At 57.1% G+C, this 57671-nt stretch carries 53 protein-coding genes (1 of these 53 running past the window's edge); 38 read left to right on the forward strand and 15 right to left on the reverse strand.

Annotation, left to right across the window (positions count from 1 at the left end; all coding sequences use genetic code 11):
• Together AC4HNJ_RS16725 and AC4HNJ_RS16730 are read left to right on the forward strand one after the other, a co-directional pair.
• Positions 1–913, forward strand: a 913-nt coding sequence (locus tag AC4HNJ_RS16725) for an RHS repeat-associated core domain-containing protein (protein WP_490480736.1), incomplete at its 5' end; no start/stop codon positions are given.
• The gene (locus AC4HNJ_RS16730) at positions 910–1527 is read left to right on the forward strand and encodes a hypothetical protein (RefSeq protein ID WP_490480737.1); all 618 of its coding nucleotides are present in this window, start codon (positions 910–912) and stop codon (positions 1525–1527) included. The genes AC4HNJ_RS16725 and AC4HNJ_RS16730, both read left to right, overlap by 4 nt.
• A gap of 294 nt (positions 1528–1821) precedes the next feature.
• On the opposite strand, the gene AC4HNJ_RS16735 is transcribed toward AC4HNJ_RS16730, so the two are convergent.
• Positions 1822–2927, reverse strand: a protein-coding gene (locus AC4HNJ_RS16735) for an IS3 family transposase (RefSeq protein WP_490480738.1) whose coding sequence is annotated in 2 segments (ribosomal slippage) — positions 1822–2669 and positions 2669–2927 — 1107 coding nt in all. Because the reading frame shifts where the segments join, the coding sequence is not laid out codon by codon here.
• A 169-nt stretch (positions 2928–3096) separates the two neighbouring features.
• Here AC4HNJ_RS16735 and AC4HNJ_RS16740 point away from each other — a divergent pair.
• The gene (locus tag AC4HNJ_RS16740; protein WP_490480739.1) at positions 3097–3573 is read left to right on the forward strand and encodes a hypothetical protein; all 477 of its coding nucleotides are present in this window, start codon (positions 3097–3099) and stop codon (positions 3571–3573) included.
• Complete coding sequence (locus tag AC4HNJ_RS16745) at positions 3570–3977, forward strand: hypothetical protein (RefSeq protein WP_490480740.1); 408 nt, start codon at positions 3570–3572, stop codon at positions 3975–3977. The genes AC4HNJ_RS16740 and AC4HNJ_RS16745 overlap by 4 nt, the downstream gene beginning before the upstream one ends.
• Positions 3978–4168: 191 nt before the next feature.
• Here AC4HNJ_RS16745 and AC4HNJ_RS16750 read toward each other — a convergent pair whose 3' ends face one another.
• Positions 4169–4969 carry a hypothetical protein gene (locus tag AC4HNJ_RS16750; protein ID WP_490480741.1) on the reverse strand — a complete coding sequence of 267 codons (801 nt, stop codon included), beginning with the start codon at positions 4967–4969 and terminating at the stop codon, positions 4169–4171.
• A 340-nt stretch (positions 4970–5309) separates the two neighbouring features.
• Between AC4HNJ_RS16750 and AC4HNJ_RS16755 the strand changes: the two genes are divergently transcribed.
• Complete coding sequence (locus tag AC4HNJ_RS16755) at positions 5310–7316, forward strand: CocE/NonD family hydrolase (RefSeq protein ID WP_490480742.1); 2007 nt, start codon at positions 5310–5312, stop codon at positions 7314–7316.
• Between the two features lie 295 nt (positions 7317–7611).
• On the opposite strand, the gene AC4HNJ_RS16760 is transcribed toward AC4HNJ_RS16755, so the two are convergent.
• Positions 7612–8469, reverse strand: a complete 858-nt coding sequence (locus tag AC4HNJ_RS16760; protein ID WP_490480743.1) for a helix-turn-helix transcriptional regulator — start codon at positions 8467–8469, stop codon at positions 7612–7614.
• A 79-nt stretch (positions 8470–8548) separates the two neighbouring features.
• Between AC4HNJ_RS16760 and AC4HNJ_RS16765 the strand changes: the two genes are divergently transcribed.
• The 3 genes from AC4HNJ_RS16765 (at position 8549) to AC4HNJ_RS16775 (ending at position 11049) form a co-directional block, all read left to right on the forward strand.
• Positions 8549–9436: an SDR family oxidoreductase gene (locus AC4HNJ_RS16765; RefSeq protein WP_490480744.1), complete on the forward strand. Its 888-nt coding sequence runs from the start codon at positions 8549–8551 to the stop codon at positions 9434–9436.
• 64 nt (positions 9437–9500) lie between these two features.
• Positions 9501–10397, forward strand: a complete 897-nt coding sequence (locus AC4HNJ_RS16770; protein ID WP_490480745.1) for an SDR family oxidoreductase — start codon at positions 9501–9503, stop codon at positions 10395–10397.
• 202 nt (positions 10398–10599) lie between these two features.
• Positions 10600–11049 (forward strand): cupin domain-containing protein, encoded by a 450-nt coding sequence (locus tag AC4HNJ_RS16775; RefSeq protein ID WP_490480746.1) that lies wholly within the window; start codon positions 10600–10602, stop codon positions 11047–11049.
• A gap of 89 nt (positions 11050–11138) precedes the next feature.
• Here AC4HNJ_RS16775 and AC4HNJ_RS16780 read toward each other — a convergent pair whose 3' ends face one another.
• Positions 11139–13064 (reverse strand): M61 family metallopeptidase, encoded by a 1926-nt coding sequence (locus AC4HNJ_RS16780; protein WP_490480747.1) that lies wholly within the window; start codon positions 13062–13064, stop codon positions 11139–11141.
• A 150-nt stretch (positions 13065–13214) separates the two neighbouring features.
• Here AC4HNJ_RS16780 and AC4HNJ_RS16785 point away from each other — a divergent pair, with 150 nt between their 5' ends.
• Together AC4HNJ_RS16785 and AC4HNJ_RS16790 are read left to right on the forward strand one after the other, a co-directional pair.
• Positions 13215–13856 carry a helix-turn-helix transcriptional regulator gene (locus AC4HNJ_RS16785; RefSeq protein WP_490480748.1) on the forward strand — a complete coding sequence of 214 codons (642 nt, stop codon included), beginning with the start codon at positions 13215–13217 and terminating at the stop codon, positions 13854–13856.
• Between the two features lie 374 nt (positions 13857–14230).
• The gene (locus AC4HNJ_RS16790; protein ID WP_490480749.1) at positions 14231–15775 is read left to right on the forward strand and encodes a carboxylesterase/lipase family protein; all 1545 of its coding nucleotides are present in this window, start codon (positions 14231–14233) and stop codon (positions 15773–15775) included.
• A gap of 70 nt (positions 15776–15845) precedes the next feature.
• On the opposite strand, the gene AC4HNJ_RS16795 is transcribed toward AC4HNJ_RS16790, so the two are convergent.
• Complete coding sequence (locus AC4HNJ_RS16795; RefSeq protein ID WP_490480750.1) at positions 15846–16739, reverse strand: glycosyltransferase family 2 protein; 894 nt, start codon at positions 16737–16739, stop codon at positions 15846–15848.
• 523 nt (positions 16740–17262) lie between these two features.
• Here AC4HNJ_RS16795 and AC4HNJ_RS16800 point away from each other — a divergent pair.
• Positions 17263–19293 (forward strand): beta-L-arabinofuranosidase domain-containing protein, encoded by a 2031-nt coding sequence (locus AC4HNJ_RS16800; RefSeq protein ID WP_490480751.1) that lies wholly within the window; start codon positions 17263–17265, stop codon positions 19291–19293.
• Between the two features lie 161 nt (positions 19294–19454).
• Positions 19455–20048, forward strand: coding sequence for a hypothetical protein (locus AC4HNJ_RS16805; RefSeq protein ID WP_490480752.1), 594 nt, complete (start codon positions 19455–19457; stop codon positions 20046–20048).
• Positions 20049–20118: 70 nt separating this feature from the next.
• Here the strand turns inward: AC4HNJ_RS16805 and AC4HNJ_RS16810 are convergent, their stop codons facing one another.
• Both AC4HNJ_RS16810 and AC4HNJ_RS16815 read right to left on the reverse strand, forming a co-directional pair.
• Positions 20119–20964, reverse strand: coding sequence for a helix-turn-helix domain-containing protein (locus AC4HNJ_RS16810; protein WP_490480753.1), 846 nt, complete (start codon positions 20962–20964; stop codon positions 20119–20121).
• A gap of 140 nt (positions 20965–21104) precedes the next feature.
• Positions 21105–21662, reverse strand: a complete 558-nt coding sequence (locus AC4HNJ_RS16815; protein ID WP_490480754.1) for a carboxymuconolactone decarboxylase family protein — start codon at positions 21660–21662, stop codon at positions 21105–21107.
• Between the two features lie 455 nt (positions 21663–22117).
• Here AC4HNJ_RS16815 and AC4HNJ_RS16820 point away from each other — a divergent pair, with 455 nt between their 5' ends.
• The 3 genes from AC4HNJ_RS16820 to AC4HNJ_RS16830 all read left to right on the forward strand — a co-directional run bounded on the left by AC4HNJ_RS16820 (position 22118) and on the right by AC4HNJ_RS16830 (position 24020).
• On the forward strand, positions 22118–22294 hold the full coding sequence (locus tag AC4HNJ_RS16820) for a MarR family transcriptional regulator (RefSeq protein ID WP_490480755.1): 177 nt from the start codon (positions 22118–22120) through the stop codon (positions 22292–22294).
• Positions 22295–22315: 21 nt separating this feature from the next.
• Positions 22316–22855 (forward strand): SLOG cluster 4 domain-containing protein, encoded by a 540-nt coding sequence (locus AC4HNJ_RS16825; protein ID WP_490480756.1) that lies wholly within the window; start codon positions 22316–22318, stop codon positions 22853–22855.
• 148 nt (positions 22856–23003) lie between these two features.
• Positions 23004–24020, forward strand: coding sequence for an alpha/beta fold hydrolase (locus AC4HNJ_RS16830; RefSeq protein ID WP_490480757.1), 1017 nt, complete (start codon positions 23004–23006; stop codon positions 24018–24020).
• A gap of 79 nt (positions 24021–24099) precedes the next feature.
• On the opposite strand, the gene AC4HNJ_RS16835 is transcribed toward AC4HNJ_RS16830, so the two are convergent.
• Positions 24100–25071, reverse strand: a complete 972-nt coding sequence (locus AC4HNJ_RS16835) for an alpha/beta hydrolase (protein WP_490480758.1) — start codon at positions 25069–25071, stop codon at positions 24100–24102.
• A 115-nt stretch (positions 25072–25186) separates the two neighbouring features.
• On the opposite strand from AC4HNJ_RS16835, the gene AC4HNJ_RS16840 reads away from it, so the two are divergent.
• Both AC4HNJ_RS16840 and AC4HNJ_RS16845 read left to right on the forward strand, forming a co-directional pair.
• Entirely contained in the window at positions 25187–25795 is a 609-nt protein-coding gene (locus AC4HNJ_RS16840) for a TetR/AcrR family transcriptional regulator (protein ID WP_490480759.1), read from the forward strand.
• Positions 25792–26154 (forward strand): hypothetical protein, encoded by a 363-nt coding sequence (locus AC4HNJ_RS16845; RefSeq protein WP_490480760.1) that lies wholly within the window; start codon positions 25792–25794, stop codon positions 26152–26154. Before AC4HNJ_RS16840 ends, AC4HNJ_RS16845 begins: the two co-directional genes overlap by 4 nt.
• A gap of 218 nt (positions 26155–26372) precedes the next feature.
• Here AC4HNJ_RS16845 and AC4HNJ_RS16850 read toward each other — a convergent pair whose 3' ends face one another.
• A complete protein-coding gene (locus tag AC4HNJ_RS16850) occupies positions 26373–26684 on the reverse strand; it encodes a hypothetical protein (protein WP_490480761.1) in 312 nt (103 codons plus the stop codon).
• 216 nt (positions 26685–26900) lie between these two features.
• Here AC4HNJ_RS16850 and AC4HNJ_RS16855 point away from each other — a divergent pair, with 216 nt between their 5' ends.
• The 5 genes from AC4HNJ_RS16855 (at position 26901) to AC4HNJ_RS16875 (ending at position 32385) form a co-directional block, all read left to right on the forward strand.
• Positions 26901–27278 (forward strand): serine hydrolase, encoded by a 378-nt coding sequence (locus tag AC4HNJ_RS16855; RefSeq protein ID WP_490480762.1) that lies wholly within the window; start codon positions 26901–26903, stop codon positions 27276–27278.
• A 603-nt stretch (positions 27279–27881) separates the two neighbouring features.
• Positions 27882–28406 carry a Csu type fimbrial protein gene (locus AC4HNJ_RS16860; RefSeq protein ID WP_490480763.1) on the forward strand — a complete coding sequence of 175 codons (525 nt, stop codon included), beginning with the start codon at positions 27882–27884 and terminating at the stop codon, positions 28404–28406.
• Between the two features lie 2 nt (positions 28407–28408).
• Positions 28409–29161 carry a fimbrial biogenesis chaperone gene (locus AC4HNJ_RS16865; protein ID WP_490480764.1) on the forward strand — a complete coding sequence of 251 codons (753 nt, stop codon included), beginning with the start codon at positions 28409–28411 and terminating at the stop codon, positions 29159–29161.
• Positions 29162–29200: 39 nt separating this feature from the next.
• Positions 29201–31903 (forward strand): fimbria/pilus outer membrane usher protein, encoded by a 2703-nt coding sequence (locus AC4HNJ_RS16870; RefSeq protein ID WP_490480765.1) that lies wholly within the window; start codon positions 29201–29203, stop codon positions 31901–31903.
• Positions 31904–31956: 53 nt separating this feature from the next.
• The gene (locus AC4HNJ_RS16875; RefSeq protein WP_490480766.1) at positions 31957–32385 is read left to right on the forward strand and encodes a Csu type fimbrial protein; all 429 of its coding nucleotides are present in this window, start codon (positions 31957–31959) and stop codon (positions 32383–32385) included.
• A gap of 180 nt (positions 32386–32565) precedes the next feature.
• On the opposite strand, the gene AC4HNJ_RS16880 is transcribed toward AC4HNJ_RS16875, so the two are convergent.
• Positions 32566–32871 carry a putative quinol monooxygenase gene (locus tag AC4HNJ_RS16880; protein ID WP_490480767.1) on the reverse strand — a complete coding sequence of 102 codons (306 nt, stop codon included), beginning with the start codon at positions 32869–32871 and terminating at the stop codon, positions 32566–32568.
• 122 nt (positions 32872–32993) lie between these two features.
• Between AC4HNJ_RS16880 and AC4HNJ_RS16885 the strand changes: the two genes are divergently transcribed.
• Together AC4HNJ_RS16885 and AC4HNJ_RS16890 are read left to right on the forward strand one after the other, a co-directional pair.
• On the forward strand, positions 32994–33983 hold the full coding sequence (locus AC4HNJ_RS16885; protein ID WP_490480768.1) for a GlxA family transcriptional regulator: 990 nt from the start codon (positions 32994–32996) through the stop codon (positions 33981–33983).
• Between the two features lie 215 nt (positions 33984–34198).
• Complete coding sequence (locus AC4HNJ_RS16890) at positions 34199–36004, forward strand: alpha-L-fucosidase (protein WP_490480769.1); 1806 nt, start codon at positions 34199–34201, stop codon at positions 36002–36004.
• A 36-nt stretch (positions 36005–36040) separates the two neighbouring features.
• Here the strand turns inward: AC4HNJ_RS16890 and AC4HNJ_RS16895 are convergent, their stop codons facing one another.
• Positions 36041–36382 (reverse strand): hypothetical protein, encoded by a 342-nt coding sequence (locus AC4HNJ_RS16895; RefSeq protein WP_490480770.1) that lies wholly within the window; start codon positions 36380–36382, stop codon positions 36041–36043.
• A 326-nt stretch (positions 36383–36708) separates the two neighbouring features.
• Between AC4HNJ_RS16895 and AC4HNJ_RS16900 the strand changes: the two genes are divergently transcribed.
• Positions 36709–37893: a retropepsin-like aspartic protease gene (locus tag AC4HNJ_RS16900; protein ID WP_490480771.1), complete on the forward strand. Its 1185-nt coding sequence runs from the start codon at positions 36709–36711 to the stop codon at positions 37891–37893.
• 87 nt (positions 37894–37980) lie between these two features.
• Entirely contained in the window at positions 37981–38151 is a 171-nt protein-coding gene (locus AC4HNJ_RS16905) for a glycosyl transferase family 39 (RefSeq protein WP_490480772.1), read from the forward strand.
• A gap of 268 nt (positions 38152–38419) precedes the next feature.
• Here the strand turns inward: AC4HNJ_RS16905 and AC4HNJ_RS16910 are convergent, their stop codons facing one another.
• The 3 genes from AC4HNJ_RS16910 to AC4HNJ_RS16920 form a co-directional block, all read right to left on the reverse strand.
• Entirely contained in the window at positions 38420–39301 is an 882-nt protein-coding gene (locus AC4HNJ_RS16910) for a ferritin-like domain-containing protein (RefSeq protein WP_490480773.1), read from the reverse strand.
• Positions 39302–39909: 608 nt separating this feature from the next.
• On the reverse strand, positions 39910–41106 hold the full coding sequence (locus AC4HNJ_RS16915) for an MFS transporter (protein ID WP_490480774.1): 1197 nt from the start codon (positions 41104–41106) through the stop codon (positions 39910–39912).
• Between the two features lie 210 nt (positions 41107–41316).
• Positions 41317–42030 (reverse strand): SDR family oxidoreductase, encoded by a 714-nt coding sequence (locus tag AC4HNJ_RS16920; RefSeq protein ID WP_490480775.1) that lies wholly within the window; start codon positions 42028–42030, stop codon positions 41317–41319.
• A 435-nt stretch (positions 42031–42465) separates the two neighbouring features.
• Here AC4HNJ_RS16920 and AC4HNJ_RS16925 point away from each other — a divergent pair, with 435 nt between their 5' ends.
• Complete coding sequence (locus AC4HNJ_RS16925) at positions 42466–45327, forward strand: ATP-binding protein (protein ID WP_490480776.1); 2862 nt, start codon at positions 42466–42468, stop codon at positions 45325–45327.
• Between the two features lie 73 nt (positions 45328–45400).
• Here AC4HNJ_RS16925 and AC4HNJ_RS16930 read toward each other — a convergent pair whose 3' ends face one another.
• Complete coding sequence (locus AC4HNJ_RS16930) at positions 45401–45940, reverse strand: cysteine hydrolase family protein (RefSeq protein ID WP_490480777.1); 540 nt, start codon at positions 45938–45940, stop codon at positions 45401–45403.
• A gap of 211 nt (positions 45941–46151) precedes the next feature.
• On the opposite strand from AC4HNJ_RS16930, the gene AC4HNJ_RS16935 reads away from it, so the two are divergent.
• From AC4HNJ_RS16935 to AC4HNJ_RS16985, 11 genes are all read left to right on the forward strand, one after another.
• Positions 46152–48467 carry a type VI secretion system Vgr family protein gene (locus AC4HNJ_RS16935; RefSeq protein ID WP_490480778.1) on the forward strand — a complete coding sequence of 772 codons (2316 nt, stop codon included), beginning with the start codon at positions 46152–46154 and terminating at the stop codon, positions 48465–48467.
• Between the two features lie 330 nt (positions 48468–48797).
• Positions 48798–51149, forward strand: a complete 2352-nt coding sequence (locus tag AC4HNJ_RS16940) for a hypothetical protein (protein WP_490480779.1) — start codon at positions 48798–48800, stop codon at positions 51147–51149.
• A 56-nt stretch (positions 51150–51205) separates the two neighbouring features.
• Positions 51206–51598, forward strand: a complete 393-nt coding sequence (locus tag AC4HNJ_RS16945) for a lysozyme inhibitor LprI family protein (protein ID WP_490480780.1) — start codon at positions 51206–51208, stop codon at positions 51596–51598.
• A 216-nt stretch (positions 51599–51814) separates the two neighbouring features.
• Entirely contained in the window at positions 51815–52264 is a 450-nt protein-coding gene (locus AC4HNJ_RS16950) for a hypothetical protein (protein ID WP_490480781.1), read from the forward strand.
• Positions 52265–52346: 82 nt separating this feature from the next.
• Positions 52347–52892 (forward strand): hypothetical protein, encoded by a 546-nt coding sequence (locus AC4HNJ_RS16955; protein ID WP_490480782.1) that lies wholly within the window; start codon positions 52347–52349, stop codon positions 52890–52892.
• A 142-nt stretch (positions 52893–53034) separates the two neighbouring features.
• A complete protein-coding gene (locus AC4HNJ_RS16960; protein ID WP_490480783.1) occupies positions 53035–53709 on the forward strand; it encodes a hypothetical protein in 675 nt (224 codons plus the stop codon).
• 65 nt (positions 53710–53774) lie between these two features.
• Positions 53775–55040, forward strand: coding sequence for a DUF8812 domain-containing protein (locus AC4HNJ_RS16965; protein ID WP_490480784.1), 1266 nt, complete (start codon positions 53775–53777; stop codon positions 55038–55040).
• Positions 55041–55044: 4 nt separating this feature from the next.
• Positions 55045–55626: a lysozyme inhibitor LprI family protein gene (locus AC4HNJ_RS16970; RefSeq protein ID WP_490480785.1), complete on the forward strand. Its 582-nt coding sequence runs from the start codon at positions 55045–55047 to the stop codon at positions 55624–55626.
• A gap of 696 nt (positions 55627–56322) precedes the next feature.
• Entirely contained in the window at positions 56323–56931 is a 609-nt protein-coding gene (locus tag AC4HNJ_RS16975) for a hypothetical protein (RefSeq protein WP_490480786.1), read from the forward strand.
• Complete coding sequence (locus AC4HNJ_RS16980) at positions 56928–57584, forward strand: hypothetical protein (RefSeq protein WP_490480787.1); 657 nt, start codon at positions 56928–56930, stop codon at positions 57582–57584. Before AC4HNJ_RS16975 ends, AC4HNJ_RS16980 begins: the two co-directional genes overlap by 4 nt.
• A 3-nt stretch (positions 57585–57587) precedes the next feature.
• Positions 57588–57671, forward strand: the beginning of a protein-coding gene (locus AC4HNJ_RS16985) for a PAAR domain-containing protein (RefSeq protein WP_490480788.1). It continues 198 nt past the right edge of the window; only the first 84 of its 282 coding nucleotides appear in the window; it begins with the start codon at positions 57588–57590; its stop codon lies off the right edge, out of view.

A 57671-nucleotide genomic window follows, 5' to 3' on the forward strand; every position in this document is an offset into this window, starting at 1 on the left:
CACGCATGTGTTGGCGCAGAGCACGGGCACGGTGACGTATGTGTACACCGATCCGCAAGGGACACCGCTGGCGGAAGCGGATGCGAACGGCAACATCACGGCGACGTTCGAGTACACGCCGTATGGGACATATGCGCCTACTGGAACGAGCAACCCGGGGCCGAATCCGAATGGGCCGGGGTATACGGGGCATGTGAATGATCCGGAGACGAATCTCGTTTACATGCAGAGGCGGTATTACGATCCGGTGACGGGGAGGTTTCTGAGCACGGATCCGGTCGAGCCTACTGTGGGGAATCTCTTTAATTTCAATCGCTATGATTACACGAACAACAATCCAATTGTTAACATCGACCCAACTGGAAAAAATGCATGTGGGAATAGCCAAGACAGTACTTGTAATGTGATTATTACAATTCAGGACCGGGCAAAAGATAGTAGTGGCCACTACAGTGATGCTTATACTAAAGTCAAATATCAAGCCGACTATAATGCCACTGCTTCGGTTACCGTGAATGGCAAGTTGACAGGCACTTATCTGGTGAAAACGACACCATCAGATTCCTCGAAATATGCAACTGTAGCGAACGGTACATATAAGGCATCTCTTACAGAGCACAGTGGGCAATTGGCAGTTCGCCTACAGCCAACGACTGCAATACCGACTGTGGGGCCAAATCCATCTAGGCGAGATGGTGCGTCGATTGCCGAAGGTATTCTAATTCACAGATCAGGTATCAACAATTTCACGGGTGTTGGGCGAGATGGAAGGGCCGTCTCGGAGGGCTGCCAGGTCGTATGTCGGACAGAGTATGGAAGCTTTTTACATGCGACCGGGATGGCCCCAAGCGCGGGCGCACCCCAGCGTCACTTTACCGTGACAATTGATACGTTGGAGAATGAAAAGCAATGAATCTAAATAAATTCATTGGATTGCTGCTGGTATTTATTTCAGGCGCTTTTATTTGTGACCTATCCTTGGCTGCCGACTTAAGTTGCGACGAACTGAAGTCGTCGATAGACATGGTTCGATCTAATTCAACTGACACACTTACGGGATATAGAGTCGCTGCGGGCAATAGTTACCGTGTTGATGTTATCTTTGCGTTTAAATATTTCGAGCTGAACGACAAAGATATGCGTGCGGGACGTCGGCTATTCAAAATATTGCCCAAAAACGATAAGCAGTATGGGATATGGCTAACGATGGGAGATAGCCTTTGTAATGATGAGAGTGTGGCTGATATGAAGCTACTTGATGAATTTAGTGCGCGCTTCTCGTTATTACTGTCGCGGGCCGTTATGTCTAATCCGGATGAAATGCCACGATATGTGGAATTTTCTCTAATGGCTGCTCAGGATCCTCATAGCGATTTCGCATTGCAGATGAAGCGCGTTTGCCTTGCAAAGCACGAAGCCTTCAAGAGGGCAGTTAAGGGATTATCCATTGCCGACAGGCATTGGTTTGCGGCACACGTGATGCATGTAGACCATTGTAAACCATTGGCATTACCTGAATTGAATTAGTACCAACATCGGCCATCAGCTACTCTGAGAACTCAGATGGCAATGGTCTGAAGTTTGGTTGTTCTACGTCGTTCGGGACGTTTATGACATTGTTGGTCGGAGGCATGACTTTAGCGATTGCCGCAATATGGAATCGATTTGGTAGGTGATCCAAAACGCAAGGGATATTTCCGGCGTGTGGATGCGGGTTACGCGAACCTCGTTGCTTTCTCACCGACGATATGGGTGCGAAAGATTGGGGCAAATTGGAGGTGAAAACGCAACACGGGTATGTGGATCGACGTCCCCCCGCTTTCAGTAGCGGGACGAATTAGAGTCCGGGGTTAACTTTAGCTGCTTTGCATAGGCGTCGGGTGTCAGTCCGCCCAGCGCCTTCTTAGGTCGTTCTTCGTTGTATTCCCGACGCCAGGTTTCGATCTCGGTGCGTGCATGCAGCAAGCTGGGAAACCAGTGTTCGTTGAGGCATTCATCGCGGAAGCGCCCGTTGAAAGATTCAATGTAGGCGTTCTGGTTGGGCTTCCCGGGTTCGATCAGGCGCAGCTGCACACCGCGTTCGTGCGCCCACGCAACCATGGCTTTCCCGCAGAACTCTTTGCCGTTGTCGCTGCGAATAACCCTCGGTAATCCGCGAGTGAGTGCGAGACGACCCATCACGCGCGTCACGCCAATGCCGGAGATCGCTCGCTCAACTTCGATCACCACCGCCTCATGCGTGGCGTCATCGACGACTGTCAAGCACTTGATGACACGCCCATCGGCCGTGCGATCGAACACGAAGTCCATCGACCAGACCTCATTCGGTGCCGACGGGCGGAACAACGGTTGTCGCTCACCTGCCGGCACCTTCTTTCGCTTGCGCCGGCGTACCTGCAGCCTTTCCTCCTGATACAGCCGCTCCACGCGTTTGTAGTTCACCGACTCACCTTCTTGCCGAAGCTTCAAATGGATCATCCCCACGCCATAACGCTTGTGCCGTTGCGCCAGAGCTACGATTCGCTGGCGCAAAGCTACGTTGCGGTCTGGCTGCGCCTGGTAGCGATACGCGCTGGCACTCATGCCCACAATGGCCAACGACCGCCGCTCGCTCAGTCCTTTATCGATCATCTGGCGCACCCACTCACGCCGGGCCGGTGCGCCTACGGTTTTTTTCGCAGAACATCTCGGATGACCTCATTCTCAAGCATCTGCTCGGCCAACAGCTTCTTCAGCCGCGTGTTCTCCGTCTCCAGTTCCTTCAGACGCTTGGCGTCCGGCACGCTCATACCACCGAACTTGCTGCGCCACAGGTAATACGACGCCTCGCTGAAGCCATGCTTCCGGCACAGCTCCTTCACGGGTATGCCGGCATCCGCCTCACGCAGGAAGCCGATGATCTGTTCTTCGGTAAACCGCTTCTTCACGTCCAATCTCCTTCAGTTGGGGGATTGGACTCCAAATCGTTGAGCTACTCAAAAGCGGGGGGACGTCGCGGGATGCACGTTTATGCGTCGAGTTTCGGACAGCTTCAGTAGGATTGCTAGTGGGGCTTTTGGCGATGCGAATGGGTCGCCGACGAGACCGTTAGGCCAGATGCAAGCCACGACTGGCTGCATCAATGGTGCAGTAAACGAGGATCTGGCTACTGCGGCTGCGGCTGCTGCGCCGGTGGCTGATGCGGTACCCGGAGCAACGCTCAGCGCCTGCGTATCAGGTGAGAAGTGCGGTGGCGGCGATTGGGCTATGGGTGTCTTGTTGATGGTTCCTGGCGAAGGAGAAGAAGCAGATGCTGCTTCTATCGTCGTGCACGGTAATTCGGCACTGAGTACTCGTACTGCTTATTTGTATCGGTTAACGGAACTTAATACGGGTGAACTTTTAAAATGGGGTATTTCGAAGAATCCATTTAGACGATATACCCAAGGCTTTATGGAAAGTAAAAGAATCGAACCTATGATTTCAGGATCGCGACGCGAGATGCTAAATTTGGAGCGATGGATCGTAGAGCATGATCCTGGTCCCCTAAATCGGGAATCTTGGGCTGGGAAAAAAGCGGGAGATGTTCCATGAAAGTTGTAGACGATGAGGAGCGGGCGCAGCCTCTCTCTCTTGGTGTAATAATGGGTGGTGCCACCTTAGTCAACAAGCCTTGGGATAGTGCAATTAGAGAATTATCTATTCGCATCAGTGAAGCACGGAAAGGCGTCGATGCGTCTTTGAATTTGAATGTTGTATTTCACGTTCCTGGGAATATGCTGAAGCCCCAGTTCGTTGGGGTACGTACAGGGCGGTTTTCTAAATCCCGGGCTTTACTTATGGTCCAGGTCGCAGTACCGGAGGAAGTGCCACCAGATCCAATGGCCTATATCAAAACTGCCATTCATGCTGCTATTGACGAGGCGGCTCAATGGGCATTGAAGCGCAAAGTACCGATCGATGTTTCCAGGTTACGTTACATACTTGAACGAGCGTAGTCACAACAAAGTAGTGACTTACCCGACCATGCAACCTCCTTTTACGTTGGACTTTCCAGGATGTCCAAACGCGAATTGGCTAATTACCGATTACCGAGCGAGGTTTCTCGAAATTCTCACCTTTTTGTTGGATACCTCCGCAAACCGGCGACGAACATCACACGGCTTATGCCACTGCTTCACTGCACGAGCTATTTGCACCATTCAACGCCCTTGTGCATAAAGAGCTGTGAGCAACTGCTAGGCATGGCCGGAGGAACGGGTAATGCATCGCCTGGTTTCCATCGGCCCAGGCGCTGCAAAATCTCCGGCATTTCCGAGTCGATGACGGGCAAGCGATTGCCGTCGTCATAGCCCGTTTTTCCACGGTAGCGAAGCACCTGTCGATACAGGCCCGAGTGGTCTCGCTGGTAGAGCGTTACATAGTAGGTGTATGGAGCATTGGAGGTCGGATCTACCGCAACAACACTTCCCAGCAGAGGCCCTTTCTCGATGAAGCGCGTTTCCTGGTTGTTGTTTTTGCCCGTGACGTTGAAAAACACAAGACGGAATGTATTGGCCGCGCGATCGTATGCGTAGAGAAACGTAGCTATAGCGCAGTTGCTATTACCGCCACGTGCACTGCAGGTTTTCAAGATCAGCAGCGGGTGCTTGTCGCCCGGAGTCGCGTAAACGATCTTGCTGTCGAAAAGCTGGTAGAACGGCCGGTTTGAGGTATCCATGCCGTATTCGCGATATTTCTTCTGCACCGTCTCTTCGGAGCAGTCCGGTACGAGGTTTTTCACGAAGCAAAGAGACACCGGGCCGCCATTGTCGAATAGATCCGCTGGCCCTGCATCCGGTTCTTTTGCGGCAACCAGTGTCCATTGCGAGGATGCTTTGAAAGCAACCGTAAGATCGACGTGCGCGATGATGGTTGATGTCGTTCCATATTGCGACGATAAAGCGGACAGTACTGCTTGATCTATTTTCGATGCGACGATGATCGGCATGTGTTGCGCATGAACGCTCATCGTTTTCAGGCACATGAATGCGGCGAGCAGCGCTATGGACAGCTGCCGGCGGATGCGACTTGTAGAGGAATGCATGATCAAAGTGTCCATTGAAGGGTGGAGCGTCCGTATACACGGCAATCATGCCACGCGGTTGGGGAAGGAGGACGATCGATAGGAAACGCCAGGTCGGCGCGAGGGTTGCTGTGCGACGGAAGGCCATGATGGCAGCTGACCGCCCGGATCGGCAGGACGCAAAAGCGGCCCTATGCCCTTAGTCATGGTTCTCCTGGACAGCCAGCTGTCCGACACTCGGCGAACAACTCCAGGGGATACAAGCATGCGCCTCACCCAGCTGGCTTCTGCCTTTGCCGGTGCGTTGGCTTTGTTCGCGCTGTCGCTCTCGGTGGCCGACCCGGCCGCCGCGCAACAGAACGATCCCAAGGCGGAATTGATCGCCAAGCGCAATGCCATTGAGAAGGAGCTCGAACAGGTCGCCGTGATCGATCGCAAGGTGATGATCAAGATGCGCGACGGCAAATTGATGGCGGCGGACATTTACCGGCCCAAGGGTGCCACCAAGGTGCCGATCATCTTTGTGCGAACCCCGTACAACTTCAATTTCTGGGACGTGAAACTCGGTGCACCACGCGACATGAGTCGCGAGCTCGAAGCGGTCAAGCGCGGCTATGCCTATGTCGAGATCCAGGAGCGCGGTCATTTCTTCTCGCAAGGCCATTACGACATCCTCGGCATGCCGCTGAGCGATGGCAGCGATGAACTCACATGGATGTCTTCGCAGCCCTGGTCCAACGGCAAAGTGGGTACCACCGGCTGTTCGTCGACGGCAGAGTGGCAGTTGGCGGTCGTGGCGCAGAACGATCCCGCGCTGGCGGCCTTCAACGTACAGGGCTTTGGTGCCGGTGTCGGTCACGTCGGTCCCTACTATGAGCAGGGCAACTGGTATCGCGGCGGTGCGCTGCAGCTGTTGTTTGTTTCCTGGATCTACGACTACGGCATCCAGAACCAGGTGCGGCCGATGTTTCCGTCCGACACCTCGCAAGCAGAGCTGATTAATGCCTCGCACTACTTCGACCTTGCGCCACAGATGCCGCCGGTCGACTGGAACAAGGCGTTCTGGCATCTGCCCGAAAAGGACATGATCAAAGCTGTGGGCGGTCCACCGGGTATCTTCGAGACGCATATGCCGATTGCTACCGGCGGCGACATGATCGCGCGCACGCCCAACGATCCGGCCTGGTATAGGGGCGGCCTCTGGCACGAGACCATGCAGATCAAGAAGCCGGGCCTGTGGTTCATGAGCTGGTTCGACGTATCGGTCTCGCCCAACCTGGCTGCGTACAACGAAGTGCGTCGCACGGCGCCAAAAGCCATCGCCAATGAGCAATACGCGATCATCGCGCCGGTGCTGCATTGCGCGTATACGCGTGCCACCGAGCACACCATGATCGGCGATCTCGACGTAGGCGATGCACGCTTCGACTACAACGATCTCGTCTACGGTTGGTTCGATCACTTTCTCAAAGGCGAAGACAGCCCCATGCTGGATAAGCAGCCCAAGGTCATGTACTACGTGATGGGTGCGAATCGCTGGGAGAAAGCCAAGACCTGGCCACCGGCTGGCGCTGTCACGCAGGACTTCTACTTCACCAGCGAAGGACAGGCCAATACGCTTTACGGCAACGGCAAGCTGGTCGCCGCACCGCCCGGTGCCGATCACCCCGACAAGTTCGTCTACGATCCGGCCAATCCGGTGCCTACGTTTGGTGGCGGCGGTTGCTGCCAGGGCAGTGCGGTGAAATTTGGATCCTATGATCAGCGCCCGCAAGAAACACGCAACGACATCCTGGTCTACGACTCCGAACCCTTCAAGCAGGGTACCGAGGTCAGCGGGCCGATCACCGTCACGCTGTATGTCTCTTCCAGTGCGAAGGACACCGATTTCACCTTCAAGGTGATCGATGTGTATCCCGATGGCCGCGCCTTCAACATCACCGAGAACATCCAGCGCATGCGTTACCGCAATGGTTACGACAAGCCATTGGCGTGGATGTCGCCGGGCAAGGTATACAAGGTCACCTTCCAGCCGATCGACACCAGCTACTACTTTCGTCCCGGTCACACGTTGCGCGTGGATGTCTCCAGCAGCAATTTCCCGCGCTTCGACCGCAATCTCAACACCGGTGGCAATAACTACGACGAGGACAAGGGCGTGATTGCCCACAACGTCATCCATCACGACAGCCAATATCCCTCCAAGGTTACCCTTACGGTGGTGCCGAATGGTCAACCGATGGCGGATGGAAAAACGGCCCATTCCGATTAGGGTGGCAGGAGATGGGACGGAGATTATTCGCTGTTTGTCTCCGTCCTCCAGGTCCGCTCAGATCCGTTGGGTGGAACCGGGTGTGGAACCTTTCATGGGCTGAAACATCGAAATGGAGCGATTGCACATTCAAAACCACTGAAGCACGGGAGATGAGCATGGCCATCTTCAACCGTTCGTGCTTGCTTGCAGCCACGGGATTTGTAACTGACGCTGCCGCTTTTGGCTCCTGCTTTTCTCTTTTGGTTGCCCATGCATAGCAGCTATCGATCAACAGTATCGACGCATCACACCATCAACGTGTAGAAGCCTGCGTCGCCATGAGCGACGCGATCTTCTCCGCATCCGTGGGCGTTGCCGGGTTGTAAACCACCATGCTGAGATCCAGTCGGCCATCGACCGCGAAGGCCGAGTACTCGAAAGAGATCGGGCCGAGAACCGGATGCCGTATATGCTTGACGGTCTCGCCATGCACGCCGCGCACTTCATTGTCGCGCCACATCGCCGCGAACTCGGGACTGAGCCGGCAGAGTTCGTTGACAAGCGGTTCCACTTCCGCCGCCGCCCCTGCGCGGGCGGCGTCCACCCGGAATGCGCCCAATACGAATCGCGCGACGCTTTCCCAATCGTATTGCGCTGCGCGAGCGCGTGAGTCGAGAAAGATGAAGCGGAGGATGTTGCGTTGTTCCGGCGGCAACGAGCCGTAGTCCATCAGCATCGCCGTGGCCGCCCGGTTCCAGGCCACGACATCCCAGATTGCCGTTCTGATCACCGCAGGGCTCGGATCCAGTGCATCGAGAACTCGTTGCAGCCTCGGTGTCACGGCGTCGTTCTTCCGATAGTGCGCTTCGGGCAGACGGCCAAGGCCAAGCAGGAACAAATGCTCTCGCTCGACATCCGTCAGCATCAAGGCGCGGGCGATCCGATCGAGCACATCGGGTGAGGGGGCGCCGCCACGGCCTTGTTCCAGCCACGTGTACCAAGTCGGACTGATGTGGGCGCGCTGCGCGACTTCCTCGCGACGCAAGCCGGGTGTGCGGCGGCGCCCGGCAGGAAAGCCAAGCGCGCTCGGATCAAGCTTCATCCGCCGGTCTCTTAGATAAGTCCCGAGCGGGGTCTCGGTGGCGAGGGAGTCGCTTGTCCTGTTAGTCATCTTACTATGATCAACTCACTACTTTACCGGGATAAGCCTAGCACCGAGATTTGTCTCCAGGAAAGCTGGAGATGTGCTTATGCGTGTGTTTGTTACGGGTGCGACAGGCTGGGTCGGCTCGGCCATCGTGCAAGACCTGCTCGCCGCCGGTCATCAGGTACTCGGCCTCTGTCGTTCGGATGAGAAAGCCGCGGCGCTGGCTACCGCTGGCGCCGACGTTCATCGCGGTTCGCTTGAGGACTTGGACAGCCTCAGGGCGGGCGCTGCAAAAGCAGATGGCGTGATCCACACCGCCTTCCATCATGACTTCTCGAAAATGGTGGAGAACGGTGCACAAGAACAGCGTGCCATTGAAGCGATCGGCGCTGTGCTTGCCGGTTCCGATCGCCCGCTCGTGGTGACCTCGGGCATCGCACTGCTGGCGCCGGGCAGTCTCGCGACCGAAACGAGTACGCCGCGGGCTGCCGGCGCATTTCCGCGTAACCCCGAAGCAGCCGTCGCAGCACTGATGGCGCAAGGTATTCGCGCAACGGCAGTGCGCTTGCCGCCCTCGGTACATGGTCATGGCGACCATGGTTTCGTGCCACGCGTGATCGGTTTTGCGCGCGAGAAAGGCGTCTCCCCGTATGTCGGCGAAGGACTCAACCGCTGGCCCGCCGTGCATCGTCTCGACGCGGCGCGCGTCTTTCGACTTGCTCTCGAACAAGGGACTGACGGCGGACCGTTTCACGCGGTTGCTGACGAGGGTGTGCCGTTCAAAGAAATTGCCGGCGTGATCGGCCGTCGCTTGAACGTACCGGTCGTTTCGCAATCACCGGAACAAGCCGCAGACCATTTCGGTTGGTTCGCCCGCTTCGCCGGCATCGATTGCCCGGCCTCCAGCGACATAACCCGATCGCGACTCGGCTGGGCGCCGCAACAGCCTGGCCTCATCGCCGATATCGATCATCCGGCTTACTTCACTTGAGCAGAACAGGAGCGGTCGCATAGCGATCGCTGACGATATTCCCGATGTAGATGGAGATAGATGTATGCGTGTATTTATTACCGGCGCCACCGGATTCATCGGCATGGCCGTCGCCAAAGATTTGATCGCCGCCGGTCACCAAGTGCTCGGCCTCTGCCGCTCGGACGACAAAGCACCGGCTTTGGCCGCGACGGGCGCCGAGGTTCACCGCGGATCACTTGAAGACCTGGATAGCCTTAAAGCCGGCGTCGCGCAGGCGGATGGCGTGATCCATCTGGCTTTCAACCACGACTTCTCGACGTTTGCGGCGAACTGCGAGGACGATCGCCGTGTGATCAACGCCCTGGGCTCGGCGCTCGCCGGCTCCAGCCGTCCACTGATCGTGACTTCCGGGACCGGACTTGCGAATACCGTGCCGGGTCAGCCCGCCAAGGAAGACAACGCAACGATCGGTTCCAGCGTGATTCCGCGCGCGGCTTCGGAGGAAGCGGCTGCCGCGGTCGCTGCGGAAGGCATCAACGTATCGGTGGTGCGCCTTCCGCAGGTGCATGACACGTTCAAGCAAGGTCTCATTACCCCGATGATCGAGATCTATCGTCAAAAGGGCGTATGTGCCTATGTCGGGAACGGACTCCACCGCTGGCCGGCCGCTTACGTGCTCGACGTCGCCCGGCTTTATCGACTGGCGGTCGAAAAGGCCGAGCCGAACGCGAAGTATCACGCGGTTGGCGAAGAAGGCGTGTCGCTGCGCGATATGGCGCAAACCCTGGGTCGACGCCTGAACTTGCCGGTCAAATCCATCGCACCGGATGAAGCGCCGGCCTTCTTTGGCTGGCTGGCGATGTTTGCCGGGCGTGACTCTCCCGCTTCCAGCGAGCAAACACGAAAAAAACTGGGATGGCAGCCAAACGGCCCCGGATTGATCGCCGACCTGGAGCAGCTGCAGATCTCCGAAACCTGATTGCTGGCAAGTTGCCGAAGCAGCCAGTTGGAGTATGTGCGTGGCCAGGATCTCTGTTGCCGGTACGCACACCCGTGGTTGAGGTGGAGAGAACCTTGTCGAGCGATCGGAGACAACCGGTAGCTCTTCTTTCTTCGCGACTCATGCGGGCATCATCATGCCGTAGCAAAATCGCTTCATGGTCAAATGCGGAGCCGACACCGTGAAGCAGGCGAAAGAATTATTGAAGGCCGTTGATATCGAAGCGACGGAGGCCACGCGCTCAGTCCATACGTTGAATCCGAATGCCGTTCGGCTTAAAAAGCCGGTCGGCGATATCGTGGGTTTGACGCAGCTCGGCGCACACATCATTACGCTTATGCCGGGCCATGAATCATCCGAATACCACCGGCATCTCTATGAGGAGGAGTGCGTATACGTTCTCTCCGGATCGGGCGCAGCGTTGATCGACGATCAGCGCCATGACATCGGCACCGGCGACTTTATCGGCTTTCCTCGACAAGGTGCGGCTCACGTCCTGATCAATACAGGCAACGAACCCTTCGTATTTTTGGTGGTTGGACAACGACTGGAGCAGGATGTGTGCGACTACCCGCACAAGGGAGTAAGGCTTTATGTGGCGGGTGAAAATGAGGCTTACACCAAACTCTGAGGGCGTTCCGGGGCGGCGATAAAGACGGCCGCCCTGCAAGGCACATCGGACCGACGGTGCCGACCCGAATGCCCGCGTAACTGATGGGTTCAGCGTGTTTCGAGCAAGGCGCTGAGCCGGTCGGGTGTGCCAGCGATGCGCTCGAGATGGGGATATCGCAGCCCACCGCTGTAATGAACTGCGATCGTGCGTTTACGTCCATCCATATCCATGCGCAAGCTCAGCGGTTTTGATGCCGATGATTGAATGGCGGTCAGCAAACCGCGCGTCGAAAAAGCTTGGCCATCCACCTCGATCACCTGCACACCCGGCGACAAGCCAGCCTGGAATGCAGGGCTATCCCAGCGAACAGATTGGACTCTGCCGTCCGTACCGATCTGCAAACCGATTGAATAATCGAGATCGATGGCGCCGGACTCTTCCTCATTTTGAAGGAAGGTCTCGGTCGGTACGTCGTTGTATGTAAGTTTCCAACCTGCACGCGCCAGTCCGGCGATGGCGTCCTTCGTCTGGTGACTATGCAGATGCCGATCAAGAAACACAGCCCAGTCATCGGGAGCAACCTGATTCAAGGTGTTGCAAATATCCTGGAAGGTATATGTGCGCGTGGTCTGGCCGCTTTCTCCAGCATCGAAAAAGAGCCGTGCAAAATCATCCAGGCCATGCTTGCCATGACTGAGCTCGCGCAATCGCGCATCGACGTCCAGCCATAGCAGCACGCCTTCGGGATAGTAGTCTTCCCGTCGCTGCCAGTCGCGCCACGCCACGTGATGCTTTGCCATATAGATGGCGTCGTTGGTGCTGTCCTGTAGATCTTTCCAGCTGCGACCGTCGCGATTGGCGACGATGGCTGCATCCATCGCCAGTTTGTCCAGGGTTTGCTGGCGGTCGCGCAGACCTGCACGAGCGGCGAGAACCCGTCCCCAGAATTCGGTCTGGCCTTCATACACCCACAATAGCGATCCCATCACCGGCTGATTGAAAGTGGGTGACCATAAGTCGGCCGGTTCACGCGAGCGGCCATTCCATGCATGTACGAACTCGTGCGCGATTAGGTCAAGATTGTTGAGCTGGCTCGATGGGTTATCGAAATACATGGCGGGAAGATTGTTTTCCCCTTCCTCCAAATGTTCGACGCCTCCACCGGGCGATAGAACGTCGCTCAAGGTGACTATGACGTCATAGTGACGATACGGTGGTGCTCCAAACACCTTCAGCGTTTGGGCAACCAGCGTCTGCATGCGCTCGATTTCCGCGTGCGTGACGGCAAGCTCGCCTTGCGCGTCGGCCAGCACATCCAGCTTCACTGGTTGTGCGTTGTTCCCACTGAGAAAAATCTGGCGTGTGTATCGACCGGCATAGACAGGCGCGTCGATCAGTCGCTCCAGTGTGACGGGCTGAAAGCCGAACGTTCCCTCGTTCTCGCGATGAAACGCCAAGGAGGTGAAGGGGGTAAGTCCGGCAGGAAGTGTGAGCACGGCGGCCACGGGTATATCCCGTACGTACCACCCAGCTGGATAAAGCAGCACCCGTTGCCACGGCACCTCGATCATGTCAGGCCGCAACAAATGAGCCGTGCGCGGTGCGAGAAACTGGAAATCCAGCGCTATGGACTTGGCTCCCCGCGGCACCTTGATGTGAAAGGCATGCATATCAACCGGATCACGCACCCAATCCGAACGCACTCCGTCGATATGCACCATCAGGCCAGCCAGTTCCGCTACCGTCGCGGTAGGCGCATGGCTTGCGGTTTCCCATTGTGGATAGAGCAATACCATGTCGCCCGGCTTTTGAACCGGAATCGTTTCGTGAACGGAAAAAAGCTGGTGATCCGTATCGACCGCCCTGACCGCCAGCTTCATGGTGCCGTTGAAAGGCTTATCCATTGGAATGGGCAAGGCGGGTGGCATGGGTATGGCAACAGGCCCCGAGCCGACGTGCGCCATGGCGGTTCCCGCCATGCACATCTCGGCCAAGGCCGCCAGGGTGAGAGCTGTGAGGAGTTTCCTTTTCATCTCGAGCACAGGTTGGAAGCAGCCGAGGATCATGGACATCGCGCGCATCGTCTGGCGTCTTTTTTTGAATTGGACAAAGTGTCAAGTCTGGACAATATATCCAGGCCGGCGTAGAAACAAGGCAAGAGCCACCCCTCTATGCCGAAAGCCATGGCCAAGATCAAAAAGAACAAACACGCATCGTTAGCGCGTTACTTTTCTATTGCCGATGCCGTGGTCGCTTTGTTCAGGCCGCATGTCGAAGTTGTCATCCACGACCTCGCCACGAATCGCATCGCTTACATTGCCAACGCCAATGCCGTTTCCAAACGACACGTAGGCGACGCTTCTGCCGGCGACAGGTTCGACGACACCATGCTGAAAAAGGACGTCATCGGTCCTTACAGGAAAATCAATCGCGATGGGCGTAATTTGCGCTCGACCACCGCGGTGCTTCGCGATGACGACGCGCGTCCGGTCGGCATGATGTGCATCAATTACGATGTCTCGGCGCTGGAGCGCATCAGCGAACAGGTGGCGTTGCTGGCTTTTCTGCCAGGGTCGCTGGAGCCGCATGCGCCGTTCTTTCACGACAACTGGCGCCAGGCACTTGAGCGTGCCATCCGTGATTTCGAAGTGCATGCCGGTGTCGCTGCTCCCCTGATGGATCCTGACATGCGGCGGCAGTTGATCGGCGAATTGGACGCAGCAGGTCTGCTGAGCGTTCGCAACGCCTCTTCCGTGGTCGCCAGGCGCATGAGCATGTCGCGTGCCGGGCTATACAGCTATCTCAAGGCGATCCGGGAAAGCTAGAAATCGCGTGGTTACCTTGCGCTTCTTCACTTGGAAAGTCTCGACAATCTTTCAAGCGAGCTCGCGCGCGTGATGGCAGATGAGCAACGCATATCGAATGCACATACGCATGGTCAGTGCGTCCGGCTACTCATGGGTAAACGCGCCCGCGGAAGTCGAGAGGAGAGGGTGGCTAAGAGCTTGAGGATGCTATTCGACGCATCCCGTGCGATCGCGCTACGATTCCAGCGGCCACACTGCTTGACTAGCCGCCGATCACTCCGGCGAGTTGAATGGAAGACGGTGTCCGTGATGAGACGGCACACCACCACACGAAGAGCTTGATCATGTGCATTGCACTTACTCGTCCACGTTGCGTTCTTCTGGGCTTAGCCATGCTGGTTGCGGCCGCGCCGGTCTTGGCTTCCGGGCAGGCCCCCATCGCGAACACCGACACAGGTCGTCTGTCCGGTATCCACGACGCCAAAACCGGATTGAACGAATTCAGGGGCATTCCGTATGCGGCGCCGCCGGTAGGACCGTTGCGCTGGAAGCCGCCGCAACCTGCGGTTGCATGGACGGGTGTGCGACACGCCGATCACTTCGGCCCGCGCTGCATGCAACGTCCCCTGTTCAGCGACATGGTGTTCCGCTCCGACGGTATGAGCGAGGACTGCCTCTATCTCAATGTATGGACGCCGGCGCATAGTCCGAACGAAAAGTTGCCGGTGCTGGTGTATTTCTACGGTGGCGGTTTTGTTGGCGGTGACGGTTCGGAGCCGCGCTATGACGGCGCCAGCCTGGCGCAGCGCGGGATCGTGACGGTCACCGTGAACTATCGATTGGATGTGCTCGGTTTCCTGGCGCTGCCGGCACTCGCTGCCGAGTCGCCCGAGCACGCTACCGGCAACTACGGCTTGCTCGATCAGCATGCAGCCTTGCGCTGGGTCCAGCGCAATATCGCCGCCTTTGGCGGCGATCCGGATCAGGTCACCATTGGCGGTGAATCGGCCGGTTCCATGTCGGTATCGGCGCAAATGGCTTCGCCGTTATCCAAAGGATTGATGCAACGCGCGATTGGCGAAAGCGGTTCCGTGCTCGGCAATCTCAAGCCACGGCCGTTGGCGTTGGCAGAGCGTGACGGCGAGACATTTGAACAGCGCGCCGGCGCGCATTCGCTGGAGCAGTTGCGCGCCATGAACGCCGAGGCGCTGCTCAAGGTTGCCGGCGAAAAAGGCGTGCCCGAATTCGTGCCCACTATCGATGGCTATTTCCTGCCCCGATCACCCGAAGCGATCTATCAGGCCGGGGAGCAGGCACATATTCCGTTGTTGGTCGGTTCGAATTCCCAAGAGGGCTATTACACCCACGTGCTGGGAAAACGGGCGCCAACACCGGCGAACTATCGCATGGCCATGGAACGGAGCCTCGGCAAGCATGCGGCCGAAGCCTTGACGCTCTATCCGGCGCAAAACGAAGCCGAAGTCAGAGCGTCCGGCACTGCATTCGCCGGCGACCAGTTCATTGCCTTTTCGACTTGGCGCTGGATGCAAATGCAGCGCCAGACCGGGCAGTCGCCGGTGTATTACTACTACTTCACGCAAGCGCGTCCGGCCAAGCGTGATGGCAGTGCCGGTCCGGATGCTGGCGCTGTGCACAGTGGCGAGATCGAATTTGCGCTGGGCAATCTCCCCGGCAACCATGTCTACGCTTGGACCCCCACCGATTACCGCGTCTCGGCCATCATGGAAGGCTACTGGGCGCGCTTCATCAAGACCGGTGACCCTAATGGCCCAGGGCTCCCGAACTGGCCTGCCACGGCAAGCAAGGACGGTGGCCTGCTGCGTCAGGTGATCGGTGCCGATACGCATACCCGTGTCGACCATAACGCGGCGCGCTATGAATTCCTGCAATCCATCCAACCCGACGCACATCTTTGAGAGCGAGTGCGGTTGGAGGGTTCTGCGGACATCCGGCGAACTCAGACGGTAAGCGTACAGAAGAGCGTGCTTAGCCCGGCTGCGACTTGTAGATAATTTGCCTTTGCGCATGCAACCTCAAGCTCATGCTGCGTCGTAACCGTGCCAGTACGCCCACGGCAAGGGCAAACAGGTATTCGGGTGGATGGATAAGGCCTTCCTGCATGAGTCGACGGCGCATCACGCGTCGCGCTCGGTGGATCGCTTCGACGTTGTCGCTGAGTCCATGTTCGCCAGGGCCACGTTTATTCCAGAGGGCGAGCACTTGATTGATCTTCGCGCAGCGATAGCCGGAAAACAGAATCTGCGACCACAATAGATAGTCCTCCGAGTACCAGACTCGTTCGTCAAAACGAAACGGCAAGTCGCGGCGCAGTACCACCGAAGCCGTCGGAAAAGGATTGTGAAACAACAGGCGTATCCGCCCGATGATTGCTGCTTGCCACGGTTCTCGCGATTCGGGGAAAGCGGTTCCGCGGGGTTGCACAAGCATCCGGTGTGCAATCAGTGCGAGGGACGGATCTGCTTTGAAGGCATCCATCTGCAGCTCCAGCTTGCGTGGAGCCCAACGATCATCGGCATCGAGAAAAGCAATATAAGGCTGTGCGGCGTGCTCCCATCCGACATTACGAGCGCAGGAGGGGCCGCTGTTCTTCGTCAGCGCAATCACCTTGATCCAGCCGTTCTCATAAGAGGCAGCCATTCGCTGCAAGGCAGCGAGCGTCCCGTCACCACTGCCGTCCTCTACCAGCAACACCTCTGAAGGAAGCCGTGTCTGCGCTGCGATCGACGCGACGGCATCATCAATGGTCGCCGTGCAGCGAAAGCAAGGGACCACCACACTTACCGGAGCTCGCGCAGTGGAGGATGGGGTGTCATTCGATCTACCCGACTCGCCGACTGCAATCGTCGTTTCATAATGCATGATGATATCCCCACAGCCGCCAGGCACCCATGGGCGCGGCTGCCCGCTTGCTGATTGCACAATGATGTCTGGCGCCCCCAGCGCCTGTTCTCGCGTCCACATTGGTTTACGCCGGCTCGGGTAATGCCGACATGAAAGGTGCATCGATCGGATGTGTTCACGCCGATACAAGGCAAGGGCGCAGGCGGCATTCCATCCGAACGCTTACGGCGCCTGCGTGGAATAGCGACAGGAAGCACTCTCGTCGATTCGTCGAGAGACAATCGGATCTCAGTCTTGTCCCATGCCAATGGCCGGACATGGGCACGGGTCGGTACATTGCAGCGTGGGTGTAAGCACGCTGTCTTCGAAAGCGATGAGCGCATCACCTGTATGACCATGCTCGACGGCCATTCCCATCGCTCGCTACAGTGCCGGACTGCCGTCGCGCATAACGCCATTCCGAGTTGTTTTTACGGGGTTATTTGTATTTGTCTGATAATTGAACAACACTCGCGGGATGCCGTACACCGAGAGCCGAAACATGTCTCAGCCTACCCCGATGAGTCGCCGAATCTTTCTGCAAGGCATGGCTTTGGCGGGCGCCATGAGTGCAATGACATTCCGGCCACTCGCGATGGCTTCGGCCCCGACGGCCGGCGCCGTAGCAGGTGGTGCGCGACAAACACCACTATTTCCACGAGCGCCCCTGATGCAGCAACCTTTTGCGCTGCTTCCCGCTGGCTCGATCAAGCCTCGTGGCTGGTTATTGCGACAGCTGGAAATTCAGGCGAACGGATTAAGTGGCCACCTGGATGAGTTCTGGCCGATCGTAGGGCCGGACAGCGGCTGGTTGGGCGGCAAAGGCGAGTCATGGGAAGACGGTCCGTATTTCCTCGATGGCTTGGTTCCCTTGGCCTGGCAGCTGGATTCGCCCACGCTCCAAGCCAAGGCGATGCGCTTTATCGACTGGACGCTGGATCATCCATGGGACAACGGCATGTTTGGCCCCCAAAGCAACAACGACTGGTGGCCGCGCATGGTCATGCTCAAAGTGCTGACCCAGTATCAGGAGCTCACCGGCGATCCCCGCGTGATGCCGTTGATGACGCGTTATTTCCATTACCAATTGGAAGCAATGCCAAAGCGCCCCTTGCGCGACTGGGGCCGCATGCGGTGGCAGGATGAATTGATCTCGGTGCTATGGCTTTATCAACGCACGCACGATCCCAAGCTGCTGGAGCTTGCGCACTTACTCAAACAGCAAGGTTTTGATTGGCAGCGTGCTTTCGCTCATTTCCGCTTTACGCAAAAAGTCGATGTAAATGTGTTGCGCAAACAGGGCGGCGGGGGTGATGTGCTTATGGAGGACCTCGGGCTGCAAGTGCATGGCGTAAATAACGCACAAGCGTTGAAAGCCTTGCCGGTGTGGTCGATTGTGTCCGGTAACGCAGCCGATCGCGACGCTATCCATCATCAGCTGCAGATGCTCGACACCTATCACGGCCTCCCTAACGGCATGTTTTCCGCGGATGAACATCTGGCAGGCCGCAGCCCGTCGCAAGGCACCGAACTTTGCACCGTGGTCGAGACTATGTTCTCCCTGGAATTGGCGTTGGCCATTACCGGCGATGCCGCACTGGGTGACCGCTTGGAACGCATTGCCTTTAATGCCTTGCCGGGTGCGCTGACCGATGACATGTGGGCGCATCAATACAACCAACAACCCAACCAGGTCGAATGCAGCCTGCACCGCCAACCATGGACCAGCGACGGCCCGGAGTCGAATCTGTTTGGACTGGAGCCCAACTTCCGCTGTTGTACCGCGAACTTCCATCAAGGCTGGCCCAAATTCACCAACAGCTTATGGATGGCGACGGCTGATCAGGGTTTGGCGGTCATGAGCTACGCGCCATGCACCGTCAACACCGTCGTGCGCGACGTGCCTGTGATCGTTGAGCAAGTCAGCGATTATCCTTTCCGGCACGTGGTGAGCATCACCATCAAGCCACAGCGTGCGCTGGCCTTTCCTCTTCGTTTGCGCATACCGGTGTGGTCGCAAGACACACGCATAACGGTCAATGGCAAAGCGGTAGAAGCGACTTCAGGTTTTACGGCGATCGAGCGCACCTGGACACCGGGCGACACGGTTGAAGTGCATTTCAACGCCGAAGTGAAAACCGAGCGCGGCTACAACGGTGCGCTCAGCTTCAGCCGCGGTGCCCTGGTCTATGCGTTGCCGATCAAGGAGAACTGGCTGATCTGGCGCAAGCGCGGCCCGACGAATGACTGGCAGGTGTATCCCGGCTCGCGCTGGAATCTGGGCATCAAGCCCGATGTGCGCGTCGCTGTCAGTGAACATCCCATCGGCGACACGCCTTTTGCCGGTACTACGGCTGCCGTGCAATTGACCCTGCAAGGGCGCTACGTACCGGACTGGAAGGCCATGGAGGGGAGCGCGGAACCGGTGCCGGCCGAGGCCGAACCTTCCATCGACGAAGCGCAGCAAGCCATCACGCTGGTGCCTTACGCAGGGGCCAAACTGCGTATCACGGCATTTCCCGCGCTGGGGTGAGCGCGGCCATCGTCCTTATTGAGCACCTACGAGGCCATAGCCAGTACGGTCGATGACGGACAGGATATGCGCCCGTCCATCGCGAAATCACCGCATGGAATTTGCTATAACCAAGCAGGAAACGGATCAGGCCGTCTCTTGGGACATAGAAGGGGGAGCAAATGGCCAGCGATGAGCGTCGCAAACGTGTCTATATCTTCGTACCGTTTGATCAAAAGCATACGGGATCGGAAGAAAGCCACGACAATCCTACCTACAACGCACAGCATTGGGCGGCCGTCAGGAATGGCGCTGCGTCAAAGAATAAAACGAAGGAATACATTCCTGTCCTGGGTCAGAAAGCGTTCGACAGAACGACCTTCGAACCGGGCGACCGCGTATATGTCCACGCGCACGGGGGCGACTGGGGAGAGCTTTTCGCCAGGGGCGGCAAGTCATCCGGTAAAGAGAAAGCGGGAATAGACAAACATACGCCCACTTCCTTATGGACCAGCATGAACAAGAATGCTTCTTTTCATGCACTCAGTGATCCGGGCGCTTCAAAGCCGCTCGATCTTCGTATTGCCGCATGCCATAGCGGTGACGCAGGAAGTTTCAACAAGCAGTTTTTGGAGTTGGACGCGTTAAAAGGACGGCACGTGCAGCTCAAAGGCAAAGTGGGCGCGTTCAATGCCAATACCGGCAGCATCACGCGAGGCGGTACCGGGCGTCCTTCTTCCAAGGGGCTGACTGTCACCTCGCCCGATAAGAAGTAACTCGGTGTCTGGCATAACCGTTTAACCGCCTCCATGGGTGGCTTGGAGTCCATTCCAGTTACGCGCCGGATCACGCCGACGTTTGCTCGCCCGACATCCACTGTACGTGAAGCGTCTCCGTGTCTTCATCCGCTGGGTACATGCATTCAATGCGTAGTTCCTGCGCAGCGACACTTTGCGGTGCTCCTACCGTGGTCACCATTGAAAAATAGCGCAGCGTTTTGCCGTCTTTGTGAAATCCCAAGGGAATCATCGGTAGATCCGACGCTGGTCCAACGAATCCCGGTAATCGCCATGATGCATCCACGCCCGGATAAGCAAATAGTTCATCGAGCAAGGTCTGGGTTTGCTCGTCCAGGACGTGTCCGATGGCTTCCCGATAGATACGCTGGATAAGGCTTCGGGCTACCGTCTCCCAATCCACCACGAAGGGGCGCATACCATCGGGATCAAAAAGGAGATGCACTATGTTTCGCGGTCCGGTCCGTGCGGCCATGTCTATAAACGAGCCAAAAAAGCGCGGTGAGGATTCATTGGTGATCAGTACGTTCCAGTAGCGATCCATGACGATGGCGGGAAATGGATCGTGCTGGCGAAGCTTGCGATCAAGCGCGCGCGTAATGCCCTGCATCTCTTTGGCATTCCAAGGAGCTTCCGAATAGATCGGCGCATAGCCAGCTGCAAGGAAGACGGCGTTTCGTTCGCGCAAGGGAACATCCAGCGACTGGACGATGCTCATCAATGCCTGGCGACTTGGCACACTGCGACCGCTTTCGATAAAGCTCAGGTGTCGCTGTGAAATGCCCGCGTCCAGCGCCAATGCCAGCTGGCTGGCGCCACGCAACTCTCGCCAATATCGCAGCAACAGCCCCAAATCATTGGGGGGACGCGCTCGCGCGGTACGAATGGTGCTCACAAGATGCTCCCGTGCGTCCAGCTGGTGGTGTCAATGATGATCGCCTGGATCGTGATATGTGCCCATTGGTTTGAATGTCCACCCGGTTTGGAGAGGTTGCTCACCAGAGCAGCCTCTCTTGGTGGCAGTCAGCCGAACGATCAGGTGGTTGCCGCATGCCACCGATAGGCCTGGAAAGTTTCCTCCAGCGGCGGATGGGTAACATTGCCGGTGTAGTTGGTGATGGTGGACGCGGCAACGATAGCGATAACTTCCAGCAGATGTCGTTCATCAAAGCCGGCTTTCAGGAAAGCTGACTTATCTCGATCGTCGAGATGCCCGCGCTTTTCGATAAGTGCACGTGCCAGTGTAGAGATTGCGTTGCTCTTGATACCTTGCGGACTCTGGCGTTCGCGGATTGCGTTGATATCCGCTTCATCAACACCTTCCTTCATAGCCAGGAAGGAGTGGAATGCCACGGCCCAGGTGCATGCGTTGGTGACAGCATTGGTGAGCAGAACGATTTGAATTTCCGGCTCGGAAAAACTGCCGCCATGGACGTTGCCAAAAAGTCCGACCAGACTGTCGATCAGCACAGGAGACGTTGCCATGGCGCCGGCAATATTCGGAAGGGTGCCGAACGCACCCTGCAAGGCCTCAAGAGAAGGCTTGGATTGCGTGGGCGAAGATTCGATCGTATGAACGGGGAAAGCGGGCACGGTTTGACCTCTTTATAGGGACTGCATCGGATTCGATGGCGGTAAAGCCACCTTATGCGCGTGGATGCAGCGAGCCAATTACCTGCGAGGTAATGCAGTGCCGTCTTGGCAGTGTCACGAGATCTCTCCGCGGCGGTGTCGCCGGGAAGACCCCGCGCTCCGGAGAGCCGGCAGCCAGTTGGGCTGCAGGCGGCAAATAGTAAAAAATAGTGATTATCTGACTTGTTGACCATAACGTTCTCCCGCCGCCAAGAAGAACCGCATGATCGACGCCTGCGCCGAGCAACCTAGTACAAAACTGTCGTTATTCCAGCGCTGTTGCCTCACGCACACGCTCCCTGCGGTGCAGTGATGCGCAAGGCCCTGATTGAGATGGACTGCGGTGACATGCCGAAGAACGGCATGTATGTGATCGGCGGCCTGGCCATGGTGCGAGTGGTCCGCTGCTCGGGCAATTGATCCGCGAGCTTGGGGTATCCAAGCAGGGCGCCGGGCAATGGGTGGATACGCTGGTGGAGCGTGGTTACTTGGAACGCTCCACGGATACGGAAGATCGCCGCAAGATCAGCATCACGCTCAGCTCTCGCGCAAGGTTCCTTTCGACGATAGAGTTGAGCGGATGTTGCGATTGAAGACCGACTACAAGGACAGCCATGATCAGTCATACACGCCAACCTCAAGTATGCGTATTGGGAAGTGCGGAACCGGGGACCAGGGCGTATGACCTAGCTGGAGAGGCAGGGGAACGACTCGCTCGTTTAGGGATCACCGTGGTCAGTGGATGCGGAAGTCCCGCAACCCGCGTAGCGGCACAACGTGCGCAAAATGCCGGGGGAGTCGTTGTCAGCATTATCCCAGGCGATGAGATGCCGGCCTCAGACTGGCCGGCCACGATCGTCATACCCTGCGGCATGGGTGACGCCAGAAATCTGCTCACGGCGCTTGCCGGTGATGCATGCATTGTCATCGGAGGCCGAGCAGGCACTATCTCGGAGGTTTGTCTGGCGTGGCTTCACCATCGACCGCTGCTACCGCTCATAGGTTGCGGTGGTTGGTCTGACGGGTTGCTCAAGAACCCACCGGATGAAAGACAGAATTCGCCTATCTTGCCCTGGGATTCCGCGGAAACTCTTGAGCAGCAACTCAACGCACTAGGTTTGATCAGGCCAGTGATAGCCACCGCCGGACATTGAATATCCGTTATCAAGCAAGACGGTCTGAAAACACAAGGCGCAGCTTTCACTGCAGGCTTTCACTCAAGTGAGCTGGGTGGATTCACTTGTAAGGCGCCTATCGATTTATAACAAGAGCTCGCTGAGATACAGCATCGGCAGGGGATATATGCGCAAGACAGTTGCGGCGGCATTTGCCTTGGTTTTTTGTTGCGGGGGTTTTGCTGAGGGCGTAGTTAAGCCAAAGGTGATCACGGACCCGATCTACACTGCACCGGTGAGATTAGTCGATATCGGGCATGGTCAGCGACTGAACCTGTATTGCCTGGGATCAGGCTCGCCAGCCGTGATTTTTGACGCCGGGATGGGCGACTCCACGATTTCCTGGGCACTCGTACAGCCCGCAGTTTCGAAAAAGACGATGGCGTGCTCGTTCGATCGCGCGGGATTGGGGTTCAGTGACGCCGCCCGGCGTCCCAGTACGTCCAGGAATCAGGCTGAAGATTTACACGCGCTGCTTCAGGCAGCGCATATCAAAGCGCCCTATATCATGGTTGGCCATTCTATGGCGGGCCTGAACGTACGGGTTTATGCGGATAAGTATCCGGACGAAGTAGCGGGCATCGTGCTGGTGGAACCATCCCACGAAGAGCAGTCTACGCGTGGCTGGGCAATAGGCAAACCAGGCCAGAAGGAGCGCTGGGACGCATATCTTCGAGACATGCATGGTTGTATTGCAGAAGCAACGGCGGGGTTGGTGAAGGGTTCTCCCGCGTTCAAGAAATGCGTGGGTAACGTTGACGATCCTCATTTCAGTGCAGCGATCAATGCGGCACAGGAAAGGTATGCCGTAACGCCGAGATGGCAGGCTGCGATTGCATCCGAGCGAGAGAACGTCTTTTATGCAAGTGCGGCTGAAACACGTGTGACGCGGAAAAATTTTGGCGACATGCCCATTATTGTTCTTACGCACTCACCGTACCCGAAGGCCAAGGACGAAACACAGAACGAGCGTAATCAGCGGACACTTTTATGGGAAGGACTGCATACCGAGATCGCTTCCATGTCGACGCGCGGGATCAATATCGTTGTACCCAACTCTTCCCACTATATTCAGTACGATCATCCGCAAGTTGTCGTTGACGCGGTACTGCAGGCCGTCACTATTGCCAGGAGTCCAAGGTAGTCGGTACCCGTTCCATCCAACTACCCGGAGATATCCTGCGGTGCTTCACCGCTGTGCGGAATAGCGCTTCCGGCGCTTTTCAGTTGGCTGTGCGAACGACGGAAAGTTTTTCGTCAATGAATGCACCGATGGCTTCCAACGCCAACGATGCGGCATTCAACTTGCCCACGCCACCGGCGAATCCATGCGGCATACCCATCCATATATCAAGCTTGGCGTCGGCACCGGCTGCGGCAGCCTGCTCAACATACCGGCGCGAATCATCCAGCAGCACTTCATCGTCACCGACGTGCACGCGCAGCGGTGCCAGGTCAGCCAGCCGACTATGGAACAGCGGCGATGCCAATGGATGCTTGGGTTCGGCGCCGGCCAAATAGCCTTGCACCAACTCGATGACCTGGGGCACCACAAAGTACGGGTCGGCCTCGGCACGGGTGTCGTAGCTTGCGCCGGACAGTGTGAGATCGGTGACGGGTGATAGCACCGCTGTCGCAACGTGCTTCGTATGGGTTGAAATTGCCTGCGTCGCTACAAGCGATGAAAGTACCAAGGCCAGATTGCCGCCCGCCGAGTCGCCGGTCACTGCCACGCGCTGTATGCCTTCTTTTTCCAATCCGCGATAGCTCGCTTGGACATCATGCACCGCAGCCGGAAAAGGATGCTCCGGAGCCAGCCGATAATCGGGAATGAATGCCTGGGCATTCGCCCGCGTGGCGATGTGTCCGACCAAATGGCGAAAAGCCTGCGAGGTTCCCCAGTGGAACCACCCACCATGGAGATGAAGGATCGCTTCACCCTCGCGGAAGTGCCTGGGGCGCACCCACAGTCCTGAAATACCGCCTACGGCGCCGCCTTCAAAGGTCGCGTCTGCGGGAGGAATGACCCGTTCCATGATGGCGTCGAAGGGGCCACGGGCCTCTGGACCCCGCAACATGCCCTTTACGCCGGCCGACATGTCTCGCATGAACTTCGTCGTCTCGGCGTCTTCGGGTGAAAGGGGATGGATGAGGATGAAATCCTCCGTTACGGCGGCATGATGAGCGTTTTGCACGGTTTTTCTCCAGGAAAGCGGCCATTTATATTTACTATACGTTTCGTAATTTAAAATAACTCCCGGGGATTGTCCAGGATTTTCTTTTACGGAGCGTTCAAGTAATTTCCCCGGCATGAGTTCCAAGTCCCCCGCTCGCGCACGCCTGGGCCGACCACCCAGCGATACCGCCGCCTCGCACGCGGCGATCATGGATGCCGTGTATGAACTGCTGAAAGAAAAGTCAGCCAGCCAGCTGACGATGGAAGCGGTAGCGAAGCGCGCCAAAGTGGGGAAACCCACGCTCTACAAGTGGTGGCCGTCCAAGGCGGCCCTCATCATGGCGATGTTCCATGAGCGCCTGGCCAGCAAGCTGGATGTTCCACCTACGGCGACCCTCGAAGAGGCGATTCGCATCAAAGCGCTTTACCTCATCAAGGAGTTCAACGGATTGTTCGGCAAGGTCATGGCCGACCTGATCGCCGAAGGTCAAAGCGATCCTTCCATTTTGCGTGAGCTTTTTGAAAGCCATATCAGCGCCCGGCGTGCTTCCTCGGTTATCGATATCGAGCGCGCCAAAAGAACTGGCGAGCTTGCCCTCAACGTCAATGCCGAGTTGCTGATCGATGCCATATTCGGCCCCATTTACTACGGCCTGCTGCTGCGGCATACGCCGCTCACCGAGCAGTACGCCCATGAACTCATCGATCAGGTGTTCCAGGGTGTAAGGCCGCAGCGTTCGTGATCGCCGTTCGCGCGGCGGCAATGAGCGGTGCGCGAACTGGACCTCCGGTTGATGCGTTGTACTTTTTCAGTATTCCTTTCGACCCTGAACAGGCCTCTGTCAAATCACCCACTGGAATTCGATACATGAAAGCCAAAAGTACTTACTGGTTTGGTCGAAAGCGCTTCGGACTAGGGTTCGGACCAAGAAGCTGGCAGGGATGGCTGACATTGTTGATATACGCCGTCCTGATGATCTCGCTACCACATTGGATAGCGCCGGCCTCCCATCGCGTCCTGCTCATTGCGTTGCAAATCACCCTCACGGTTGCCCTTACCGTGATTTTCTTTCTCAAGCTTGATACTTCTAAGCGGCATTAGCTGAAGCCGTTGATCCGCCACGTCATGGGTTGATCTTTCAGCCACCGATGACGTGTTCGACATGTCTCATGCGATGCATCGGCCTCGGGTGTCGACGAGATCAGCGCGCCCCGTCCACAGTGCTACGGTCTCTTTGACGCATTCGCGATAGGAACGTGGCGGCGTCGTTGCCGCTGTCGGACATGCCGACCCTGCACACCAGCTCACCTTTGGCTGCTTCAGTTCCGTTGAGTTCGAGCGACAAGCTGTGAAATAACGCGTCGCCATACGTATACGCCTACAGGCCACACAACCAAGCCCATCATGGCAAGTGCGCAGGCGAAATAAAGCAATAATGCGGTATCGGCCATGTCGTCAGGATCGGGCATGTCCTCATTCAAAAAGAACTTGAAAACGAACCGGATTACCGCTTCGACGCCTTCCGGCATATCAAACGGAAGTGTTATAAAAAATCCCGTCAAGTAACCTGCGCCATAAACAGTCAGAATCACGCAAAAAATACACCATGTAATTCGTGCCAATCGTTTCATCGCACATCAACCGTGCTCAGAACCTCAATACTCCCCTCCCTATCCTCGACTTCACTTGATCCACGAATATCACCGCCATCCCTGTCTTTCCGCAAAAAATGCAACCGAATCGCCACGTGTTAATCCATGTTGGGACAATCGGCGTAGCATTTGGTAACTCCTGAGCACATGCCATTGGAAAAGTCTGAACGTTGTTGAACAGTTGCATTAAGCGTTGTGCGGCTGTTGAAGGGTATTCACCGTCATCGAAGCACACCTGCTGCCGCCGTGCAGTTTTTACGCATGCTGTGGAACAAGCCATTGTTGTCGCGGGCATCGACCCGCTATCTGCTGCACCTCATGTATGAGCAAACCATTCCCAATCGCTTGCGAGCAGGTCTTCCTACCGACGTTCGTCTTGCCGATAAATGCGGAACGTCGTATTCGTTGAACGGGGAAACAGCCACCTATAACGACATCGGGATACTGACTTGGCCAGATGGTCATACCGTGATCGTCGCCGCATTCCTCATGGACTCGCGTGCGAACAAGTCACAAAGGGATGCACTGTTCGCAGACTTGGGTCGCGCCGTGGTGAGAAACATACAACCCTGAGACGGTTGCACCTACCAGGGCGTTTGCATTGTCCCCGCATCGGGCCGCTGAGCGCGGCCTGCTTCCTCTTCAGCCCTGTGCGCCAGGGTGGGCCCATCCTCATAGGGATCGGCTGTCTATCCACCGGGCCCGGGCCATATCTTATTCACGGTTTAATGGGTGCTCCCGATATAGGCCGTTAGTAATGGAAATGTGCGTATATCGGCAGGCTGGGTATTTTCTTTAATTTTGTCGCATCAAATAAAGTTAATCCGAGGAATAATGCTTTGGGCCTATTTTTGAGCCTCAAAAAATGCAAATTTGGAACCCTTCATTAAACTGACAGAACTCCACGGTTCAATAATATGTAATAGATAGCAAATACATGGGCTTATAGAAAAACATGCGCTATCGTATGCAATAAATTCGCGATTGCTTGATGATTGTTTAACGATCTCTCCATAGTCTTCACGTGACGTAGTTAACAGTTTTCGGCATTAAATCTAAGCTACGTTTCGCGCCGAAGGGGGCTCGAAACCAGGTTTTATAAACCTCTATTTCGCCGCCTCTCGTCAGGGGGCTTTCAAGGAAGCCTTTTTCAAAAAAAGAAATAGGGGATATTCGATGAAAATCGTGACACCTGCGATCGCCAGGTCGGGTCTTGCTGTCGGTTTTGTTCTGGTGGGAATGTTCTGTATGCCGGCTGCCCAGGCTGGCACGGCGACCGCCAATCTCGACGTTTCGGCAAGCATTGCGGCGAACTGCACTATCAGCACCAACCCACTCGCCTTCGGCGCATACGATCCCATCTCCACCAATGCGTCGACGCCTTTGACCGCTACAGGATCGATCCAGACAACGTGCACGAACGGGGCGTCCGCCAACATCACGTTGGACCAGGGCGCCAATCCGGATACCGGCTCGACAGCTTCCGTGCCGCTGCGCCGCATGGTGAACGGAAGCAACTTCATGAATTACGACTTGTACAGCGACAGTGGCGATACCACGACGTTTGACGGCACCACCGGGGTCAATGTGACCGGAACCGGTGCGGCAGTGGATACCACCGTGTATGGCAGCGTGCCAGCGGGACAGAACCTGCCCACCGGCAGCTATGCCGATACGGTGGTGGCAACGGTCACGTTCTAACGATGCTACTTAAACGCTTCGGCCGAGCCATGTTTGGCTCGGCCTGTCTCTTCGTATGCCATGCATCGTGGGCGGGAACGGTAGAAGTCTCCCCCGTCATCGCATCCTTGTCGGCCCGTCACCCGATCCAGGCTTTCACCGTTCGCAACGAAGGCCAGTCGCCCGTAACGGTTCAAATAGCCTTGATGACATGGAGCCAGCAGGCGGGGCGAGACGTGCTCGCGCCAACAGACGATCTTCTCTCCACACCCCCCTTGTTTGCGGTTGCACCGGGACAATCGCAGATCGTGCGCGTGGGCATGCGTCATGCGACATCGCAGAACACGGAAGTCGCGTATCGCATGTTTCTGACGGAAGTTCCGCCCCCGCCCGAGCCAGGATTTCGCGGGCTTGCGGTAACGCTGCGCCTGAGTATTCCGGTGTTTGTGAAGCCGGCCAAACCTGTTTCGCCGACATTGACGTGGCGTGTTACGCCGTCCGCGAACGGCGGCGCCATCGTGGAAGCTGCCAACAGTGGATCGGTTCACATAAAGATCCTCTCCCTGTCATTGCTCGATAAAGAAACGAAAGGCTCCATGCGGCAAAGCGCGTCGAGTTACGTGCTGGCCAACAACCATTATCGATGGGGTTTCGCTTCCTTCCACGCTGTTCATCCGGGAGATCACGTAACGATCGACGCCAAGACGGACATTGGCGACATCAGCACCGCTGTCGTCGTCCAGCCCGAATCGAATGACGACGGCACTGCGAGATGACGCGCGGCAGATCAGCGGATGCAACAGCCCCCATGCGGCATGAAAAGAACACGCGCGAGCCGGCCGATAGAGCTAAGCGCGCTGCTCGGCATTGCGCTCACCGCCGCGCTTTCGCTACCGGCCGGGGCGATCGCCGCCCTGGCTACCGATACGGCTGGCTCCATCGGCATCTATCAGCAAGGCGGCAACGGTTTTTTCTTCGTCGCCGCCAAGGAACCGGTCGCTTATGACCTGTCGCCGGATAGCTATCCGGGCCAGTACATACTCTCCTTGCGTGGGAAGGGGGTCAGCGAGCTGATGCGGAAGGCGCTCAAGCGACCTGATTTATTGACCATCGGTCTTATCGAATCCTTCGCCATCCTCGACGCGGACCATGTGGATGTACTGCTGCGATCGCCATCGGGCGGGCTGGACGCAAAGTCCGTTGGAACTACCGGCAGCACAGGACCTTGCTTGCTCGTCGGCGCGGCTGGCAAACCGTTTCCTCATGCTTGCCCTGCCGATGAACGTCAGAACGCTGGTCAGCCCCCACCGACGCAAGGGATATACGAGATATTCGTCAACGGAGAAGACGAAGGAGCGGCTATCGTGCTGGTAAATAGCCGCGGGGAATTTCTGTTCGATGCGAGCGACCTGCAAAGCTGGCGGCTCAGTGACGTCCTGACAGCGCAGCTTGAGTCCGTCGATGACGGTGGCAAAAAATATGTGAGCCTGACTCATGCACCCGGCGTCACAGTTGCCGAAGACGCCAAGGCATCGGCCCTGCGCATCGATGCAAAACCGACCGATTTCGCGACAACGATCCTGCACGTCGGACGCGTCGTTACCGATGCACCCACGCCGTCCAATTATGGTGCGTTTCTGAACTACAACCTCTCAGCCCAATCGACGGGAGGAAACGCAAGCGAGGGCGCCCTGCTGGATTTGCATGCGTTTGGACCGATCGGCAGCGCAACCAGTTCTTTCCTCTATCGCACGCCGGCCACCAATGGTGCTTCCGCAGTGCGGCTGGACAGCTATTTCGAAAAAGACAACCCGACATCGATCAGCACGTTTCGCATTGGCGATAGCCTGACGGGAGCAAGCGATTGGGGGCTGCCCGAGCGATTTGCCGGCGTGCAGTGGGCCACGGATTTTGCCACGCGTCCCGATCTGGTGACGTTTCCATTGCAAAGCCTGGCCGGCACGGCCTCTGTTCCTTCCACCGTCGAATTGTTTTTGAATCAATCGCTGTTGCTCAGGCAGAACGTTCCGGAAGGGCCCTTCAATATCCAACAGTTTCCGGTCATCACCGGCAATGGCGAGCTCCAGATGGTGGTGCGCAACGCACTGGGGGAAGAGCAGACGATCGAACAGCCGTTTTATGCCGATGCGAGTTTGCTGCGCCCGGGCATGCAGTCTTATTCCTACGAGGCAGGCTTTGAGCGGCTGAATTATGGGTTGGTCAGCAATGACTACGGTCATCTGCTGGCTTCCGGCACAGATCGCCTCGGCATCACCAACGACTTCACGGCCGCTGTGCACGGCGAGTTGCAGCCCGGTGTCCAGACCCTGGGTGCAAGCGCCGCCTTTTTGATCTCTTCCTTGGGTGTGCTGTCGTCGTCGATGGCCGGCAGCCACAGTCCGGATGGAGGCGGTGGACTGCTGGGCCTCGGCTTCGACCACCACGGCGCCATCCTGGACATGGGCTTTCGCGCGCAGGTAACGAGCAGGCATTTCATGCAATTGGGATTGGTGCCGGGATTGCTTTCTCCCAGCAGCTTGCTCAGTGCCTATGCGGCGCTTTCGGTAGCAAGAGGCGGAACCCTGGCGTTCAACGTCACCCGGCAGAACCAACGGCAGCAAACAGATCTAGGCGTGGCAGGCCTCAGCTACAGCCAGTCGCTCGGACCGTATGGCTATTTCCAGTTGAGTGTCATGCATACCTCGGGCGCAACCGGCGGCATGATGATTGGCATGAATTACACCTGCCCCATCGGTACGCGGTCCAGTGCGTCGGTGTACGCCCAGCGGCAGGAAGGAGATACGCAGGAAATCGCCCAGTTTCAGCAAAATGCACCGTATGGCAGCGGCCTCGGATACAGGGTGCTGGCCGGACTCGGCGCAGACCAACGAGGCGAAGCGGACCTCACCGAGAATACGAATACCGCCTCTTACTATGTGGCCGTCGCCCATGAAGCCGGCCTCGACGCCTACCAGGCAAATGCCACCGGAAGTGTCGCCCTGCTCGGCGGCGGCGTGCATTTCACCCGCCAGATTCCTGACAGTTTCGGTCTGGTTCGCGTACCCGGTTTTGCGAATGTGCGTGTGTATGAAGACAACCAGCTGGTCGGTGAAACCGATACCAACGGCAACGCCTTTGTACCGAATCTACGGTCTTATCAGGCCAACACCATCCAAATAGAACAAGCAGACTTGCCCTTGGATGTGGATGTGTCAGCAACGTCCATGACGGCCATTCCTTATCTCAATTCGGGTCTCGTACTTACGTTTCCCGTCAGGCGCATCGACAACACCTCGTACACGCTCGTGCAAGCCAACGGCGCCTTTGTGCCGGCAGGAAGTCAGGCGGTGTATGAAGGAAAGACCTATCCGGTGGGATTCGGCGGCCTCGTCTATGTGCCCACCTTGACGCCTTCCGAAAAACTGGTAGTGAGCTGGCCCACTGGCCACTGCGCTACGGATCTTTCCATGCAACGCCATGAAAGAGCCGACAACCTACCGCGTTTGGAATGCCGATGAGCGCGACAGAAAGACAATCACTTGTACGGGCAAAATCACCCAGGGTGCGTATCGTGCTCTGGGTCCTTGTGATCATGGCCGGCACGTGTTCGCGTAGCGCGCTCGCCCAATCTACCTCGTGCTCGGCCAGTACGACAGGCGTAGCCTTCGGATCCTACGATCCGCGCTCCAACATACCCTCGGATAGCACCGGCTCCGTTTCCGTCACGTGCTCAGCAAGCGCCAGCTACACCATCGCGCTTAGTTCCGGCCAGGGAAGTTTTTCAGCGCGGACCATGTCCAACGGCACGCATCTGCTCTCCTACAACCTCTACACGGATAACCTGCGAACGACGGTGTGGGGCGACGGCAGTGGATCGACTACGACGGTGGGCGGAAGCGGCACGAGCGCGTCGTACACCGTCTACGGACGGATTCCCGCGCTACAGAACGCGTATGTAGGGGCATATAACGACAACATTGTCGTGACGGTGAGTTTCTAGTAGCCCCACGGGATGGAGATGGGTCAGCCTGGCTGCTCTGTCGGGCTTTGCTGGTGACTATCACTATTGCGTTGCCATGCAGGATCGATAGCACCCTTTTGCATCGCAGACTCTTTGGCGTCATTCCTGCAAAAACGGGAATGACGACTCAAAAAAGACAGCGCGAACGGCTTTTGCTGCTTACACGCCCTTGGCAGCAACCAATTGCATCGGCGCAATATCCAATGGCTCGGCAAGATGCTGCGGTACGGTCGCGATGATCTGGGCGGCGGTGGCGTCACGCAGATGGTTGTCGCGCCCCGCTTTGTCCACGAACACATCCACGATATGCACGATGTCGGGGTTGGTCTCCGAATGAAGCACCAGCCAGACCAGCATCGGTGTTTCGTTCATAGCTTGGGGCAGGGCGTCGGCGATCAGGCGCGCCACTTCAGGGCCTTTGCCGGGGTGCGCCTTGAAGGTCACGATGGCGGCTACTTGCGTCATGGGGGAGTCTCCTTGGGGTGGGGATACATGCATCCTGCGCGCTTCGGCGCGTGCTGGTGGGGTGTCTGATTAGCCACATATCAGGCAAAATCCGCCAATCCCCTCCTTGAAGATGATTCATCATGCGTATCGTCGTCTTAGGCATGGATGGCACGCTTCCCTCCGGCGTGGCCGGCCTCTGTGACGTGTTCTGGCTCGCCAATGAGGCTATCCGGCAAAAAGCCGATACGGCAGCGCCGCAGCGCGCCGCCGAATCATTTGAATTGCTGACGGCCAGTCCGCGCGGCCGTTCTTTCAAGGATGGACGCGGTGGTCGGGTACGCGTGGATACGGCGCTCTTCGACATCAAGCGCTGCGACGCCATCCTGATCCCCGGCATCGTGCAGACCGGCAAGGGCTCGCCATGGAGTGGTCCGGTGGTCAGCGAGATTGGCGCCTGGCTGCGTAAGCAACACGCGCACGGCAGCATCATTGCGGGCTCATGCAAGGGTGTCTTCGTGCTGGGTGAAGCGGGCCTGCTCAACGGGCGCCGCTGCACTACGACATGGTGGCTGCACGACGAACTGCAGCAGCGTTATCCGCGCGCCCATGCCATCTGGGGATCGTCGCTGATCGATGATGGTCGCGTCGTCACCTCAGGCGGACCGTTATCGTGGATCGACTCGGCGCTGCATGTGATTCGCGCGCTTGCCGGGGCGGAAGCCGCACGGCTGGCAGCGGATTTTGCCGTCATCGACAACACGCCCCCCGCGCAAACGATCTACATGCCGCGCGGCTATCTCAAGGCGCGCGATCCTTTGCTGATGGACGCCGAGCGCACGGTACGCCAGCTTGCCTATGACCTGAGCGTGGCCGAGTTGGCGGCACGCCTGGCGACCAGTGAGCGCACCTTGCATCGGCGATTGAAGCAGCTCACCAACGAATCGCCCAAGACATTCATTGCGCGCATCAAGCTCGAAGATGCACGCACTCTGCTCGAAGATGGCGCGACGAGCATCAAGCGCGTCTCGCAGCAAATGGGCTACGCGGATGAAAGCAGTTTTCGTCGAGCCTTTGTCCGCTTTACCGGCATGACACCGAGCGCGTATCGCCAGTGGGCGCGCAAACGCTAGAGACGGCCTGCGCATGTCGATGATGCGCAGCCTTGCGCTTGCTTGGTGGCCGTAACGAGTGATTGGCGAAGAGCGCCGGGCATCGCGACAAAAAGCGTGCCGGCTTTCACGTCCGATAGGCCATGTGGCAGACGCGATGGCGCGATGAAGCGGGTAAAGTGTTTGGCTCCGTGATTCGATAGAGCAATAAGGAAAACGGCATGGGGAAGGGTGTTTTGACCAAACGAGCCGCATGGGGCGTGTTACTGGCCTTGGCGTGGTGGTCGCAGTGTGTTTCGGCAGGATCGCTGCCAACGCCGGTGATCGATGCCGCCCCCGCGTTGCGACGTCCTCTCGATGAGCCGCAACCGCCGCCGGGTCCAGGCCCGAGCGCAGAGACGATCAAGGCGTGGCGGGACCGCAAGTTCGGCATGTTCATCCACTTCGGCCTGTATGCCGTCGCAGGCGGCATGTGGCAGGGAAAACGCATAAACAACGGCTATAGCGAACAGATTCTCGCCAACGGCCCGATCCCGCCCAAGCAATACGAAGCGCTGGCCAAACAATTCGATCCCGTGCATTTCGACCCTGACGCCATCGTGGCGCTCGCGAAGGCCGCCGGCATCAAGTTCATCGTGATCACAGCCAAGCATCACGACGGCTTCAACATGTTTCACACCGCATTGACGCGCTACAACGTGGTGGACGACACGCCTTACCATCAGGACATCGTCAAGCAACTCGCTGATGCATGCGCGCGCGGCGGCCTGAAATTCGGCGTGTACTACTCCACCATCGACTGGCATCACCCCGGCGGCAATACCTATATCGAAGGCAACAGCAATCCGATTACGCCCTCGCAGGAGGCGTTCAATGTCGCTCAGATCGAAGAATTGCTAAGCCACTACGGACCTATTTCCGAGATCTGGTTCGACATGGGCAAGCCGACGCCCGCGCAAAGCGCACACTTTGCGAGCACCGTGCATGACCTGCAGCCACAGACGATGATTTCCGGCCGCGTGTGGAATAACTACGGCGATTTCGCCGTCATGGGCGATAACGGCGAGCCCGATGTCGCGATGGAATTGCCGTGGCAGGCGCCGGCATCCATGTTTCCGGATACCTGGGGTTATCGTTCCTGGGAAAACCGTACGGACCTGCCCGGGAAGATTCGTGAAAACATCACCCGCCTGGTGCGAGTGGTCAGCCAGGGCGGCAATTACATTCTCAACATCGGACCGGAAGGCGATGGTTCCGTCGTGCCGTATGAAGCGCAGGTGCTCAAGGGCATGGGCGCGTGGCTGCAACGCAACGGAAAAGCTATTTATGCCACACGCAAGCAGCCGTTTGCCCAGGTGGCATTTGGCTATGCGACGGTCGGGCCGCATGCCTTGTATCTATTCGTGAACAAATTACCGGCGGATCATCGGCTGCGTATTCCCGGCGTGGCGGATACGGATTTCGACCGTGCCTATCGGCTTGGTTCGCCCACGGCAACGGTGAGCGTCGCGCGCAGTGGTCACGATGTGACGGTCTCACTGAATCACCTTGCGCACTGGCCTACGGTGGATGCCGGCCGTACCGATGTGGATGCTTTCATGCCCGTGCTGGTGCTGCCTTTCAAGGGGCCGCTGCGCGTTCGTCCAGAGATGATTGCAGCGTCACCGGGCGGCCATTTCCAACTATTGCCAGCGCAGGCAGAGCATTACCTCAACTACAACGGGGAAGGTTACGAGGCGCCCGCAACGCTGTACAAATTGGATTGGCAGATGGATGCCAGCGCTGCCAGTTACGACATCACTGTTCACTACATACCGTCATCCGAACCCACACGCATGGATCTTTGGGTCGATGGGCATGCCTATCCACTGAATCTCGCCGGCGCGACAGCGAAGACGGCGGAGCAGACGTTGCGTGTCCATCGTGACCGCTCGACGCATCCTTATGCGATGGAACTGGAAGTGACGCCGCACGCACCCTTCATCCAAGGCACGGCGTTGCCGGTGACCGTGCAATCGTTGGCGCTGTCACCGACGCCGTAACGCGTCGTTTCGCGCTGCGAATGTTCCGGGGACATCTTACGGGGTGTCTCCGGATGCATCGGGGTTCGGCGCGTTTTTGCCGGGTGCTGCCAGGTCGTCAAGGTCATGCCCGCGTGCATGCTGCAAGGCGCGGAGATTCTGTTCGATCTCCGCGATGGTCAAGGGAAAATAGTTTTCCTCGTCTTCCATGTTCATCCAGCCCGTGACGCGTTCGCGACTGACCTCGACACCTGCCTTCTTCAAGGCAGCCAGCACGTCACTGGCCGATATATAGCCGACATCGCAAAACAATCGCCACAACCAGTTCAGCCGCGTCGGATCGAGGGCGCGGATAGGAGGAACCCGGTAGCCATGCTTGGCGTTTCCTTTATCAGTCATGAGCTTTGCCCCTCGCTTAGCCATCCAGACGCCGTGCACCTTAGCACTACATATCGCTCGAATCCGCGCTTTCGAAGCAGGCACCGGCAGCAGACAGCGTGCAGCCTGGGGGCTATGATCGGTGAGCGGCAGGCCCATCTCCATGGCAGACGGGGCCGTCCTTCGAACGCAGATAGTGAATACCGCCGTATCGCCGCGCTAATTGATGGGCGTCAACTCGCCGGGAACGGCCGCCTCTTCTGCGCGCGGCGGGGAAAGCGGCATTGACACCGGCAAGGTTCGTCCCTGATCGGCTAGCTAATTGGCAGATAGATAAGAGGCATCCCATGCGTTTTCTCATCTGTTTCACCGCGTTATGGATAGCCGGCACGGCAGCTTCCACGCCGATGCCTCCGTTTATGCATGGGGTGCCAGTGCACGCGGCGACCTTTAGAAACGGCACGTCTTCAACCGGCTGGATCAACTTCGATTTTGCCGGTGGCAGAAGCATCCTGATTCCGGCGAAGGTCAACGGTCAGGAAGTGTGGGTGAAGCTCATCGACGGCGCCGACACCTCCTATATCGATAAGGACTTCGCGGCCTCCATCGGTTTCAAGCCACCCACCAGGACCAACGCGGCGGGGGATGTCGACGTGCAGGTCCAACTGGGCGATCTCACGCTACGGCGTGTCAGGACGTCTGTCGTCGCACTCGGCGCCAAACGCACCGATCCCCTGTATGTGCCATTTATCTTGAGCGATGACTTGTTCAATCAGGTCGTGGTCGACATCGACTTCGCGCATCACCGCATTGCTTTTCAAGATCCGCAATCGACGATCAAGCTGCCACGCGATGCCGTGGATATACCGTTGCTGCGGCGCCTGGACGCGCGCACCGTTCCTGTTTCCGTGGAAGGCGCGGCTCCCGTTCCGTTTGAATGGTTCTTGGGCGATCCCGCCCCCGTTACGGTGTATGAGCCTTATGTCGAAGCGCATCACTTGCTGCAGAACAGGCCTGCTTCGATCAGGCTTGGCGGCGGCCTGGGTGGCCAGCGTCCGCAGGAACCGGTGGCGAGCTTGCGTGATATCCGATTTGCCGGTGTCGACTTCACCCACGTGCCGGCAGTGTTCCCGTCCAATGCCGTGCGAGGGAGTGATTCCCCATTGATCTCGGGCAACATCGGCCTGGCTCTGCTTTCTCGGTTTCACTTAATTGTCGACTATCCCCACCAGCGCATGTACGCCGCGCCTTACGCTGGGATGGAAAAGGCACCGTTCGACAAAGACCGGCTGGGCTTGTACCTGAGCAGACAAGGTGCCGGTGTAGTGGTGGATTTTGTTGCGCCAGGCAGTCCGGCCCAGGCAGCTGGTTTCAAGGCTGGCGAGCAGGTCGGCGCGATTGATCAAAAGCCGGGCCAGGACTGGACGCCTGCAGCGCTCACCCAGTTACGCTTCGCGCATGGCGGTGATGTCGTCACGTTCAAGATGGCGACAGGCGCCAGCCGGCAAATCAGGGCCAAGGATTATTTCTGACCTTGGTCCTTATCACACGGTGCCCGGCTTGCCAGGCGTATAGTGCGATTCGGACGTTAGGTTGCAGTAACCGAAAGAGGTGTATTCATGCGTCATCTCATCAGCCTGTTGCTCCTGGTCGCCGCCGGCATTTTCTATCTCATCGGCATGGGACCGCTGTTCTTTGGAGCGCCTCTCAGCGGTTCCGTGTTGCTTGCAGTGGCGATTGCGCTTGAAGTCGCCTTCTGGCGTCGCACGAGGCAACCTGTCAGGCATTGAGAAAGCGATGCTGGCCTCGGCATGGCCGGGCGCTTGTAACGACGCTTGAGCAAGCGCCCGGGAAAAAGCGCAGGCTAAAAAGTGGGATTCGACGCATGTGTGCGTCGTTGACACGTTCCCGTTATTCGATCATTTGGAAGTACCGCTGGCGCCGAGTGCTTCGGCGCCAGCGAACCTCTTGCCATGTGCTGAGAAGAACAGCCTTCATGGCGCCCGTGCTCCAGCATCCGTTTTCCAGGAGACGGGATCGCCCTCGACGTGAGATCAATCAGGCCGATTGATTGGCCGGCGGAGACTTGCGCAATGGTGCGCGCGCCTTATCCCATGCCTTCAGACCGCGCAGCGCCAAACCGGCAATGGATGGAAGCAAACGCGGCTGCATGAGGTCCGGATCGAACACGCTCATGCGGCGAGCGTTTTCGCGATAGCAGTCTTCGACGAAGCCGCGGAACGAGAAACCTTCCAGAAACAGGTTGGCTTGCGTCACCGCGAAATCCTTTCCGTCGTTCGGTTCCTGTCCGCGCTTGACCATGCCCATCAGGCGACCACCGGCGCGTGCATAGAACCGCAGGGATTTTGCGGCGCGACGAATCGGTCCCAGGCCACGTTGCTTTTCGCGCCAGGCCATATAGTTGATGAAGAACACGATATGCCGGGTCTCTTCGAACATCAGCATGTCGAAGATATCGAACAGGCTGTCGGGCAGGAATTCCGATTGCCGCGCGGATTTGAATGCACCGAAGCCAAGAAAGGAATCGAGGCATTCGCCAAAACCGAAATCGATGAATGCCGTTTCGAGATCCGCCGGAAAAGCTTCCAATGGCTGTGCACTGGCATCGATGCCGTAGCGCTCGATCATCACGCGGATCAGATCCGCGTGACGCCTCTCCTCGAAGCCTTGCATCGCGATGGCCTCACGCACCACCGGATCGGTAACGTGTGGCGTAAAGGCATCCACGATAGCGCCGGCACGGCGCTCCGTATGGTAGACCTCCTGCCAGAAAGGCACGCCACGCAGGCGTTCCAAATCAGCATCGCTCAGTGTTGGCCAGGGCAGCGTCTCAGGGTTGTAGTCCTGATACGTATCCATGAATTGTTTACAGAAAAGCGTTTTATGCGCTTCCGAGCCGGCTTTTATTTTTTGCGTCATGGGCTTGTCCATTAAAACCGATCGTCCGTTTTCTGTGTTTTACGAACACCGGTGTTGGCACTAAGAAAAACATGTTCCATCGTCGTGTCAGGACGTAACGAATGCGTTCGATGTGCCCGTTGCGCAAAGCCGTAGAACCGATGCGTCAGTCATGTCTTGCAGCGAGCCGGTAAAGCGCATCACGATCCGGTTGTTATCGCCCGCTGCACTGCACTCGACAGGGCTTTTTCCATCGAACACCGAGCGTCCTGAACCAAACGAGTTGCTCCGTTATTGGGGCACGCTACCCGACGCGCAAGTGACTTTCTAAGAACACGCCAGCAGATATCCACGCGTCTCCGATCATTCTGGAAGGCCGGTTTTTATCTGTCAGGCACGCGAAAGCATTTGTTGTTTCAACGCACCGAATTCGAGCACCAAGTCATGCGTCACTCTTCATTTGAGAGAGTGTATGCCTGCTTTTTATATGGCGCCTTTCATTACCCTTACGAACCATTTTCCGCATCGTTCCGTCACTGCGAAACCATGGTGCGAGAAATATCAAACGGAGGGAGTCGCGGTTATCCCCCAAAAGGATGATGACCTTCACGATGGAGCGCGCCGTGCCGTCAGCCCACGGGCTGTGTCTCGCGACCAGGCCGCCAATGCAGCAGGCTCATGGCCAGTGATCCCACCGGTAATACGCCGCCAAGCAACGTGACACCTTTCCAGCCAAAGTGCCCCCATGCTGAAGCCGCGGCAAGGGAACCCACGGCACCTCCGACAAACATGGTGGTCATGAACAGCGTATTGAGGCGGCTCTTGTACTCCGGATGCAGGCCATAGATGACGTGCTGATTGGAGACGAGCGAGATCTGCACGCCAAAATCCAACACGATGACGCCGGCAACCAGGCCCCACAGGTTGGGCCAGGTGCCGAAGACCACCCAGGCCAGAAGGGTGGCTATCGCACCGAGCGCGATAACGGGCGCGGGGCCCCGGTTATCCGCGATGCGACCTGCGATCGGCGCCATCGCAATACCGACCGCGCCCACGATGCCAAACAGACCTGCCGCTGCCGCGCCGAGATGAAGCGGTGGCTGTGCCAGGCGCAGGGCGAGCGTGGTCCAGAAGGCGGAGAACGATGCGAACTGCAGCGCCTGAATCATCGCCGAGCGGCGCAGCACCGGCTCACCCGTCCAGAGCTTGCCTAGCGAAGCCAGCAGTTCACCGTAGCGCACGCGTTCGCGCGGATGATGCGCCGGCAATGAGCGTGCCATGAGGATGGCACCGAGGACGGCGATCGGCACGGCCAGCCAGAACATGGTGCGCCAACCTGCCATGCTGGAAACCACGCCGGCCAACGTACGGCTGAGCAAGATCCCCGTGAACAGGCCGCTCATCACCGCACCGATGGCGGCGCCGCGTTTTTCCGGCGCGGCGAGGATCGTGGCAAATGGCACGATCTGCTGCGCCACCGTGGATGCGGCGCCGACCAGCACGGAAGCGGCGGCCAGCGCCGCAAGTCCAGGCGCCATGGCTGCCAGCACCAGCGCCGCCGCCAGTGCCAGAAACTGGACGACGATCAAGCGGCGCCGTTCGAGCATGTCGCCCAGCGGCAACAGAAACAGCAAACCGGCCGCATAGCCCAACTGCGTCAACATGGGAATCCAGCCGCTCACGCGTGGATCGCCCAGGTTGTCCCTCATCACTTCCAACATCGGTTGGTTGTAATAGATATTGGCCACCGCCAACCCAGTCGCTGACGCCATGGCAAACAGCGTCGTCTTGGACAAATGCGGTGATGCTGTGGATGGAACGGACATGCTTTAAGACCTAGAAAAAGAACGACCAGACAAGGCACGGGCGATGCATCGACGATGCAAGGGAGCCCAGGACATCCATCCACCCGATGGGATATAGGCATCTATTCGGCAAATCCAAGCCTCTGCGCCGACGGCATCCGTCACATGCCTACAGCGCCCATGACTTCAGGCGATACCCGCCGAGCGACGTAGGCGACAAGGCACGGCATATCACGCGATCGTGCCCCCGCCATCGATCAAGACAGTCGAGCCCGTTGCATAAGGCGTGCCGGCCAGATAAAGAATCGCGTTGGCAACATCTTCCGGCGTTCCGACACGTCGAGCAGGAAGCTGCTCTTGCGCTGACCGATACATGTTCGCGCGCGCTTCTTCGCTCATCCCGGACCACAGCGGCGTAGCGATGAGACCCGGCGAAACCGAGTTCACGCGTATCGGCGCCAGCTCCATGGCGAGCCCGCGCGCCAACCCATCCAATGCCGCATTGATGGCGCCTTGCAGAACCGACGTCGCCGATGGACGACCACTCCGGTAGCCCGATACCAAGGTAAGAGAGCCGGCGTTGTTGATACGCGCCATCTTAGCGATGCGATACGCACCCCAGAACTTGCTGTTCATCGAGGCGTAAGCGTCCTCCAGTGATAGCTCGCGCACGGAGCCGGTTCGTGTTTGCGAAGCCGATATCACGATGTGATCGAACGGAGCCATGCGTTCAAAAAACGCTGCAATGGCCTGCTCGTCAGCCGTATCCAACATGGCCGTCGATACCTCATGGCCGATACGGCTTGCCGCCATGGTCAGTTTGTCTTGATGGCGGGAGGCAATCGTGACCCTGGCGCCTCGTTCGGCAAAGGCAAGGGCTGCCGCTTCGCCGATACCGGAACTTCCACCCACGATCAGTACGGATTTTTGTTGAAAAGAAAACATGGTCATTATTTCTCGGGATGATTTTTCGCTTGGCGTGGAGCATCAAGTGCTTCAACACGCACACGGAGACCTAACCTTACCCGTGAAAAGCTACGCCTGAGCCGCGACGTCTGGAAGACAGGCGTGATGCCGGGTGGTCGATTACGCAATAAATAAATCGTTCGATGCATTCGCCAGCCGGGATCAGTTCCCTGGATGCTTGAGCTTGTCCCAAGGAATTTGCCCGATCCTGGGACATAGATGTCCCGGATCATGAAAATTTCGCGGAGATTCGACAGGAAATTCGCTATGTGAAGGGGGCTGGCCTGCACGCGGCGAAAAGGGGCGCCTCCGCATCCCGGCGACAGGCGCATGAAGGGTCGCAACCGCGCATATGAGGGTTCGGGCGGATGATTCGGTGATAGCTGACGTTTCCATTTTAAGAGAGCTGGCCTGATGCCCAACCATGCGGCTGCCAATCCCATGCATATGAATCTGCCATCCCATGACACCAGCGAGGTGGCGACGCTTTTCCGGCGCCTCGATTGGTCACGCTCGCCCCTCGGATCGCTGAATACATGGTCTTCAAGTCTGCGAACGACGGTGGGTATGTTGCTGGCGACCGACGCGCAGATCGTCCTGTTCTGGGGCACTCAGTTCGTTGCGCTCTACAACGATGCCTACGCCTTCACTATCGGCGACAAGCACCCTCATGCATTGGGCCGTCCTGCCGAGGAAAGCTGGACTGAATTATGGGACGATCTGGAACCGCTGCTGCGCGGTGTCCGTGAAACAGGCAAGACGTTTTCCGCCAAGGATCGTCCCTTCTATATCGAGCGACGTGGATACGGAGAGACGGTTTACTTCGATATCTCCTATTCAGCGGTTCCGGAGGCCGACGGCTCGGTCGGTGGCGTCCTGTGCATTGTTTCGGAGACGACGCAACGCGTGCTCGGGGCCAGACGCCAGGCGGCGCTGTTGCAGTTGGAAGACGCACTGCGGCTCATCGACAGCACCGAATCAGCGCGGCGTGTCGCCGCCGACTTGCTGAGTCGCGAGCTGATGACGACAGGCATTCACTATGTCGACGGGAGCGTAAGCAAGGCAGCACGGTATGAAGCCGATGAAAAACGCCTCGGAGAGGGGGCCTCGGCAACAGCCGCGCTCGACATTCCCGCCTTACGCAACAGCCAGATCGTCGGCTTGTTTTCGGTGCAGCCCTCGCTATCGCACGGATGGATGGACGAGGACGTTGACTTTGCTCGCACAGTCGTCGAACGGACCTGGGCAGCGGCGGAGCGCGCGCGAGCCGAAACGTTGCTTCGTGAAAGCGAAGCGCGCCAGCGACAAGATGCTGAGCGTGTACAACTGGCGCTCGCCGCCGGCGCCATTATCGGTACGTGGTTTTGGGATCTATCCACCGGCAAATTTACCGCGGACGAAAAGTTTGCGATCAACTTCGGCGTAGATCCGGCGCTCGATCGCGAAAACCTGTGCCTTGAGCAAGTCATGGCCTCCGTCCATCCGGAGGACAGGCCCGGGCTCCAAAAAACCATCGAGGGCGTGGTCAGGCAAGCAGGGCATTATGCGCATCAGTACCGGGTGTGCCGCGCAGACGGCAATTACTATTGGGTCGAAGCGAACGGCCGCGTCGAAACAGCAGAAGACGGTACCCCCATCGCTTTTCCCGGAGTACTCATTGATGTTGAAGAGCGGCGCCGGACAGAGCTGCGGCTTGCCGCAAGCGAAGCAAAATATAAAACGCTGTTCGACGAAATAGACGAGGGCTTTTGCGTGATCGAGCTCTTCGACGGCCCGCATGGGCCGTTGAGTGATTACGTGCATGTCGAAGCAAATCCCGCGTTTGCCACCAATACGGGTATTGCCGATATCGTGGGCAAGCGCTTGCGCGCCATGATTCCGAAGGACGCCGACGGATGGGTCGAGATATACCGCCGCGTGCTTCTTACCGGCGAGCCCGTACGCTTTGAGCGCGAGCTATCCACGACCGGCCGCTATCTGGAGCTTGCCGCTTTCAGGATGGATCCCCCCGAGCGACGCCAGGTTGCCGTGTTGCTTAAAGATGTGACCATGCGCAAGCGGGCCGAAACGGAGCTGCAGCTCCTCAATCGGGAATTGGCCGAGCGCGTGACGCAAGCCGTCGATCAGCGTGAAGCAGCACTTGCCCGCGTGCATGAAATGCAGAAGCTGGAAACCATCGGCCAGCTCACTGGCGGCGTAGCGCACGATTTCAACAATCTGCTGACACCCATCGTCGGTGCGCTCGACATGCTCTCCCGCTATCACGAGAGCGACCAACGCATCAGAAAGCTGATCACGGCAGGACTACAGGCGGCCGAACGCGCACGCACGCTGGTCCAGCGCCTGCTTGCCTTTGCGCGGCGACAGCATCTTGAGGCGCGTCCGATCAATGTTCGCCACCTGGTGAACGGCATGGAGGACCTCTTGACTCGCTCGCTGGGACCGCAGGTCATCCTCAAGATTGAATGTGCGGCCGATCTTTCGCCGGCCATGATCGATCCCAATCAATTCGAACTCGCCTTGCTCAACCTGGCCGTCAATGCGCGGGATGCCATGCCGGATGGTGGAGAGCTGAAGGTCACCGTCGCAGAAGAGGAGGTGGAGCAGTCAAAACTCGCGAACGGCCGATACATACGCGTCGCCGTGTCGGATACCGGCGTCGGCATGGACACCAAGACCATCAAGCGAGCCGTCGAACCCTTCTTCACTACCAAGGCAAAGGGGCAGGGCACAGGACTCGGCTTATCGATGGTGCACGGCCTCGCCGCGCAATCGGGCGGCGACTTTGCCCTTGCCAGCACACCAGGATTGGGCACCACCGCCACCTTATGGTTGCCGGTATCTTCCGAACAAATTGATCTGCACATGGAACAAGTGACAGACAGGAGAGAGCTTCGTCGTGTGCAGTCCACGCCCGTATTGTTGGTGGACGATGAAGAGCTGGTGCGGGCCGGTACCGCCGAAATGCTGATGGACGCCGGTTACATCGTCTATCAGGCGTCGTCCGGCCATCAGGCGCTGGGCATGCTGAGGGAGGGCCTGGAGATAGACGCCTTGATTACCGATTACGCGATGCCCGGCATGACCGGCGTCGAATTGGCGCAGGAAGTCTCTCGTTTACGACCGACATTGCCCGCCCTCATGATTACCGGCTTTGCTTCCCTCAAGGATCGCATCAGCAGCGATCTGCCCCGGCTGGCCAAACCCTTTCGCCAGCACGAACTGGCCGACGCACTCGCCGAGCTGTTGGAGAAAGCCGGCTGTGCGAGCGAGTAAGACAAGTGCCGATCTGCACCATGGCTCTGCCGTACAGCGCTCAGCGATCCATGCGCCCCATCCCGGGTAGCGTTCACGTGCCCATCCGCACCTGTTGGGTAGGCAGCACGTCGATACCTGGACCGAAACTCATCATCTGCGCGAGGGTGGCGTTATGGTGGGCAATGATTTGCGCGGCAGTAAGCACATCGTTATCGAGTGTGGTGTGCGCATCGGACACAAGCGTCACCGCGTAACCCAGGGAGAGTGCGCGGCGAACCGTGGTGTCTATGCAGAAGTCGGTTTGCAGGCCGACTATCACGAGCCTTGTCACGCCGCGCTGTTGCAGCAGCTCATGCAAGGGAGTTCGATGGAACGAATCGGGTGTGGTCTTGCGCAGGCGGACATCGTCCGGCGTCACCCTCAACTCTTCGGCGAGCTGCCAACCCGGCGAACCATAGCGAAAAGATTCTTCATCTTCTTCATGTTGAATGATGAACACGGGTAGGGCTGAAGACCTTGCCGTTTCGCCGAGCGTATTGATGCGTCCGATTATGTTGTCGATATCGAATGCAGCGTATTTGCCCGTGCAAAGTGCTTGTTGGACGTCGATGATGAGCAATGCGGTCGTCATGGCCTGGTTGCGCGGAGGTAGTTATTTTTGCATCGGTTCGGGTGAATAAAGAAGGCATGGGCAATTCCTTTCAAGCTCCGCGGACGTCTGTTCGATGTCAGGAAATCCTATAGCAGACACCGCCACTACTATCAGACAATTCCACCGTCCCGGTGATGACACCTGTGAGTAACATCGCATTTCCGCGGTGTCGCACCATAGAGACTTTGTCATGCCGGATCCGGGGCTTCTCTCATCCGCGATCGCACAGCGGATTCATCAACGTTATTTTATTCATGTCGTGGGCACGCCGCTTGCCGTGCCGCTCGACATCGCATCGTTCGAACTGCGCGAGGCGCTCGGTGACACGTATCGCATCGTCATCATCGCCACCCATCCAGAATTGTTGACTGGCGAGGATTTCGTCAGCAAGGATGCGATGTTCAAAATCACGCGCGACGAAGGCGAGGACACCCGCCTGTGGTCAGGCTGCGTGACCCATTTCAACCGCGTCAGCCGCAGCAAGGACCAGTGGACATATCAGCTGGTCGTCGAACCGCATGTAGCGCGCATGCGCCTGACCCGCGCTTTCCGCACCTTCCAGAATCAGGACGCGCCGGGGATCATCGAGAGCCTGCTGCGCAAGCACGGGCTGCGCGGCCACCAATTCCTCTTCAAGCTGCGTCGCCGCTATCCCGTGCATGCCTTTCGCCTCCAATACGGCGTCTCAGATTGGGCGTACTTGCGACAACTGCTGGAACAGGAGGGCATGTACTGCTACATCGAGCAAGGTAAATACGGGGATGTTTTCGTATGCGCCGATGACGTCGATCACTACGTCTATTTGCCCAAACTTCGCTTGCCCTATCGGGAAGAGTCGGGCCAGAACGCTAGCGAGGAGGCCATCACGGACCTTCAAGTGTGCAGTCAAGCCGTGCAGCGTGCCTTCAAGGTGGCCGAGTTCAATCCAGCGGCGGCATGGGAGCGCATCACTGCCGAGGCCAATCTCGCCTGGAAGGATCCGACCACTTACGGCACCTCCTACAGTTACGGGACGGGTCACCTGGATCAGGCGCAGGCCAAGTGGGAAGCGCAATTGCGCCACGAGGCGGCGCTTGCTCAGCAGCTTAAGATCACCGGCCATGGTCATTCGTCCGAGGTGCGTCCTGCGCGCGTGGTGCGCACGGATACGGATATCCCGGAAGCACCCCACGGTCTGGTCATCACCGAAGTGACGCACACGGGTGGACGCAGCAACGCGTATCGCAACGCCTTCAAGGCAATACCTTGTGACCGCCGTTTCCGGCTGCCCATCGATGAAAACCAATGGCCCAAAGTGTCCGGGACATTAAGTGGCCGAATTACATCGCCCGGCAACTATCCGTACGCTTTTCTTACCGAAGCTGGACATTACGTCGTTCGGCTGGATCTGGACTTCGATCCGTGGAACCCCGGCGGCGAATGTGTGCCGCTACCACTTGCCAAACCCTTTGCGGGCAAACGGCAGACTGGCATGCACTTCCCCGCGCTGGACGGTGATTACGCCGTGATCGAATGCCGCGATGGCGATCCAAACAAACCCTATATCGCCGCGTTCCACCATACCTCGATCCACCCCGACCTGATCACCAATCAGGATCGCCGGATGTCGCGCAATCGCATCGCCACACAAAGCGGTGCATTCCAGGAAATTGAAGACTGGAAAGGCGAAGAGCACTTCATGCTCTCGACACCTCACTCCGGCATCAGCCAGTTGAACCTGGGCCACATCGTCGATCTAAGGCGGCAAAAGCGTGGCGAGGGCTTTGAGCTGCGTACCGATGCCTATGGCGCGGTGCGCGCAGGTGGCGGTTTGCTGTTGTCCACCGACAAGCAGGGCAATGCGGTGGGGGCACAGCGCGAGATGACGGCGGCCATGCAGGTGCTGCAAACCGAGTTGGCCAATGCGCAAAGCCTGGCGGAGCAAGCGGCGCAAGCAAAGGCCGAGATCGCGGATTTGAAAGCGCAGAACGCCTGGCTGCGCCAGAGCGTCAGCGAGCTGAAGGAGTCGGTCATGTTGCTGTCTTCCGCCAAAGGCGTAGCGGTAGCAACACCCGATCAGGTGGCCGTGACCGCCGGCAAGGACATGAACTTGAGCACCGGTGGCGGGTTTGGCGTCAACGCGATGAGAAGCATCGTCCTGGCTGCCGAAAAGGCAGTCTCGCTCTTCGCACACACATTGGGCGCCAAGATCATGGCCGCGCGCGGCAAGGTAGAGATCCAGGCGCAGAGCGACGCGATGGATCTTTCGGCGCAACAGGACATCACCGTCACCAGCACGAGTGGAAAGCTGATTTTCAGGGCCAAGGAAGCCATCGAGTTCTATGTCGGTGGAACGCTCATGAGCCTTGAACCGCATCGCATCCGTCAGATCACTCCGGGCGATTTTTACGAACGCGCCGCCGCCTTCGACCGTCGCGAGCCCGACAACAGCACCACCAAGGCCCAGTTGCCCTGGACGTCCGACATCCAGACCCAGAACCGTCACGGTTCGAAATTCTCGGGCTGACGTGGCCCGTTCTCCCCGCTCATCGTTGACCACGGCATGACTTTCCCCTCGCGTTCGACCCCAACCGCTTCGCCGTCACCCGCTGCCGCGTACCCGCCAGACGACACACAGGCGACGCGTCCGCTCACCTGGCGTTATCCATTCACGGCCGACTGCTCTAACGAAATCACCGACCCGCAAATCTTCTTCGACGCCTTCGCGCGGATGGACGATGGGTACTTCCCTGTGGGCGTGAACGGCTTTCCGCACGGCGGCGTGCACTTCGGTGCCGGCACCGCCGCTGCCGTCGATCAAGCCGACGGCGTGCGTTGCCTGGCCGATGGCGAGATCGTGGCCTACAAGCTCGACGCCACCTACCCCCATCTGCCCTTCACGCAAGACGGCCGCTGGGCCATGTACGCCACCGGCTTCGTGCTGGTGCGACACACTCTGACCTTGCCGCCTCTGCCGGACAGCAAAGCGCCGCCCTCGGCCGAAGACACACAGACCCTCTACAGCCTCTACCTGCACCTGGCCGACGTAGCGACGTACCTGATGAATGACACGCTCAAACGCCCCGGCTGGTGGCCCGGTGTGCCAACGCTGCAGATCGGTAGTGCCGACCGTTATGGCGGCGGCGAAGGGGCGCGCGTGCGTGGTCAACCCATCGAAGGGGCCAAAGGCCGCTATCGGGCCGGCGACGTGGTGGGTTACCTGCCGGCGCGTAGTGAAGTGGTGATCGGCGAGCGGCGCGGTCCGTGGGGCCGCATACAAAGCATCACCGTCGGCACACTGCAGCACGCCAACGGCGACGAACAGGACATCCCCGAACTGCCGCGCAAGGGCGCATGGCTCTATCTGCCCGAGCAACACGCCGCCAGCGAACCTACCGACCTCGGCCACGTCGTCGTGCCATCGGAACCCATCTCCGTCAACGCCGGCACCCTGTTGGGCCACCTCGGCGAATACATCGACTACGAACGGTCCACGCCGCTGCCGCCCCAACCCATGCGTCCCCTGCTGCACCTGGAAGTTTTTGCCGATGGGGGTTTCGAAACATTCCTCCAAAAAAGCCGGCAACGTGCGCAGGCGCTGCCAGACGATCAGAAAACCTTGGTGGTGGTCCAGCCGGGAGCGCAGCTGGTACCCACCTTCCCGCCGCCCGATACCTGCATGGGCGAGGGCCATTACACGGAATACACGCTCGCCCGCGTCGAGGTGACCCCCGACAGTCCTATCGCGGGTCGTTGGGTCAAAGTCCAAGGGATCCACGCCGACCCGCACCTCACCCCGAAAACCGTAGGGGTGCAGGCCTACCACAAGGCCGAGCCGCGGTGGATCGAACGCACCCAACTGAGCCAGGCGAATGCCAACACCCGCGCATGGCTCCAGTTTCCGCTAAGTCTGCGCCACGTGGCCGAACCGGCCAACGGCCATCGGCGTGTGTTCCCCCTGAGCGAACTCAGGGGCCTGCCGAGCGACGCCCAAGCCCAGGACGACCAGGGCTACACGTGGTACCACGTGGACTACGGCACCGCCGAAGGCAAGACCGTGCAAGGCTGGTTGCGGGACACCCATCATCCCGGTACCGAACGCGTCAGCCCGTGGGCGTGGGCGGGGTTCGAGATCGTGGACGCCACCGGCATCGACCTGGCCGATGCCCTGAAACGCAACATCGTGGCTTCCGGCGGCGCGGACTGGAAAGAAGAACACGACTGGGCCAGCGCCGTGCAAGCGGTGGATGGCAGCGCGCTGTTCCAGACCCTGCAACAGACCGTTGGCGCGCAGCACTACCGCGAGAACGGCCACCGCTACACCAACCCCAACACCGGCAAGGTCACGCCCAAGGCGTTGCAGACCGCGCTACGCCATCCGTGGCTGGCGCAAGCGCTCTCGCATCTGATCCTGAAATACGAAAGCGAATGGGGCGGCAACCTGGCGCGATGGGAAGCACTGACGCTGTGGATGAAGGAGGCCAAGGAAAACTGGCACTGCGAACTGCAGCGGATCAAGGCGCTGCAGTGGTGGGATGAGGTGAAAGGCAAGGTGGACGGATTTCCGGATAGTCCGGTGGTCTATCACATCCATCCGATTGCGTTGGTGGGGAATTTTTTCAGAATTTCCTTGAGCCTTGAAGAATTAATCAAGGAAATCGGCGATATTATTTCCGGCGGTGAGGGCGGCTATGAGTCTTATAACACTGGGACAAAAGATGTGCCGGGTGGACGCGTAGGCCACTCTTACCAAACGCCACCTGTTGGAACGGTAACCGACAGGACGATTAATGAAATTATCGCCACAGAGCCTTTGCTTGGCACAAACACCAAGCGTTTATTCGCTACAGGAAAATATCAAACTACTATTTCGACGCTGAGGTTGGCGAAGGTTGAGTTAAATCTTTCTGGAGATGAAAAATACGATCCAAAAATGCAAGAGCGCATATTTCGTGATTTTCTATTCAATAAGGCGGGGAAGGGCGCGTTATCCAGGTTTGTGCGAGATGGAGAAGGTTCGGTAGATGATGCTCAATACGCCGCAGCCAAAGAATGGGCATCGATCGCAGTTCCAAGCGGAATGTCGATAATGAATCACGCTATTTCGGACGGCACAATGTCGTACTATTCGTCACCCGCTAATAGCGCCTCGATGACATCCACGAACAAGCTTAGGGCGTTATTGATTCGAATTTCAATGCGCACTTAAATGTGAAGTGAATTTTCAATTTAAATTACACACTGGGCTTGATAATGAAAAAAAACATGTTTTTCCTGTTTTCCATAGGTTTACTTTTTTTCAATTCTGTTCGTGCTGAGCCACGGAAATTTTCAAAAGAATTCAACGCATGCATTAGTAAATCGACCAACATCAATTCGCAATCATTTTGTATAGAAGCGGAGATAAAAAAACAAACCTCTAGATTAAATAAATCTTACAACGAGTTAAAAAAAATAATGCCACCTGATGATCAAAAGTACCTTGACAAGGTTCAGAGAGAATGGATTTCTTGGAAAGACGATAACTACAATTTCTTATCTGAGCATGTGTCCGGGGAATTCGTTACAACGAGGTCGACGAGTTTAAATTTCTTATTAAATTCAACATATGATCGAGCAGACGAGCTTGAGATGATTATTGATGAAATGGGTAATTAAATATTTTCCACATCGTAGCCTGCGGCGCGGCGGACCCGGACGAGCAATACAAGTGGAAAGCCGCCGCTGCGCAAAGCCCATTCGGGGTGATGCGTGCGGAAGTCGAGGGTTATGCGCGCAAGTCCGATCAATTGCAGTACTTCGCTGCACGATATTTGTCTCGATCCCGATAGCACCACCGATGAAAAACGCCACCTTAAGAACGAAGTAGACGCCATGTCTTTTGGAATCTCGCAAATTTCCCACAAGCTGATGTCGCCCGATTTTCTGGCGACGCTGCCGTCATTCGTCCTGTGCCTGCATGACGAAGACGGTAACTATCATCCCCCTCAAGAACAGGGCGGCGGCGTGCCCTGTCATCTGATGTTGACCGACGCGCTCATTGAACTGGCCCAGTTGCAGCGATTGGGCATGCCGCATCATCTGGTCTCGGCGGGTCTGGTCGATCGCAGTTTCTTCCTCGATAGCGACGGTTTGGGATACATCGCCTGTGTCCACCTTGGTTGGCCGGCGCGTGACGGCGTGCTATGTACGCGTCCCAGCGGCGGGCTTGCCGCGTATTACCGGCGGGTGCACGTCAGTGCGGCGGCGGGTCCTCCGCCCTCGACGTTCCAGATTGATGAGGCGCTACCGACGACGTGGTTAATCGCATCACAGCCGTCATAAATAAGTACACGGACAGCTATGGCGCAAGAAGAGACAATTTCCATGCTATATGGAACGCTCATATTTTTCGCGAGATCAATCAATGAAAAAGATAGATTGGACAAACGCTTCCCGATTATTTTTTGTGATTTTAAGTTTAACTTTTTTTGTGTGCCAAACCGCGACTTCCGCCGAGCATCAAAGTTACCGGATAAGATTTTTATGTAAACAAGTCAGCATAGATTTTAAATCTGAGAAGTCTTCGAATGGAGAAGGCATAAGCGCGCAAATAACAGGTTTTGCAAAAAGAAAGGCTATTTTTGTTGATTTTTACGAGCCAGAAGGTGATGCCATTCCAAAAATAAAGAGCGTATTCATCGATGGCAATAAGTCAAAGAAGCTCTTTATCATCGTGGCATGGGAAGCTGACGAGCCAGCGCTAGATACTGGTGGAAGCATCTATCAAGTGTTTGTTTACGATGAAACGATAGATAAAGGTGGTCACCAAGAGCAATTGCTTAAAGACGCTGCTCTTACTAAGCGGTTTGGTGTTGGCTTCGACGGTGTGCGGGAAGGACACCGGATTACATACAAATATAAGACAGCGCAAGCCGTACGACATCAACTCTTCGAATGGGGCTACAAATAAAAAGAAGATTTACATTGAAATGTATCATCCATCAAATTGCGACGTTCATTTGAAAAATGTCCCTAGAAATATCGCAACGAGATTAGGGCATTGTTGATCCGCATTTCAACACTATCTTAAAATTTAAGTGACTGACTTTTCTATGGCTATTGCTGATAACAATCCTGAAAACTGTGGCGATGGAACCGCCGGCTCTTGCGATGCTTTTGTGATTACGTATGAAGACGAGCAAGGGGAAATGCGTATGGTGGCGGACTGGCACGAAAAGCGCCTTGCCCCCATTTACTTTCTTTCGCCGTTTGATGCGCTCATCGAGGCGTCTTGTCTTTCGATGTCGGGCGTGGGTACATCGTATCGACTTTGTCCGGCACGTGAGATCGGCAAGGTAAATCTTCGCTATGGTCAGGGCCAAGCGGTAACGGCCCTCTTGCATCTGGCGTGGCCGTCTCATGAGGGACGGTTTATCCGGCGAGAAAATGGCATACCGGCACGGTTTGGGTTCCCGATGCGGCAAGAAGTCGATGGATCTTCGGCGTTTCGTGTGAGTTATTCAGCATTTTTGGCGTACTGGGTTCTTCGGCAGCGCGCCGGCCTTTTTGCTTGGACGGATGCACTCTTGGACATGTGTAAGACATGGAATGCAAAGCGTTTGGAAACCGTCCTTGACCGCGCCGTGACATCGATTCGTCTAACGGACGGGAATAATGCAAATTGCACGCATCTTTCGCTCTTCGATACCGAATGCGAGAAGTGGCTCTTTGTTCCCTATGATTGGGATGACATCGCCAACGCGTTGTTTATGGGAAATCGGATGTGAATCCGTGCGCCCTCTGCAATGACAGTGCCCAAGCCCAGGATGACCAGGGCCACACGTGGTACCACGTGGACTACGGCACCGCCGAAGGCAAGACCGTGCAAGGCTGGTTGCGGGACACCCATCATCCCGGTACCGAACGCGTCAGCCCGTGGGCGTGGGCGGGGTTCGAGATCGTGGACGCCACCGGCATCGACCTGGCCGATGCCCTGAAACGCAACATCGTGGCTTCCGGCGGCGCGGACTGGAAAGAAGAACACGACTGGGCCAGCGCCGTGCAAGCGGTGGATGGCAGCGCGCTGTTCCAGACCCTGCAACAGACCGTTGGCGCGCAGCACTACCGCGAGAACGGCCACCTCTACACCAACCCCAACACCGGCAAGGTCACGCCCAAGGCGTTGCAGACCGCGCTACGCCACCCGTGGCTGGCACAAGCGCTCTCGCATCTGATCCTGAAATACGAAAGCGAATGGGGCGGCAACCTGGCGCGATGGGAAGCGCTGACGCCGTGGATGAAGGAGGCCAAGGAAAACTGGCACTGCGAACTGCAGCGAATCAAGGCGCTGCAGTGGTGGGATGAGGTGAAAGGCAAGGTGGCCGGGTTTCCGGATAGTCCGGTGGTCTATCACATCCATCCGATTGCGTTGGTGGGGAATTTTGCAGACACATGTCCAGACGTCTGCAAAACCGATGTAGCCGAGTTTCAGACGAGTGAAGGGATATTCAGAGCCTCAAAACGAGCTTTTGAGTTCATTCTCTCGAAGGAAGATTACAGAGAGCACCCTTATGTTCCTTATGGTGATCAATCGAGTGGCGTCACCATTGGATATGGGTACGACTTGGGTCAACAGAATGCAGCGACAATTGCTTCCGAGTTGAATGGAATCTTCTCATCCGACCAAATTTTCAGACTGCGGCAGGCATCTAGGTGGCACGGCGATGCCGCCAGACACTTATTGCCATCAATATCCGATATCTCTGTTAGTCGAGATATGGCGCTGCGATTGGCCGTGGTGATGAAGAGAAGATATGCACAGTACACCGTCGATGCCTTTCCAGGGACGACAGAATTGCATCCTCACTGTCAAGGCGCTCTCTTGAGTCTTGTAATTAATCGTGGTCCAGACCTTGTGGATAAGCCACATCAAAAAACCCGAGAGCAGATGAGGCAAATTAAAGCCGACATTGAGGACAATAACTTAAATAATATTCCAGTCCAATTGCGAGCAATGAAATTGCTATGGGCGGGGACCGGACAAGAAGGTTTAGTGGAGCGCAGAGAACAAGAGGCTGACCTTTTTGAGAGCGGAATGACGTGTAATTGCTGGAGATAATCCCATGAAAAAAATCATCATTTTTATCCCCTTTCTTTTTATCCTTTCAATTACCCTGGCTAATGCGGGAGTGCTTTGCAATGAAAATAAAACGCACGACCTTGAAGAATGCGCAAAAAATAATTTCAAATCATCGGACGATATATTAAATAAGACATATAAAACGTTTTATTTGAAGTTATCTAAAGAGGATAGAGGAATTTTGTTAAATGCTCAGAGAGCATGGATAAAATACAAAGATGGTACGTGTCAAGATGCGTATGATATGACTTATCCCGGCGAGGAAGCAGGAATTGATAAGTGGAATTGTTTAGACGAGGTTACTAGATCACGAATTAAAGAGATTGATTACCTAGATTCGGGTATTGGCGCGGATGGTTTCGTTCACGCATTAAACATTGTTTCAAAGATTTATGAAGGTGGAAACAAGGAGCGCTTCATGGAAAAACTATCGAATCAATCAGCCGACAAAAGCGATCAGCACTGGAATAATTATGTATCACAAAATTGTCTGCTTGCAGTGCGTCGTCTTCATGAAGAAAAAAGACTCTGTGTGGCTAGACAAAACTTTTATCGATACCCTTAGTGAAAATAATCAATACCATGTGTGAATGACGAATGGGCCTACGAGGACATAGTCTCCAATCCCGATAAGGTTTTAGATCTATCTTTGTCAGTTAAGACAATGATACTTGGTATGAGAGACGGGAAATTCACTGGGAAGTCTTTATCCGATTACTTGGATGGGCCACATCCTGACTACTATCATGCGCGCTCGATAATTAATGGCGGCCTTGACAGAGTTGATCAGGTTGCGTTCTACGCCAGCAAGTTTGTCCAATTAATTGAGGATACAAAATGATTCCTATGTTCTCCACCGGCAGTATGCTTGCTGGAGCGGTAACCGCTACCCGATACTATGAATTGCCAGGTATTTCACTATGCATGAGAGTTCCGCCGGAAAATACATTGCCAAATGGTTGCAGTATTGAATTGAATGATCATGGCTACCTTGTAGATGTATCTACAGGTAGAACCGTTTTTCAAAGAGCTACGCAGCAAACTGTAATGGATTATTATTCGCTTTATCGAAGCGGAAACAATTTCATTGTTGAATGGCGATGCGTGCGGAAGTCGAGGTTATGCGCATAAATCACATCGATTGCAACACCTCGCTGAATGGCATTCGTCGCGAGCACGACAGCACTACCGATAAAAAACACCGTCTAACAGCAAAGTACACACCATGTCTTTTGGAATCTCACAAATTTCCCACCGACCGATGTCTCCTGATTTCCTGGCGACACCACCCTCATTCGTCCTGTGCCTGGACGACGAAAACGGCAACTATCATCCCCCTCAAGAACAGGGCGGCGGGGTGCCCTGTCATCTGATGTTGACCGACGCGCTCATTGAACTGGCGCAGTTAGAGCGATTAGGTAAGCCGCATCATCTGGTCTCGGCGGGTCTGGTCGATCGCAGTTTCTTCCTCGATAGCGACGGTTTGGGATACATCGCCTATGTCCACCTTGGCTGGCCGGCGCGTGACGGCGTGCTATGCACGCGTCCCAGCGGCGGGCTTGCCGCGTATTACCGGCGGGTGCACGTCAGTGCGGCGGCGGGTCCTCCGCCCTCGACGTTCCAGATTGATGCGGCGCTTGATGAAGTGAATCGCATCCGCGAACTGGCCGGCATGTTTGCCTGGCAGGAGACGGCCGCCTTGACCGAAGACTGGACCATCAAGCAGATGGAGCGTATCGCTGCGCGCGCACTGAATATGGTGAAGGTGCAGCGCGGCGACGTTTCGCAGGTCAACCAGATTGCCTTGTTCGATCCGGAGTTCGAGCAATGGCATTACGTACCATGGGATAAAGTCGACGCATTCCTATGACCTTGCCCCAAAGCCCTCGGCAGGCCATCGAACTGTCGCTTTTCAAGACGCTTCCGGTCTACGTGCTGGCGTACGACCATGACGATGGCACGCTCCAATTTATGACCGAGCGAACCGAACAGGGTGTCGCCCTAGTGTGCTTCTTGTCGCGTTTCGATGCGATTGTGGAAGGAGCGCAGTTTGCTATCACCGGTCAAAGCGAGCACAGCTACGTCTTTCCCGCATCGGACATCAACCCGGCCCTGTTTCGCGACGCGAGCGGTCGGGGCGTGCATGCGATATTTCACATGGGATGGCCAGCCCTTGATGGGCGAGTGCTTCAAGCGCAGGCGAACAAATTCCATCGCTTTGCCCGCACCGTGCATTACCCGATGGGTAACCTGTCTTCGTTCGAGGTCGATGCACTCACGCTGGCGCTCTTCGGTGGCATACGCGAATTAGCGGGACTCTATGCGTGGCAGGAGACTCACGAGCACGTCTTGAACTGGGACAAGACGCGCCTTTGGGAGACAGCCAAGCGAGCCATACAGTCGATCGAGCTCTCGGATCGCCCCTCACGCACGGCGCAGCAAATGGCGTTATTCGATCCAGAAGCTGGCCAGTGGCACTTTCTTCCGTTTGCCGCCACCGACTTCCCCATCATCGAGGATTGACCTATGGGACAACGCTTTGTCATCCGTCACGGCGACGGCACCACGAAACACGGCACCGTCACGGCTTATCGCTCTCACACACTCAAT

The organism is Dyella sp. SYSU CM1112 (assembly GCF_058216415.1).

Excerpts from the sequence above, each read along its gene's own strand:
- AC4HNJ_RS16745 (WP_490480740.1), top strand. The coding sequence starts at position 3,570 with ATGAAAGTTGTAGACGATGAGGAGCGGGCGCAGCCTCTCTCTCTTGGT.
- AC4HNJ_RS16970 (WP_490480785.1), top strand. The coding sequence starts at position 55,045 with ATGAAAAAAATCATCATTTTTATCCCCTTTCTTTTTATCCTTTCAATT.
- AC4HNJ_RS16805 (WP_490480752.1), top strand. The coding sequence starts at position 19,455 with ATGGCCAGCGATGAGCGTCGCAAACGTGTCTATATCTTCGTACCGTTT.
- AC4HNJ_RS16765 (WP_490480744.1), top strand. The coding sequence starts at position 8,549 with ATGCGTGTGTTTGTTACGGGTGCGACAGGCTGGGTCGGCTCGGCCATC.
- AC4HNJ_RS16935 (WP_490480778.1), top strand. The coding sequence starts at position 46,152 with ATGCCGGATCCGGGGCTTCTCTCATCCGCGATCGCACAGCGGATTCAT.
- AC4HNJ_RS16770 (WP_490480745.1), top strand. The coding sequence starts at position 9,501 with ATGCGTGTATTTATTACCGGCGCCACCGGATTCATCGGCATGGCCGTC.
- AC4HNJ_RS16885 (WP_490480768.1), top strand. The coding sequence starts at position 32,994 with ATGCGTATCGTCGTCTTAGGCATGGATGGCACGCTTCCCTCCGGCGTG.
- AC4HNJ_RS16730 (WP_490480737.1), top strand. The coding sequence starts at position 910 with ATGAATCTAAATAAATTCATTGGATTGCTGCTGGTATTTATTTCAGGC.
- AC4HNJ_RS16795 (WP_490480750.1), bottom strand. The coding sequence starts at position 16,739 with ATGCATTATGAAACGACGATTGCAGTCGGCGAGTCGGGTAGATCGAAT.
- AC4HNJ_RS16760 (WP_490480743.1), bottom strand. The coding sequence starts at position 8,469 with ATGACTAACAGGACAAGCGACTCCCTCGCCACCGAGACCCCGCTCGGG.
- AC4HNJ_RS16905 (WP_490480772.1), top strand. The coding sequence starts at position 37,981 with ATGCGTCATCTCATCAGCCTGTTGCTCCTGGTCGCCGCCGGCATTTTC.
- AC4HNJ_RS16960 (WP_490480783.1), top strand. The coding sequence starts at position 53,035 with ATGGCTATTGCTGATAACAATCCTGAAAACTGTGGCGATGGAACCGCC.
- AC4HNJ_RS16790 (WP_490480749.1), top strand. The coding sequence starts at position 14,231 with ATGCTGGTTGCGGCCGCGCCGGTCTTGGCTTCCGGGCAGGCCCCCATC.
- AC4HNJ_RS16860 (WP_490480763.1), top strand. The coding sequence starts at position 27,882 with ATGAAAATCGTGACACCTGCGATCGCCAGGTCGGGTCTTGCTGTCGGT.
- AC4HNJ_RS16750 (WP_490480741.1), bottom strand. The coding sequence starts at position 4,969 with ATGCCGATCATCGTCGCATCGAAAATAGATCAAGCAGTACTGTCCGCT.
- AC4HNJ_RS16945 (WP_490480780.1), top strand. The coding sequence starts at position 51,206 with ATGTTTTTCCTGTTTTCCATAGGTTTACTTTTTTTCAATTCTGTTCGT.
- AC4HNJ_RS16980 (WP_490480787.1), top strand. The coding sequence starts at position 56,928 with ATGACCTTGCCCCAAAGCCCTCGGCAGGCCATCGAACTGTCGCTTTTC.
- AC4HNJ_RS16850 (WP_490480761.1), bottom strand. The coding sequence starts at position 26,684 with ATGAAACGATTGGCACGAATTACATGGTGTATTTTTTGCGTGATTCTG.
- AC4HNJ_RS16865 (WP_490480764.1), top strand. The coding sequence starts at position 28,409 with ATGCTACTTAAACGCTTCGGCCGAGCCATGTTTGGCTCGGCCTGTCTC.
- AC4HNJ_RS16900 (WP_490480771.1), top strand. The coding sequence starts at position 36,709 with ATGCGTTTTCTCATCTGTTTCACCGCGTTATGGATAGCCGGCACGGCA.
- AC4HNJ_RS16800 (WP_490480751.1), top strand. The coding sequence starts at position 17,263 with ATGTCTCAGCCTACCCCGATGAGTCGCCGAATCTTTCTGCAAGGCATG.
- AC4HNJ_RS16830 (WP_490480757.1), top strand. The coding sequence starts at position 23,004 with ATGCGCAAGACAGTTGCGGCGGCATTTGCCTTGGTTTTTTGTTGCGGG.
- AC4HNJ_RS16740 (WP_490480739.1), top strand. The coding sequence starts at position 3,097 with ATGCAAGCCACGACTGGCTGCATCAATGGTGCAGTAAACGAGGATCTG.
- AC4HNJ_RS16925 (WP_490480776.1), top strand. The coding sequence starts at position 42,466 with ATGCCCAACCATGCGGCTGCCAATCCCATGCATATGAATCTGCCATCC.
- AC4HNJ_RS16975 (WP_490480786.1), top strand. The coding sequence starts at position 56,323 with ATGTCTCCTGATTTCCTGGCGACACCACCCTCATTCGTCCTGTGCCTG.
- AC4HNJ_RS16880 (WP_490480767.1), bottom strand. The coding sequence starts at position 32,871 with ATGACGCAAGTAGCCGCCATCGTGACCTTCAAGGCGCACCCCGGCAAA.
- AC4HNJ_RS16895 (WP_490480770.1), bottom strand. The coding sequence starts at position 36,382 with ATGACTGATAAAGGAAACGCCAAGCATGGCTACCGGGTTCCTCCTATC.
- AC4HNJ_RS16920 (WP_490480775.1), bottom strand. The coding sequence starts at position 42,030 with ATGTTTTCTTTTCAACAAAAATCCGTACTGATCGTGGGTGGAAGTTCC.
- AC4HNJ_RS16825 (WP_490480756.1), top strand. The coding sequence starts at position 22,316 with ATGATCAGTCATACACGCCAACCTCAAGTATGCGTATTGGGAAGTGCG.
- AC4HNJ_RS16780 (WP_490480747.1), bottom strand. The coding sequence starts at position 13,064 with ATGAAAAGGAAACTCCTCACAGCTCTCACCCTGGCGGCCTTGGCCGAG.
- AC4HNJ_RS16950 (WP_490480781.1), top strand. The coding sequence starts at position 51,815 with ATGTCTTTTGGAATCTCGCAAATTTCCCACAAGCTGATGTCGCCCGAT.
- AC4HNJ_RS16930 (WP_490480777.1), bottom strand. The coding sequence starts at position 45,940 with ATGACGACCGCATTGCTCATCATCGACGTCCAACAAGCACTTTGCACG.
- AC4HNJ_RS16840 (WP_490480759.1), top strand. The coding sequence starts at position 25,187 with ATGAGTTCCAAGTCCCCCGCTCGCGCACGCCTGGGCCGACCACCCAGC.
- AC4HNJ_RS16915 (WP_490480774.1), bottom strand. The coding sequence starts at position 41,106 with ATGTCCGTTCCATCCACAGCATCACCGCATTTGTCCAAGACGACGCTG.
- AC4HNJ_RS16955 (WP_490480782.1), top strand. The coding sequence starts at position 52,347 with ATGAAAAAGATAGATTGGACAAACGCTTCCCGATTATTTTTTGTGATT.
- AC4HNJ_RS16870 (WP_490480765.1), top strand. The coding sequence starts at position 29,201 with ATGAAAAGAACACGCGCGAGCCGGCCGATAGAGCTAAGCGCGCTGCTC.
- AC4HNJ_RS16785 (WP_490480748.1), top strand. The coding sequence starts at position 13,215 with ATGGCCAAGATCAAAAAGAACAAACACGCATCGTTAGCGCGTTACTTT.
- AC4HNJ_RS16910 (WP_490480773.1), bottom strand. The coding sequence starts at position 39,301 with ATGACGCAAAAAATAAAAGCCGGCTCGGAAGCGCATAAAACGCTTTTC.
- AC4HNJ_RS16755 (WP_490480742.1), top strand. The coding sequence starts at position 5,310 with ATGCGCCTCACCCAGCTGGCTTCTGCCTTTGCCGGTGCGTTGGCTTTG.